The sequence below is a fragment of the Novosphingobium sp. UBA6272 genome (assembly GCF_002440635.1).
Taxonomy (GTDB): domain Bacteria; phylum Pseudomonadota; class Alphaproteobacteria; order Sphingomonadales; family Sphingomonadaceae; genus Novosphingobium.
In genome coordinates this window covers 56,500-114,135 of the sequence record NZ_DJUW01000003.1, presented here as the reverse complement: position 1 = coordinate 114,135, position 57,636 = coordinate 56,500, and the positions used below count along the sequence as shown (strand labels likewise).

General features: G+C 63.3%; 48 protein-coding genes and 1 pseudogene (1 of these 49 only partly in view). 14 read left to right on the top strand and 35 right to left on the bottom strand.

From position 1 onward, the window contains the following. Nucleotides 1-52: 52 nt before the first annotated feature. The 6 genes and pseudogenes from B2V17_RS02905 to B2V17_RS02880 all read right to left on the bottom strand — a co-directional run bounded on the left by B2V17_RS02905 (nt 53) and on the right by B2V17_RS02880 (nt 6,295). The gene (locus tag B2V17_RS02905; protein ID WP_292995018.1) at nt 53-1,420 is read right to left on the bottom strand and encodes a cryptochrome/photolyase family protein; all 1,368 of its coding nucleotides are present in this window, start codon (nt 1,418-1,420) and stop codon (nt 53-55) included. Continuing rightward, complete coding sequence (locus B2V17_RS02900; RefSeq protein ID WP_292995016.1) at nt 1,420-2,343, bottom strand: metal-dependent hydrolase; 924 nt, start codon at nt 2,341-2,343, stop codon at nt 1,420-1,422. The genes B2V17_RS02905 and B2V17_RS02900 overlap by 1 nt, the downstream gene beginning before the upstream one ends. 81 nt (nt 2,344-2,424) lie before the next feature. Then, a pseudogene (locus tag B2V17_RS02895) lies at nt 2,425-2,739 on the bottom strand (GxxExxY protein). A 106-nt stretch (nt 2,740-2,845) separates the two neighbouring features. Further along, nucleotides 2,846-3,883: a 2-oxoacid:ferredoxin oxidoreductase subunit beta gene (locus tag B2V17_RS02890; RefSeq protein WP_292995014.1), complete on the bottom strand. Its 1,038-nt coding sequence runs from the start codon at nt 3,881-3,883 to the stop codon at nt 2,846-2,848. Next, on the bottom strand, nt 3,880-4,296 hold the full coding sequence (locus B2V17_RS02885; protein ID WP_292995012.1) for a hypothetical protein: 417 nt from the start codon (nt 4,294-4,296) through the stop codon (nt 3,880-3,882). The genes B2V17_RS02890 and B2V17_RS02885 overlap by 4 nt, the downstream gene beginning before the upstream one ends. Before the next feature lie 127 nt (nt 4,297-4,423). Then, nucleotides 4,424-6,295, bottom strand: a complete 1,872-nt coding sequence (locus B2V17_RS02880) for a 2-oxoacid:acceptor oxidoreductase subunit alpha (RefSeq protein WP_292995010.1) — start codon at nt 6,293-6,295, stop codon at nt 4,424-4,426. A gap of 185 nt (nt 6,296-6,480) precedes the next feature. Here B2V17_RS02880 and B2V17_RS02875 point away from each other — a divergent pair, with 185 nt between their 5' ends. Together B2V17_RS02875 and B2V17_RS02870 are read left to right on the top strand one after the other, a co-directional pair. Then, nucleotides 6,481-7,419: an alpha/beta hydrolase gene (locus tag B2V17_RS02875; RefSeq protein WP_292995008.1), complete on the top strand. Its 939-nt coding sequence runs from the start codon at nt 6,481-6,483 to the stop codon at nt 7,417-7,419. Nucleotides 7,420-7,697: 278 nt separating this feature from the next. After that, the gene (locus tag B2V17_RS02870) at nt 7,698-8,198 is read left to right on the top strand and encodes an RNA pyrophosphohydrolase (protein WP_292995006.1); all 501 of its coding nucleotides are present in this window, start codon (nt 7,698-7,700) and stop codon (nt 8,196-8,198) included. Between the two features lie 27 nt (nt 8,199-8,225). On the opposite strand, the gene B2V17_RS02865 is transcribed toward B2V17_RS02870, so the two are convergent. From B2V17_RS02865 to B2V17_RS02845, 5 genes are all read right to left on the bottom strand, one after another. Further along, the gene (locus B2V17_RS02865) at nt 8,226-8,735 is read right to left on the bottom strand and encodes a tetratricopeptide repeat protein (protein WP_292995004.1); all 510 of its coding nucleotides are present in this window, start codon (nt 8,733-8,735) and stop codon (nt 8,226-8,228) included. Nucleotides 8,736-8,773: 38 nt separating this feature from the next. Beyond that, on the bottom strand, nt 8,774-9,952 hold the full coding sequence (locus B2V17_RS02860) for an RsmB/NOP family class I SAM-dependent RNA methyltransferase (protein WP_292995002.1): 1,179 nt from the start codon (nt 9,950-9,952) through the stop codon (nt 8,774-8,776). Next, nucleotides 9,949-11,403, bottom strand: coding sequence for an IMP dehydrogenase (gene guaB, locus B2V17_RS02855; protein WP_292995000.1), 1,455 nt, complete (start codon nt 11,401-11,403; stop codon nt 9,949-9,951). The genes B2V17_RS02860 and guaB overlap by 4 nt, the downstream gene beginning before the upstream one ends. A gap of 87 nt (nt 11,404-11,490) precedes the next feature. Further along, entirely contained in the window at nt 11,491-12,984 is a 1,494-nt protein-coding gene (locus B2V17_RS02850; protein WP_292994998.1) for a M28 family metallopeptidase, read from the bottom strand. Between the two features lie 98 nt (nt 12,985-13,082). Beyond that, entirely contained in the window at nt 13,083-13,838 is a 756-nt protein-coding gene (locus tag B2V17_RS02845; protein WP_292994996.1) for a 3-hydroxybutyrate dehydrogenase, read from the bottom strand. A 90-nt stretch (nt 13,839-13,928) separates the two neighbouring features. Between B2V17_RS02845 and ypfJ the strand changes: the two genes are divergently transcribed. Further along, nucleotides 13,929-14,792 (top strand): KPN_02809 family neutral zinc metallopeptidase, encoded by an 864-nt coding sequence (gene ypfJ, locus B2V17_RS02840; protein ID WP_292994995.1) that lies wholly within the window; start codon nt 13,929-13,931, stop codon nt 14,790-14,792. Beyond that, nucleotides 14,792-15,940 (top strand): alpha-hydroxy acid oxidase, encoded by a 1,149-nt coding sequence (locus tag B2V17_RS02835; RefSeq protein ID WP_292994958.1) that lies wholly within the window; start codon nt 14,792-14,794, stop codon nt 15,938-15,940. The genes ypfJ and B2V17_RS02835 overlap by 1 nt, the downstream gene beginning before the upstream one ends. Before the next feature lie 4 nt (nt 15,941-15,944). Here the strand turns inward: B2V17_RS02835 and B2V17_RS02830 are convergent, their stop codons facing one another. The 7 genes from B2V17_RS02830 to B2V17_RS02800 form a co-directional block, all read right to left on the bottom strand. Continuing rightward, nucleotides 15,945-17,243: a serine hydrolase domain-containing protein gene (locus tag B2V17_RS02830; protein WP_292994956.1), complete on the bottom strand. Its 1,299-nt coding sequence runs from the start codon at nt 17,241-17,243 to the stop codon at nt 15,945-15,947. A gap of 197 nt (nt 17,244-17,440) precedes the next feature. After that, a complete protein-coding gene (locus B2V17_RS02825) occupies nt 17,441-19,030 on the bottom strand; it encodes a M56 family metallopeptidase (RefSeq protein ID WP_292994954.1) in 1,590 nt (529 codons plus the stop codon). After that, entirely contained in the window at nt 19,027-19,413 is a 387-nt protein-coding gene (locus B2V17_RS02820; RefSeq protein WP_292994952.1) for a BlaI/MecI/CopY family transcriptional regulator, read from the bottom strand. The genes B2V17_RS02825 and B2V17_RS02820 overlap by 4 nt, the downstream gene beginning before the upstream one ends. 66 nt (nt 19,414-19,479) lie before the next feature. Continuing rightward, a complete protein-coding gene (locus B2V17_RS02815) occupies nt 19,480-24,762 on the bottom strand; it encodes a Calx-beta domain-containing protein (protein ID WP_292994950.1) in 5,283 nt (1,760 codons plus the stop codon). A 334-nt stretch (nt 24,763-25,096) separates the two neighbouring features. Further along, nucleotides 25,097-25,549, bottom strand: a complete 453-nt coding sequence (locus B2V17_RS02810) for a thiol-disulfide oxidoreductase DCC family protein (protein WP_292994948.1) — start codon at nt 25,547-25,549, stop codon at nt 25,097-25,099. Continuing rightward, nucleotides 25,546-26,649, bottom strand: coding sequence for a saccharopine dehydrogenase NADP-binding domain-containing protein (locus B2V17_RS02805; protein ID WP_292994946.1), 1,104 nt, complete (start codon nt 26,647-26,649; stop codon nt 25,546-25,548). The genes B2V17_RS02810 and B2V17_RS02805 overlap by 4 nt, the downstream gene beginning before the upstream one ends. Beyond that, entirely contained in the window at nt 26,646-27,113 is a 468-nt protein-coding gene (locus tag B2V17_RS02800) for a DUF2269 family protein (RefSeq protein WP_292994944.1), read from the bottom strand. The genes B2V17_RS02805 and B2V17_RS02800 overlap by 4 nt, the downstream gene beginning before the upstream one ends. Before the next feature lie 110 nt (nt 27,114-27,223). Here B2V17_RS02800 and B2V17_RS02795 point away from each other — a divergent pair, with 110 nt between their 5' ends. Together B2V17_RS02795 and B2V17_RS02790 are read left to right on the top strand one after the other, a co-directional pair. Then, the gene (locus B2V17_RS02795) at nt 27,224-28,837 is read left to right on the top strand and encodes a GMC family oxidoreductase (protein ID WP_292994942.1); all 1,614 of its coding nucleotides are present in this window, start codon (nt 27,224-27,226) and stop codon (nt 28,835-28,837) included. Nucleotides 28,838-29,011: 174 nt separating this feature from the next. Beyond that, nucleotides 29,012-29,851, top strand: a complete 840-nt coding sequence (locus tag B2V17_RS02790; RefSeq protein WP_292994940.1) for a hypothetical protein — start codon at nt 29,012-29,014, stop codon at nt 29,849-29,851. Between the two features lie 46 nt (nt 29,852-29,897). Here the strand turns inward: B2V17_RS02790 and B2V17_RS02785 are convergent, their stop codons facing one another. From B2V17_RS02785 to sdhC, 5 genes are all read right to left on the bottom strand, one after another. After that, nucleotides 29,898-30,071, bottom strand: a complete 174-nt coding sequence (locus B2V17_RS02785) for a hypothetical protein (protein ID WP_292994938.1) — start codon at nt 30,069-30,071, stop codon at nt 29,898-29,900. Nucleotides 30,072-30,274: 203 nt separating this feature from the next. Then, complete coding sequence (locus B2V17_RS02780) at nt 30,275-31,003, bottom strand: hypothetical protein (RefSeq protein ID WP_292994936.1); 729 nt, start codon at nt 31,001-31,003, stop codon at nt 30,275-30,277. After that, nucleotides 31,004-32,824 (bottom strand): succinate dehydrogenase flavoprotein subunit, encoded by a 1,821-nt coding sequence (gene sdhA, locus B2V17_RS02775; protein ID WP_292994934.1) that lies wholly within the window; start codon nt 32,822-32,824, stop codon nt 31,004-31,006. It abuts the gene before it with no gap. A 1-nt stretch (nt 32,825) separates the two neighbouring features. Further along, nucleotides 32,826-33,266 (bottom strand): succinate dehydrogenase, hydrophobic membrane anchor protein, encoded by a 441-nt coding sequence (gene sdhD / locus B2V17_RS02770; protein ID WP_292994932.1) that lies wholly within the window; start codon nt 33,264-33,266, stop codon nt 32,826-32,828. A gap of 11 nt (nt 33,267-33,277) precedes the next feature. Beyond that, nucleotides 33,278-33,667, bottom strand: a complete 390-nt coding sequence (sdhC, locus tag B2V17_RS02765; protein WP_292994930.1) for a succinate dehydrogenase, cytochrome b556 subunit — start codon at nt 33,665-33,667, stop codon at nt 33,278-33,280. Between the two features lie 153 nt (nt 33,668-33,820). Between sdhC and B2V17_RS02760 the strand changes: the two genes are divergently transcribed. The 6 genes from B2V17_RS02760 to B2V17_RS02735 all read left to right on the top strand — a co-directional run bounded on the left by B2V17_RS02760 (nt 33,821) and on the right by B2V17_RS02735 (nt 42,305). Then, complete coding sequence (locus B2V17_RS02760) at nt 33,821-34,537, top strand: SDR family NAD(P)-dependent oxidoreductase (protein WP_292994928.1); 717 nt, start codon at nt 33,821-33,823, stop codon at nt 34,535-34,537. Next, on the top strand, nt 34,527-35,417 hold the full coding sequence (gene bla / locus B2V17_RS02755) for a subclass B3 metallo-beta-lactamase (RefSeq protein WP_292994926.1): 891 nt from the start codon (nt 34,527-34,529) through the stop codon (nt 35,415-35,417). The genes B2V17_RS02760 and bla overlap by 11 nt, the downstream gene beginning before the upstream one ends. Beyond that, nucleotides 35,414-36,328, top strand: a complete 915-nt coding sequence (locus B2V17_RS02750; RefSeq protein ID WP_292994924.1) for a 50S ribosomal protein L11 methyltransferase — start codon at nt 35,414-35,416, stop codon at nt 36,326-36,328. Before bla ends, B2V17_RS02750 begins: the two co-directional genes overlap by 4 nt. A 160-nt stretch (nt 36,329-36,488) precedes the next feature. Beyond that, nucleotides 36,489-38,546, top strand: a complete 2,058-nt coding sequence (locus B2V17_RS02745) for a beta strand repeat-containing protein (protein ID WP_292994922.1) — start codon at nt 36,489-36,491, stop codon at nt 38,544-38,546. A 255-nt stretch (nt 38,547-38,801) separates the two neighbouring features. After that, nucleotides 38,802-41,312 (top strand): beta strand repeat-containing protein, encoded by a 2,511-nt coding sequence (locus tag B2V17_RS02740; protein ID WP_292994920.1) that lies wholly within the window; start codon nt 38,802-38,804, stop codon nt 41,310-41,312. Nucleotides 41,313-41,423: 111 nt separating this feature from the next. Beyond that, nucleotides 41,424-42,305 (top strand): DMT family transporter, encoded by an 882-nt coding sequence (locus B2V17_RS02735; RefSeq protein ID WP_292994918.1) that lies wholly within the window; start codon nt 41,424-41,426, stop codon nt 42,303-42,305. An 11-nt stretch (nt 42,306-42,316) separates the two neighbouring features. Here the strand turns inward: B2V17_RS02735 and B2V17_RS02730 are convergent, their stop codons facing one another. Next, nucleotides 42,317-42,490 carry a Flp family type IVb pilin gene (locus B2V17_RS02730; RefSeq protein ID WP_292994916.1) on the bottom strand — a complete coding sequence of 58 codons (174 nt, stop codon included), beginning with the start codon at nt 42,488-42,490 and terminating at the stop codon, nt 42,317-42,319. A gap of 207 nt (nt 42,491-42,697) precedes the next feature. On the opposite strand from B2V17_RS02730, the gene B2V17_RS02725 reads away from it, so the two are divergent. After that, the gene (locus tag B2V17_RS02725) at nt 42,698-43,126 is read left to right on the top strand and encodes a hypothetical protein (RefSeq protein WP_292994914.1); all 429 of its coding nucleotides are present in this window, start codon (nt 42,698-42,700) and stop codon (nt 43,124-43,126) included. 3 nt (nt 43,127-43,129) lie between these two features. Here B2V17_RS02725 and ligA read toward each other — a convergent pair whose 3' ends face one another. The 10 genes from ligA to B2V17_RS02675 form a co-directional block, all read right to left on the bottom strand. Beyond that, on the bottom strand, nt 43,130-45,253 hold the full coding sequence (ligA, locus tag B2V17_RS02720) for an NAD-dependent DNA ligase LigA (RefSeq protein WP_292994912.1): 2,124 nt from the start codon (nt 45,251-45,253) through the stop codon (nt 43,130-43,132). Between the two features lie 9 nt (nt 45,254-45,262). Next, the gene (locus tag B2V17_RS02715) at nt 45,263-45,955 is read right to left on the bottom strand and encodes a GNAT family N-acetyltransferase (RefSeq protein WP_292994910.1); all 693 of its coding nucleotides are present in this window, start codon (nt 45,953-45,955) and stop codon (nt 45,263-45,265) included. After that, a complete protein-coding gene (locus B2V17_RS02710) occupies nt 45,948-46,517 on the bottom strand; it encodes a hypothetical protein (RefSeq protein ID WP_292994908.1) in 570 nt (189 codons plus the stop codon). Before B2V17_RS02710 ends, B2V17_RS02715 begins: the two co-directional genes overlap by 8 nt. Beyond that, on the bottom strand, nt 46,517-47,164 hold the full coding sequence (locus B2V17_RS02705) for a hypothetical protein (RefSeq protein ID WP_292994906.1): 648 nt from the start codon (nt 47,162-47,164) through the stop codon (nt 46,517-46,519). Before B2V17_RS02705 ends, B2V17_RS02710 begins: the two co-directional genes overlap by 1 nt. Nucleotides 47,165-47,232: 68 nt before the next feature. Then, nucleotides 47,233-48,897, bottom strand: a complete 1,665-nt coding sequence (gene recN / locus B2V17_RS02700; protein ID WP_292994904.1) for a DNA repair protein RecN — start codon at nt 48,895-48,897, stop codon at nt 47,233-47,235. 36 nt (nt 48,898-48,933) lie between these two features. Continuing rightward, nucleotides 48,934-49,377: an RrF2 family transcriptional regulator gene (locus B2V17_RS02695; RefSeq protein ID WP_292994902.1), complete on the bottom strand. Its 444-nt coding sequence runs from the start codon at nt 49,375-49,377 to the stop codon at nt 48,934-48,936. A gap of 57 nt (nt 49,378-49,434) precedes the next feature. Next, entirely contained in the window at nt 49,435-49,941 is a 507-nt protein-coding gene (locus tag B2V17_RS02690) for a type II CAAX prenyl endopeptidase Rce1 family protein (RefSeq protein WP_292994900.1), read from the bottom strand. A 19-nt stretch (nt 49,942-49,960) separates the two neighbouring features. Further along, nucleotides 49,961-50,758: an outer membrane protein assembly factor BamD gene (locus tag B2V17_RS02685; RefSeq protein WP_292994898.1), complete on the bottom strand. Its 798-nt coding sequence runs from the start codon at nt 50,756-50,758 to the stop codon at nt 49,961-49,963. Between the two features lie 464 nt (nt 50,759-51,222). Then, nucleotides 51,223-55,545, bottom strand: a complete 4,323-nt coding sequence (locus tag B2V17_RS02680; protein ID WP_292994896.1) for an RHS repeat domain-containing protein — start codon at nt 55,543-55,545, stop codon at nt 51,223-51,225. A 54-nt stretch (nt 55,546-55,599) separates the two neighbouring features. Further along, nucleotides 55,600-55,785, bottom strand: coding sequence for a hypothetical protein (locus tag B2V17_RS02675; protein WP_292994894.1), 186 nt, complete (start codon nt 55,783-55,785; stop codon nt 55,600-55,602). Between the two features lie 504 nt (nt 55,786-56,289). On the opposite strand from B2V17_RS02675, the gene B2V17_RS02670 reads away from it, so the two are divergent. Further along, nucleotides 56,290-57,003, top strand: a complete 714-nt coding sequence (locus tag B2V17_RS02670; RefSeq protein WP_292994892.1) for a hypothetical protein — start codon at nt 56,290-56,292, stop codon at nt 57,001-57,003. Between the two features lie 75 nt (nt 57,004-57,078). Here the strand turns inward: B2V17_RS02670 and B2V17_RS02665 are convergent, their stop codons facing one another. After that, nucleotides 57,079-57,636 carry the 3' portion of a lipoxygenase family protein gene (locus tag B2V17_RS02665; protein ID WP_292994890.1) on the bottom strand. Its footprint extends 1,389 nt past the window's final position, so only the last 558 of its 1,947 coding nucleotides appear in the window; its start codon lies beyond the right edge, outside the window — the gene reads right to left on this strand; it ends in the stop codon at nt 57,079-57,081.

Sequence of the window (57,636 nt, the reverse complement as noted above, 5' to 3'; positions counted from 1 at the left end):
AATCCGCGTGTCGGTGGTTCGAATCCGCCTCCGGGCACCACGCCCCTCCCCTTCAGCCTTTGAGTGCCTGCCAGGCCGCCAGCGCGCGCGCGCGGCCCTCGGCATGCTCGATCAGCTTGCGCGGATAGCCCCGCACCGGCAGCGGCGGATCGTGGATCGCGGCCTCGGGCAGGTGCGCCAGTTCGGGCACCCAGCGGCGGATATATTCGGCCGCATCGAACTTGTCTGATTGGCCAAGCGGCGCCATGATCCGGACGAACATGTTGGCGTCCACCCCGGTCCCCGCACTCCACTGCCAGTTGACCGCGTTCTGGCCGTAGTCGGCATCCAGCAGCGTATCCCAGAACCATTGCTCGCCGCGCCGCCAGTCGATCAGCAGGTGCTTGATCAGAAAGCTCGCGGCGATCATCCGGACCCGGTTGTGCATCCAGCCGCTGTGCCACAGCTGGCGCATTCCGGCATCGACGATCGGATAGCCGGTGCGGCCCTGCTGCCAAGCGGCAAGGTCGGCCTCAGCCTCTGGCCCTTCGCGCCAGGCCAGCTGGTCAAATTCTGCCTTGGCGTTGCGGGCGCCATAGTCCGGCAATTGCAGGATCACGTTCTGGGCATAATCACGCCAGCCAAGTTCGCCGAGAAAGGTGCCGGTCGATCCGCCCAGCGCGGCGGTCCGGTGCCAAGTCGTCGCGGGCGAGATCTCTCCGAAAGCTAGATGAGGCGACAGCCGCGAAGTGCCCTCGACCGCCGGGAAATTGCGCCGCGCCTGATATTTGGGCGCGCAGGCCAGAAACGTGTCCAGCCGTTCGAATGCGCCCTCCTCACCCGGGGCCCATTCCTCACGAAATCCCCCGGCCCAGTCGGGGCTGGTGGGGAGCAGGTTCCAGCTATCGAGGCTGTCGCTGTCCGGCCAGGTCGCCGGAGCCGGAATTCGCGCGGGTGCCGGCAGTGGCTGCGGCGGCGGCAGGCGTTCCTGCAGCGCGCGCCAGAACGGCGTGTAGATCTTGTAGGGCGTGCCTGCCCCGCTCAGCACCGTGCCCGGCGGCGCGAGGTAATTGCCGTGGTGCAGGTGCAGCGTCAGCCGCTTCGCCACCGCGCGCTCGGCGTTGCGCCACCATGGCTCGTAATGGTGCAGCGCATGGACTTCTCGCGCGCCACATTCCGCCGCCAGCGCGGCAAGCACTTCGTCGCTCTTGCCCCGGCGCAGGATCAGGCGCGAGCCCTTGGCCCGCAGCGCCGCGTCCAGTGCCGCAAGCGAATGATGCAGCCACCACCGGCTCGCCCCGCCCATCCGGCGGTGCGCGGCGGTATCGTCGTCGAGGACATAGACCGGCAGCACCGGCCCGGCGGCGCAGGCAGCCACCAGCGCGGCATGGTCGGCCAGCCACAGATCGCGGCGCAGCCAGACAATCGAGGTTTGGGCCATCAGCGCGGGTTCAAGAGATAGGTAAAATTGTCACGCGCCGGGCTATCGGCGAAGCGCTGGTCCTTCAACAAGATGCCCTTTGGTCCGGGTTGGGCCAGCGGCATACGGCTCCAGAACAGGAAGGCCTGCGCGGCCGGATCGTCCTTGGCCCAGGCCGCCACGCGCGGATCGGGCCAGTTGGTCTTGCGGATCACCCGGGGATAACGCAGGCACGCGTTGAGATTGCAGGAAATCGTGCCGTAAAAGCCATCGTCCGAGCGCCACAGCACGTCGCGGCGCCAGAAGGCGATCGGCACGGCATTGGCCACCACCATCTCGGCATCGGGCTCAAGCCGGCGCACCGTTTCCTCTGCCGTGCGGCTGATCACCATGTTGATCCCGACATAACTGGCCATCACCGCCAGTGCGATCTGCGCAGGCGCAGCCCAGTTGGTCTGCCCGGCCCGCTCACGCCGCAGCGAACGCCACAGGCCGATGCCCAGCGCGATCAGGATCCACAGGTCGATGATGAAAAGCGTATCGCCATAGAACCACTGGTGCGAAAACGGCTCGAGCAGGCGAATGCCGTAATTGTTGAACCAGTCGAACAGCGGATGGCTCAGCGTGCCGATGTAGCACAGTGCCAGCAGCCATTTGAAATCGACCGGCAGGCGCCCCTCCGGCCGCTTGCCGCGCCCGGCCTGCCAGTGATCGAACCACCACAGCACCCCCGCGAGCAGCAGAGGGAGCAGTACCAGCGCGATCGGCCCATGGGAAATCCCGCGCCGCATCGCCAGGCTCTCGATCCCGTAGACCACGCAGCCGGCGTCGATATCGGGCAGGTTTGCCGCAATGATGAGTGCCGGCATGGCCAGCCCGGTCTTACGCTTGAGCCCCGCCTGCCCAAGTGCGGCGCCAATCAGGGAATGGGTGAGGTTGTCCATGGTTCATACCGCTGGCAGTTGCGAAGGTCCGGCGCAAGTGACGGTTTCGCACGCCAAGACGCCAAGATGTTGCGCATTGGTTTATCGATCCTGAAAATCGTTGGCGATGCGTTGCACGCCAAGTTTATAGCTGGCCAGACCAAAGTTTATTAGCAAGCCAAGTGGCAACTTCATCAAACGCAAATAGGTCAAGACCTGCTTGGCATGGACCGGGGCAGGACGCTCAACGGATTTGAGCTCAATCAGCAGCTTGCGTTCGACGACCAGATCCGCTTGGAACGGAACCTCGATTCAGGCGCCTTTGAAAATCAATGGAACGGCAACTTGCCGTTCTACAAAACATCCAGCTTCGCGAAGACTGGCAAACATCATGGCTTCATAGGCAGACTCAAGCATGCCCGGCCCAAAATCCCGATGAATTTCAAAACCGCAATGCACCGCTATGCGGGCAAGGCGGTCAATTTCGTCATGGGCCAACATCTTGGCGTCTTGGCGTGCGAACCTACAACTCCGGCCCGCCTTCGCTGACTGTCCAGGTCTGGCCCTTGGCGAGCAGGCGGGCGAGGTCGGTGTTCTTGCCTTCGCGCATCTTGGCGTCCTGGCCCAGCACCGCGTCCTCGTAGGTCGGGCGGGGATCGTCGTAGATCACGCCCAGCGCCATCGGGAACGGCCCGAACGGCATTTCGACCAGCATGTGCGCGATTGAGCGGTTGGTGACGTCGTGGACGATCACCCCCGCCGCCTGCCAATCGCCATCGACCACATCGACCACCTTGAGCGTCAGCTTCTCGGCATCGAGCGCGATTCCTTGCGTTCCCTTCGCGAAGACCATCGGCTCGCCGTTCTGGAGCCAGAGCTGGCGATCCTCGGCGCCCTTGGGGGCGGCGAAGTCTTCGAACACGTCTTTGTTGTAGACGATGCAGTTCTGGAAGATCTCGACAAAGGCCGCGCCGCGGTGGGCGTGGGCAGCCTTGAGCACGTCGGTCAGGTTCTTCGAGACGTCGAACCCGCGGGCGATGAACCGCGCACCAGCGCCCAGCGCGAAGGCGCAGGGCAGCGCCGGCCGGTCGACCGAGCCCAGCGGCGTGGTCGGACTGGTGGTGCCCTGGCGGCTGGTCGGCGAGTACTGGCCCTTGGTCAGGCCGTAGATCTCGTTGTTGAACAGCAGCACCTGGCAATTGAGGTTGCGGCGCAGCAGGTGCATCGTGTGGTTGCCGCCGATGCTCATTCCGTCGCCGTCGCCGGTGACCAGCCAGATATCGAGCTGCGGATTGGCCAGCTTGATCCCCGTCGCCACCGCCGGCGCGCGGCCGTGGATGGTGTGGAAGCCATAGCTCTCGACGTAGTAGGGAAAGCGGCTGGAGCAGCCGATCCCGCTGACGAACACGGTGTTCGCGGGATCCGCGCCCAGCTCTGGCAAGGTGCGCTGCACCGCCTTGAGGATCGCATAGTCCCCGCAGCCCGGGCACCAGCGGACCTCCTGGTCCGATTCCCAGTCCTTGAGGGTGGTTTCGTGACGGATGGGGGTCATGTCGTTCATGTGTTTGACCTAGATTTGAGATAACCGCGTGATGATGCAAAACCCACACCACCCAATCCAGCTATGTAGCCCCAGAAAAAAGTTGTGGAGGTACTGATGCCATCGACAACTTGCTGATAGGAAACCCAAAGCATTCCAGCAATGAGCAAGGTGACCACAAGATACTGTGCGAAAAGACCGAATTTGCCATTTCGGCTGGATTCAAGTTCGTCGTCTATTCGCTCGTGGTTCCAAGCAATTATGAAAAGCGACAAGCCCATCACAAAACCACATAATCCGGCAAAAACCAATGAGTCTGTTCTGTTACCAAAATGTTGGGCCACTGCAGCAACGGCGCACCAAGCAACGACGCGAAAAAAGAACCACCACATCTCGGATGTTACAAATGGTTGTTCATCGAAACGCGCCATCATCCGCCCTCCCCGTCACCCTGAACTTGTTTCAGGGTCCATCGTGCCGCACAGACCGGAGGGCTGATCGGCCAAATGGGTCCTGAAACAAGTTCAGGATGACGGTTGAAAGGAAAGGCGGCGTGGAGATTCACCCCAACGCCCCCTCAATCGCTTCCTCAATTTCGGCAATCGTGAACGGCTGGCCGCTCACCTTGTTGAGCGGCCTCGCATCGACCAGATACTGATCGCGCAGCACGGTCTTGAACTGGCCGGTGTTCATTTCGGGAACGAGGATATTCTCGTAACCCTTTAGCAAATCGCCCAGATTTTCCGGAAGCGGCCAGATGTGGCGGACGTGGATGTGGCTGACGTCCACGCCCTTGGCCCGCGCCCGGCGGACCGCCTGATGGATCGGGCCGAAGGTGCTGCCCCAGCCGACCACGGCAAGCTTGCCGGAGGTGCTGCCCAGCGCCACGTCCTGCGCCGGGATGCTGTTTGCCACGCCATCGACCTTGGCCTTGCGCGCGTCGGTCATCGCCTGGTGCGCCGCCGGGCTGTAATCGAGGTTGCCGGTGCCGGGGTTTTTCTCGATCCCGCCGATCCGGTGGGTCAGGCCCGGGGTGCCGGGCTTGATCCACGGCCGCGCGCCCTTTTCGTCGCGGGCATAGGGCAGCAGGGTGCCGTCGGGGCCGTTGCGTTCCTGCAGAAAGGTGACCGGGAAATCGGCGTAGCTGGCCGGATCGGGCACCAGCCACGGCTCGGCCGCGTTGGCGATGTAGCCGTCGGTCAGCAGGATCACCGGGGTCATGTATTGAGTCGCGATCCGGCAGGCCTCGATCGCGCAATCGAACGCGTCGCTGGGCGAGCGCGCCGAGATCACCGGGATCGGGGTATCGCCGTTGCGGCCATAGACCGCCTGGTAGAGGTCGCTCTGCTCGGTCTTGGTCGGAAGGCCCGTCGAAGGCCCGCCGCGCTGCGAGTTGACGATCACCAAGGGCAACTCGGTCATCACGGCAAGACCCATTGCTTCGCCCTTGAGCGCGATGCCGGGGCCCGACGAGGAGGTGACGCCGAGATGCCCGGCGTAAGATGCGCCGATCGCGGCGGCGATCGCAGCGATCTCATCCTCGGCCTGGAAGGTGGTGACGCCGAATTCCTTGAGCCCGACCAGATAGTGCAGGATCGAACTGGCCGGGGTGATCGGATAGCCGCCGAAGAACATCGGCAAGTGGGCGAGTTGCGCCCCTGCGACGAGGCCCAACGCGACCGCCTCGGCCCCAGTGATCGTCCGGTACAGCCCGGGCGCACTCTCCACCGCATCGATGTGCTGCTTGTGCAGCTGCCCGCCGAGTTCGGCGGTTTCGCCATAGGCGTGGCCGGCGTTGAGCGCGGCCACGTTCGCCTCGGCGAGGGTCGGGTTCTTCTTGAACTTGTTGTTGAGCCACTCGATCAGCGGCGCCCGGTCACGGTCGAACATCCACAACGCCAGGCCCAGCGTCCACATGTTCTTGCAGCGCAGCGCATCCTTGTTGCCGAGCCCGAACGGCTTGACCGCCTCAACCGTCAGCGCCGAGATATCGAAGGCCAGCACCTGCCACTTGGCGAGGCTGCCATCCTCGATCGGGCTGACCTCGTACTTGGCCTTTTCGAGGTTGCGCTTGGTGAACTCGCCTGTATCGGCGATGATCAGACCGCCGGGCTTGAGCGCGCCGACATTGGTCTTCAGCGCCGCCGGGTTCATCGCCACCAGCACGTCCGGGGCATCGCCAGCGGTGTCGATCTCGGTCGAGCCGAAGTTGATCTGGAACGCCGAGACGCCGAACAGCGTGCCCTGCGGCGCGCGGATCTCGGCCGGGAAATCCGGGAACGTGGCAAAGTCGTTGCCCGCCAATGCGCTCGACAGGGTGAACTGGCCACCCGTCAGCTGCATGCCATCGCCCGAGTCCCCCGCAAAGCGGACGACTACGGCTTCGGGACTGTTCTTGACGAGATTTTCGGGTTCGGCGGTTTGCGTAGCCATCTGGTATCCTTGTCAGGCGGACCAAGCGCCCTCTTCACGGCGCGCCCTAGTCCCCTCCCCGCTTGCCGCGCAACCAAGAAAAACTGTGCTGCGGGCAATTGGAACAAGAGGCCTGCCAAGGCGGCTAGTCAAGTGGCATTCCGCAATTTAACCTCGCGATTAAACAGCCAAGAGAGGATTTCCCGATGAGCGATTCGCCGCCCCTGATCCGTGAAGACGTCCAGGGCTTCCTCGCCATGGTCAACAGCTTGCCCGCGCCCGAGCGGCTTGACCCGGCCGAACAGCGCGCCGGATACCTTGGGCTCAAGGCGATGACCGATGCCGACGCACGCGAAATGGCAGTGATCAAGGATCTGACCTGCCCCGGACCGGCGGGTGACATTCCAGTACGCTTTTACGACGTGCGGGATGAGCGGGACCCATCCCCTGTGGTGCTGTTCTTCCACGGCGGCGGCTTCGTGATCGGCGATCTCGATACCCACAATTCACTCTGCACCGAACTTTCAGCTGAGCTCGACCTGCCGGTGCTGGCGGTCGATTACCGGATGGCGCCCGAAGCCCCCTTCCCCGCCGCCCCGGACGATTGCGAAGCGGCGGCGCGCTGGCTCGCCGGGAGCCCGGCCGAGCTTGGCCGCAAGGTTACCGGGCTAGTCACCATCGGCGGCAGCGCCGGGGGCAATCTGGCCACGGTCACCGCCCGTGCGCTGATCGACAAGCCGGCCGGTGCCCCAATGCTACTGCAAGTAATGCTCTATCCGGCCACGGACGAATCACAGGACGGATCGATGGAACGTTTCGCCGAAGGGCACTTGCTGACCAAGGTGGCGATGGACTGGTTCTATTCGCTCTACCTCCCGAAAAGCGGCGATCCGCGCGCGTTTCCGCTGCATGCCGAGGCCAAGGGCATGTGCCCCTCGATCGTAGCAACGGCGGGGCTTGATCCGCTGCAGGATCAGGGCCGCCGGATCGCGGCCAAGCTGGTCGATGCCGGGGTCGATACGACCTACCTCCACATCGCCGGGATGACTCACGACTTTTCCACCACTCGCAAGGCGCTGCCCAGCGCGGCGGCGGCCACCGCCAAGGTGATTGCGGCGATGAAGTTGATGTTGATGAAGGTTTGAGGCTTACAGGCTGAAGAAAGAAGGGGTTCACGCAGAGACGCAGAGAAGAAAAGTGAGGCGCAGAGATGTTGTTCTGAGCCGAAGGCTCATTCTGCAAATTCCTGCAGTGCGTTTGCCGCTGGCAAGGAACGAGAGACGGCTGCGCCGGTAGCGCTCGCCCTCTGCGCCTCCACTTCATTCTCTGCGCCTCTGCGTGAACCCCCTTTTCTTCGCAAATCTCCGGACCCCACAAACGTTTGGGTTTCACAGACAGACCAATCCGCTCTAGAGGCAGCCCGATGAGCGATCCCTTTGCCAACCTTCCCTATCGTCCCTGCGTCGGCATCATGCTGGTCAATGCGGCTGGTGAGGCCTTTGTCGGCCGCCGGATCGACACGCGCGGCCAGCCGGCAGAAGGCGGCGATTTCTGGCAGATGCCGCAAGGCGGGATCGATGAAGGCGAAGACCTGCGCGATGCCGCCCTGCGCGAGCTGTGGGAGGAAACCGGCGTGGTGGAACGCCACGTCACCCTGCTCGCCCAGACTCGCGAGGAAGTACTTTACGACCTGCCCGATGACCTGATCGGCAAGCTGTGGAAGGGCCAGTATCGCGGCCAGCGCCAGCACTGGTTTCTCGCCCGCTTTTCCGGCGAGGACACCGACATCCACCTGGAGCGCCACGATCCGCCCGAGTTCGAAGAATGGAAATGGGTCGATCCGCTGCTGCTGCCAGAGCTGATAGTTCCGTTCAAGAAGCGCGTCTATCGCACTGTTCTGGAAGAGTTCAGGGATCTGATCTGAGCCTCCCCATTAGGGGGAGTTTGGTTGTCAATTCGCGCTAACCTCTGGCTTCGCCTCAACCTGCTCCGCCGTTACCACCTGCGGCGCCGGGCCGCGGCTGATGGCGGCGGCGAGCTGTTTGGCCGGGGCGCAGGTGGCATTGCCGCAGATCTGCTCAAGCCGGACCAGGTTGCGGCGGGCCTTTTCGACCGCGCCCTTTTCGACCAGCGCCTCGCCTTCGCCAGCGATCGCGTACTGGTTGTTGGGATCGAGCTTCAGTGCTTCGCGGTAATAGTGCAGCGCCTTGCCGTGCAGGCCCTGCTTGCGGGTCGCCTCGCCGAGGTTGAGGTAGATCGCGACGTGGCCCGGCTGGATTGCCAGCGCGCTTTCGAAGGCATCGACCGCTTCATCGGTGCGGCCTTCACCCAGCGCCTTGCGCCCTTCGGATACCAGCGCGGCGGCACGCGGATCGAGCGGTGCCGGCGGCGCGCTGTGCCCGGTGCTGGCGGTAACCGCAACCAGCAGCGCAAGCGCGAGGGCGGCGGGGGAATAACGCATGATCTGCTCCTTGAGCCTAGCCATTTGCCCCGGCTCTATCATGGCGAAACAAAACAGGCGATGAAAAAGCCGTCGGTCTGATCTGCCCTTGGGGACAGGCGCCAGCCCTGCCCGCGCGCAGTTCCGGCGGGCAAGTGCGGCAGTTCGGCGCGCCATCCGGGATGGCTGGTCAGGAAGTTCTCGGCCTGATCCGCCCCTTCGGCATCGAGCAGCGAACAGGTGACAAAGGTCACCCGCCCGCCCGGCCGGACCAGTGTCGCGGCCAGATCGAGTAGCCGCGCCTGGATCGCGGCATAGCGCACGATCTCCTGGGGCGAGAGCCGCCAGCGTGCTTCGGGATTGCGCCGCCAGGTGCCGGTCCCCGAACAGGGCGCATCGACCAGCACCGCGTCGACCCGGCCCGCCAGATCATCCAGCGCGGCAGCCTCCTGGCCCGGATTGAGCAACCGGACCCCGATCAGTCTGGCTCCGGCGCGCTCGGCCCGGGGTGCGAGGCGCGAAAGGCGGTTCCGGTCGGTATCGCAGGCGATCAGGCGGCCACGGTTTTCCATCGCCGCCGCGAGCGCGAGCGTTTTGCCCCCGGCCCCCGCGCAGAGATCGATCACGGTCTCACCCGGCTGCGCGGCGACGGCCAGACAGGCGATTTGCGAACCGCCATCCTGCACTTCGATCAGGCCGTTCTGATAGGCGTGCCACTGCTCGACCGCCGAACCGGACGGAAGCCGCAAGGCTTGCGGCGCGGCCAGCGGCTCGCCCCGCTCGGGCAGCTCGATCGAACCGCGATCGGCCTTGAGCGTGTTGACCCGGATATCGAGCGGCGCCCGGCCCAGCAGCGCATTGGCTTCATCCCCCGCGATCCCGCTGGCGGCGAGTTCGGCTTCCAGCCAGGCCGGAGCAATGCCGGCGGCCGCGACAGGCTCATCGGGCAGGACCGGCGCGGGGCCGTGGCCTTGCCCGTCGAAAAGCACATGGATCGCAACTTCCGTCTCGGCCAGCCGCAGTATCGCCGCGCGGCCGCTGACGGGGACATCGCCGCAAGCGCGGATCGCGCCATAGACCAGCTCGCGCACCGCGCGGCGATCCTTGCTGCCGGCAAAGCGGCGGGTCTTGAACCAGTCCGCCACGATCCGGTCCGCACTGGCCCCGCCGCCCTTGGCGGCAGCTATGACCAGATCGAGGATCTCGATTCCGGCCTGGACGCGGGCCTGCGGCGTCACAGCTTGTAGTTCGGCGCTTCCCGCGTGATCGTCACATCGTGGACGTGGCTCTCTTTCAGGCCCGCGCCGGTGATCCGCACGAACTGCGCATTGGTCCGCAGGTCATCGATCGTGGCGCTGCCGGTATAGCCCATCGCCGCCTTGATCCCGCCGACCAGCTGGTGGACCACGTCCTTGGCCGGACCCTTGTAGGGCACCTGGCCTTCGATCCCCTCGGGCACCAACTTCATCTGGTCCTTGATGTCCTGCTGGAAATAGCGATCGGCCGAGCCGCGCGCCATCGCCCCGACCGAGCCCATTCCGCGGTAGCTCTTGTAGGCCCGGCCCTGGAACAGGAAGGTCTCGCCCGGTGCTTCCTCGGTCCCGGCCAGCATCGAGCCAACCATGATCGTCGAGGCCCCGCCGGCCAGCGCCTTGGCGGCATCGCCGCTGGTCCGCAGCCCGCCATCGGCGATGATCGGCACGCCGCTGTCAGCGGCAGCGCGTGCGGCCTCCATGATCGCGGTAAGCTGCGGCACGCCGACCCCGGCGACCACGCGGGTGGTGCAGATCGAGCCCGGCCCGATCCCGACCTTGACCCCGTCGGCCCCGGCATCGATCAGCGCGCGGGTCGCTTCATAGGTCGCGACATTGCCGGCGATCACCTGGGCCGAATTGGAGATCTTCTTCACCCGTTCGACCGCGCGGGCGACGTCCTTGTTGTGGCCGTGGGCGGTATCGATGATCACCACGTCGCATTCGGCGGCAAGCAGAGCCTCGGTCCGTTCAAACCCCTTGTCACCCACCGTGGTCGCAGCGGCGACGCGCAGGCGCCCGGTCGCGTCCTTGGTCGCGTCGGGATAGGTGATTGCCTTTTCCATGTCCTTGACCGTGATCAGGCCGGTGCAGTGAAAGTTTCCATCGACCACCAGCAGCTTTTCGATCCGGCGGGCGTGGAGTAGGCGGCGAGCGTCTTCCTGAGTCACCCCGGAACCCACCGTGGCGAGATTCTCATGCGTCATCAGCTCGCGCACCGGCTGGAGTGGATTGTCGGCAAAGCGGACGTCGCGATTGGTCAGGATGCCGACCAGTTTGCCGCCCGATTCCACCACCGGAATGCCCGAGATGCGGTGCGTCTCCATCAGCGCGCGCGCTTCACCCAGGGTCGCGTCGGGGCCGATCGTGATCGGGTTGACCACCATGCCGCTTTCATAGCGCTTGACCGCGCGGACCGCGGCGACCTGTTCCTCGACGGTCAGATTGCGATGCAGCACCCCGATCCCGCCGAGCTGGGCCATGACGATCGCCATGTCGGCCTCGGTCACGGTGTCCATCGCCGAGGAGATAACCGGGATGTTGAGCCCGATCTCGCGGGTCAGCTGGGTGCGGGTATCGGCCATGGAGGGGAGAATGTCGGACTCGGCCGGCCGCAGCAGAACGTCGTCGTAAGTCAGGCCGAGAGGGATATCCATGGTGCCACATGCCTTGTCTGGGCGCCGGGGGCGCTGGTCGATTCGTGGCGGCCCATGTAACCGCAGGCCCCCGGATAAGCTAGTGGCCTAGTTGCGCGCGAAGGGGACCTTTTTCGGATCTCCGAACCAGCGCGCCAGCGCGATCAGGAATTCGACATCGTCAGCCGCCCCGCCCAGCTCGATCCCGCGGCTGACCTGGTCGCCCGGGCGGTGGTAATCGCTGTCCATGAACTTCTCCACCACCGCGATATCGGACCACGAGCTGGAGACCATCACCGCAGGGACATCGTGCTGCATCAGCGCCCAGCCATCCTGGCGGCGGACATAGGCATTGGCGGCATCGCCTTCGGCCAGCTTGCGCTTGTTGGCCTTGGCGACGGAGGCGATGTGCGGATCGAGCGGAGTCATCCCCTTGCCGACGATCGCGAAGGGACTTCCGGCCGGCGCCAAGGCAACGGTATCGATGTTGAAGGCGGCAACGATATTGCCCAGCGGCAGCGGCGGATTGTCGGCAAAGGCTTCAACCCCCAGAAAGCCGATCTCCTCGCCGGTGGTTGCCAGGAAATAGACGTCGCGATCAAGTTGCGGACCCTTGGCCAGCCGCCGCGCCACTTCGGTCAGGACGGCTACGCCGCTGGCATTGTCGACCGCGCCGTTGCAGATCAGGTCTTCGGCGGGAGTCTCCGCGCAGGTCCCGAAGTGGTCCCAGTGCGCCAGCAGCAGCACCGCGCCTAGTTCGGGGCGTTTGCCGGGCAGCTTGCCGATGATGTTGTGAGTCTTGATCCGGGTTTCGCGGGTGGTCGCTTCAAGCGAAACCGCGAGATCGAGCGGGCGTGGCGCAAAACCGGATGAAGCAGCCTCGGCTTGCAGCTTGGTCAGGTCGAGCCCTGCTCCGGCCATTACACCGTTCAAGGCTTCGGGGGTGATGAAGGCCTCCAGATCGCCGCCCAGCTTGTCGGTTGCGAGGGCATAGCCGGTGCGCATCCGCCGCGCGGTGACATTCTCCAGCGAGCGCTCGCCATCAAGCACCGTGATCACGCCCGAAGCGCCCTGCTTGATCAGCGCGTTCTGGCGATCGGAATTGTCCTTTCCGCCATCGAGCAACAGCGCCACCCGGCCGGCCAGTTCGGTCCGCGCCGGGACAACCTCGCCCTTGCCCACGAACAGCACCGGGGCATTTTCGACCAGCCCGCGCTTGCCTGAGGTGAGGACCAGTATCATTCCGGCGGGAAGGTAGAGCCGTTTGCCCTTGCGGGTGAAATAGGCCCGGCTGGCATCGGGATCACGGGCGATCAGGTTGACCGGGGCGAACCAGGGATGCGCCGGATCGTTGGTGCCCGATTGCAGGCCGATATCGAACCACTGCTTGCCGATATAGCGCAGAGTCTTCGCCTCGCCCTCGGTGCCGGGTTCCCGGCCTTCATAGGCATCGCTGGCCAGCTCGGTCACATGGGCGCGCAGCTGCGCCTCAAGCTCGGCCCGGACCTTGTTGGGTTTGGCGGCGGCGAGCGGCTGAATCGCCATGGTCGCCGCCAGCAGCAGCGCAATGGCTCGGTTCGTCGCTTGCCAAAAACGCTTCATCGCCGCACTATCACCCTTCCGGCAAGGTCCGGCAAGCCATCGCGCATCATAACGCGCGATTGTGTCAACTGGTTGCAGGAATGTAACAGTGCCGATGACTATTCAGCGGTCCAGCCCCCATCCATCGAGATGTTGGTTCCGGTGATGTTGGCGGCAGCGTCCCTGCACAGGAATACAGCCATCTCGCCGATGTCCGAAGGCTGAACGAACTTGCGGGTCGGCTGGCGGACCAGCATCACATCGTTGATCACCTGTTCGCGGGTCATGTTCCGCGCCGCCATGGTATCGGGGATCTGGTTCTCGACCAGCGGGGTCCAGACATAGCCCGGACAAATGCAATTGGCCGTGATGTTGTGAGTCGCCAGTTCCAGAGCCAGCGTCTTGGTCAGGCCCGAAAGCCCGTGTTTGGCCGCGACATAGGCCGATTTGTAGGGCGAGGCGGTAAGCGCGTGGGCGCTAGCGGTGTTGATGATCCGCCCCCACCCGGCCGCTTTCATGTGCGGGATCGCCAGCCGACTGGCGTCGAAGGCCGCGGTCAGGTTGAGCGCTATGATCATGTCCCACTTGTCGACCGGGAACTCCTCGACCGGGGCAACGTGCTGCATGCCGGCGTTGTTGACCAGGATATCGATCGGCCCGGCCCCGGCCATCAGGGCCTCGACCCCGGCGCGGTTCGACAAGTCGGCCGCGACGTGGCTGGCGTTCAGTTCCTCGCAAAGCGCGGCGATTGCCGCCGCTTCGCCAAAGCCCGACAGCACCACCTCGGCCCCTTCGGCCACCAGCGAGCGGGCCACGGCGAGACCGATCCCCGAAGTTGAACCCGTGACCAGCGCGCGCTTTCCGGAAAGGAACATTTCTCGACTCCAAACACTTGAGACATGGGGTATAGCGGAGGCCATCGCGGCTGGACTGTGCTTTGTCCAGCCTGCTTGGAGGGTCCGCCAATGCGTCTCGATGAATTCGATCCCAATGCCATCAATGTCGAAGACCAACGCGGCGGACGGCGCGGCTTGCCCGGTGGGCGCGGCGGGCAGGTCGGCTGCGGTACGCTGGTGATCGCGCTGATCGCTGCCCTGGTTTTCGGTGTCGATCCCGCGCAGATGATCGGCGGGCTGGAGCAGGCCCAGGGCCCGGCGGAGCAGTTGCCCGCTCCCGGCGGCGAAGGCGTGGGTGAGACCTGTCGGACCGATGCCAACAGCCTGCAGATGTGCAACGCGCTGTCTTCGCTCAACAAGACCTGGGCGCCGGTCTTCGCCGCCGCGCGGGTGCCGTTCGAAGCGCCCAAGCTGGTGTTCTATTCGCAGATGGGCCGCTCGGGCTGCGGCGCGGCGCAAAGCGCGATGGGTCCGTTCTACTGCCCGGCCGACCAGGGGATCTACCTCGACACCGATTTCTTCGCGCAGATGGACCAGGAAATGGGCGCGCGCGGCAAGTTTGCCCGCGACTATGTGATCGCGCACGAATATGGCCACCACATCCAGAAGCTGACCGGCGTTTCCGACCAGATCCGCAGCTTGCAATCGCAGAACCCGCAGCGGGCGAATGCACTCTCGGTGCGGCTGGAGCTGCAGGCCGATTGCTATGCCGGGGTCTGGGCCGCCAAGAACCGCGATCGGTTGGAACCGGGCGACATGGAAAGCGGGCTCAACGCCGCCAATGCGATCGGTGACGATACCCTGATGCGCAACGCCGGGCGCCGCGCCAGTCCCGAGCAGTTCACTCATGGGACCAGTGCCCAGCGGATGGAATGGCTGCGCAAAGGTATGCAGAGCGCCGACGATGCCGTGTGCGACGCGCTGATGCGGTGATGCGCTTAAACGATTGCCACAATATCGAAGATTTCCGGCTGCTCGCCAAGCAGCGGCTGCCTTGGCCTGTGTTCGACTATATCGACGGCGCCGCCGATGACGAGCTGACCAAGGCCCGCAATACCGCGGCCTATGCCGGTTGCGATCTGGTTCCCGACGTGCTGGCCGGGGTCGAGCAGATTGATACCAGTTGCACGATAATGGGCCGCAAATCTGCGCTGCCGCTAATCCTTTCCCCCACCGCGCTGCAACGCGTGTTCCACTGGCAAGGCGAACGCGCCGTGGCCCGCGCGGCGGAGAAGTTTGGTCTGTGGTGCGGCATCTCCAGCCTGGCGACTGTCAGCATCGAAGAGATCGGGGCGCTGATTTCGACCCCGAAGATGTTCCAGCTCTACATCCACAAGGACAAGGGCCTCAACGCCAGCATGATCGAACGCTGCAAGGCGGCGAAATTCGATGCCATTGCCCTGACGGTCGATACGATAGTGGGCGGCAAGCGCGAACGGTGCATGCGTTCGGGCTTCTCATCGCCGCCCAAGTTTACCGCCAGCTCGTTGTTGTCCTACGCGGTCAAGCCGCGCTGGGCGCTGGATTACTTGCTGCGTGAGAAGTTCGCCTTGCCCAATCTGGATACCCATGTCCGCGAAGGAACGGCTGAGTCTGTTTCCATTCAGAAGTACTTCTCCGAAATGCTTGACCAGTCGATGGACTGGAAAATGGTCGAGCAGATCCGGGCCGATTGGGGCGGCACCTTTTGCCTCAAGGGCGTGATGAGTGCAGCCGACGCACGGCGCGCAGCCGACATGGGGATCGATGCGATCATGATTTCCAACCACGGCGGCCGCCAGCTTGACGGCAGCCGCGCGCCATTTGATCAGCTACCTGAGATTGTCGACGCGGTCGGCGGGCGGATCGAAATCATCTGCGACGGCGGTGTGCGGCGCGGCACCCATGCGCTGAAGGCCGTATGCGCCGGAGCAACTGCGGCATCGGGCGGGCGGCTCTACCTTTATGCCCTGGCTGCAGCCGGCCAGGCCGGGGTCGAGCGCGCGGTTGGCATCCTCAAGGACGAGATCGAACGCGGGATGAAGCTGATGGGGGTGAAGTCGGTCGCCGAACTCACCCCCGATCGCCTGCGCTGGCGCTGACCGCCTAGGGCAGCACTTCCTTCACGGCTGCGGCGACGTCGTTTGAATACGAGCCGTTGTAGCGGGAATTGATCACAAGGCCGATCGAAACGCCCTTGTTGAAAGAGAATGACCAGGTGTTGATCTCACCCTGGTTCCAACCCGCCGGATGCCAGCCGTTGTGGCCATAGCCATCAAGTCCGCCACCAAAATCGCTATAGAACAGGCCCAGACTGTTATCGCGCATGGTGTTGACGCTGGCCTGCGGCAGGATCCGGTCGGTGAATGCCAGGGCATGGGCAAATTTGGCGAGATCGTCCGAAGACAGATTCCACCCCTGCGAACCGCAAATGGTCGACATGTCGCCCCAATCGATCCCCGGTTTGACCGAGGTCCAGTCAAAATTGACCGCCGCCGCGTTCTGCGGTGCGCCGTCCTGGCCATTGTCGGTGGTCGATTCATAGCTCATCGAGACATTGCCAGCCCCGGCCTTGCAGGTGGCATAGGGAATACCGGCTGAATTCATCACCATCCGGTTGACGATCACCTCGTAGTCCTTGGCATAGTCGGCTTCGCTGACCGGTGCATTGCCGTAAACCCGGGGCAGCAGGATCCGCAGCATCGCTGCATTCTCATTCTGATAGAAGTAGGTCTTGTTGGCAATCACGACACCTTTGGCGGTACAACCCTTCAATCCATCATTCGAGATGTTGCAGGTTCCGTCTCCCCTGATGCCGGAGGTGTGGTTCATCAGCTGGGCAAAGGTAATATCTTTGAAATTCGCTCCCGCCGTCCAGCTTGCTGGAAGGTAGGGTCCGATCTTTGCATTGATCCCCACCCCTTTGCTGGCCATGACCCGCATCATTGCGGCAGCGCTGAAGCTCTTGCTGACGCTGGCGACGGTGATCCGGTCACTCGCGTTCCAGCCGCGCTGGCCGCCATCCGGCGCACTGCGGGCAAGTCCTCCGACTGCCGTCCCCTTGCCTCCGGACTGCGTCATGACAGTTACGGCGAAGCCAATCGACTTTCCGTTGAGCTTCTTCTTGATCGCATTGGCCAGCAACTGAGCGGTCAGATTGGCCTGGGTTGCATCGGCGACCTTCGGGTCGATCTTGGCCCAGGTTGCCGCTCCGACTGCTCGTTTCTGAGGCGCCTTTGCGCCCGGCATCAGGACCGACGGGAAGCGTCGCACGTCAAGCCGCTCTGCCGAGATCGCGCCAACGTTGATGGGTTTCTGGGTTATCCGGCCCGTCTGGGCGGCCACCGGAGGAATGACGAATATCGAAGTCAGAATGGCGAGTTTCGCCGTCTTGCCGAATTTCATGGGCGCTCTCCCTCAAAATGGAACAGTCAGAGCGACCCACTTTGCCAAGTTATCCTGACTTTGCGGGCAAGTAGCCATCCAAACGGGAGCGAACGGAATTGAACAATTGCGCCATTCTGGGGTCTGGCTGCAGACCAAAAAGCCAGGGGCGCAGTCCACTCCGGACTTCGCCCCTGGCCTTATCAATCAAGCATTTGCTATCCGTCTTTCGACATGCGCTCGATCTGTGCATCGAGCTTGCTCAGCACATCCTTCTTGAGATCTTCACCCAGGTTGGGATCGCTGGCGACTTTGTCGCGTGCCTTGCGCATCGCAGCAAGACGTGCGGTTTTGTCACCGGCCGGACTGCAGATCATGACGTGGGCCTTGCGCTGCTTCCCATCCGCATTGTTTTCAGCATCCGCGCGCTTGGCCTCGCCGCCACTGCAGCTGACCTCACCCTGCGTGCCATGGCTGGTCGCGCCCGCACCGCCGCTGGTGAACGTGAAGGTATGGACCTCGCGGTTCTGGCTTTTGCCGCCGTTGCCACCTTCCTTCGCGGACCACTCCCCGCCCTTTCCGTCACCCTTGCGGATCACCACCACATTGCGGGTGACGTGAGCGCCCTCGGGACCGTGCATCACGAAGGCATCGGCCTCCATCGTTCCGGCCTCGGCCTTAGCGATCCGCTCTTCAGCTTCCTTGTCGCTGAGCGGCTCCTTGGTCTTGAGCACGATGGTCTTGCCATTGCGTTCAATCACGCGGGTGTGAAGCTTCGAGTCTTCAAGGGTGCTGCCGCCGGGATTGTCGATGATCACGATCTTGTGAACCTTCTGCTTGTCGGGCGCGGCCGGCGGTGCAGGCGGCGCCGGCGGTTCCGAAGCCTCAGGCGCCTGCGGAGCGTCCTCTTCGTTCGCGGCGTAAGTTATGGTCGCGGTCAGCGGCAGCGCCAGCACGGCGGCGCCGATCAGCAGGCGCCCGGCCAGGCGGCGGGTCTTGGTGGGTTCGGTCATGGTCAGGCTCCTCAGACGATGGACTATGCTTTTCTCATGCAGGATCGGGCAGGCCAGCGGGCTCGCCAGCGCCGGAGACGGATTGCAGGCGAAGGCGGCGATCAGCCGGCCATAGACCGCGCGGGTATCCGCCTCGCGCCCGGCCAGCACGCGGGCGTCGCAGGCCGCTTCCTGATCGCGGCGCAGGGCGCGCCAACCGGCCCAGGCCAGCGGATTGAACCAGTGCAGCGCCAGCAGCGGCTGCATCGCGATGTTCACGGCGAGATCGCGGCCGCGATGGTGTTCCAGCTCGTGCGCAATGGCCAGATCGCGTTCGCGCCGCGGCGTTTGCGCCATGAAGCCCGGCGGCAGCGCGATAACCCGGTCTTGGATCCCGAAGGCCACCGGCGAACGCACCTCGGGAGCTTCGATCAGCCGCACGCCTTCCGCATCACCGACGCCGATCGCGCCGGCCAGGAAGGTTCGGCGCATTGCGCGGTACTGCCAGACACGCCAGCCGAGATAGGCAAGCGCGCCCGCCAGCCACACCGCCTGGAACAAAGGGGCAAATGTCCAGGCGGGGGCCGGCGCGGCGCTGACCGGGACTGGATCGGCCAGCACCGTCACGAAAACCGGCGCCGCCTCGGCCGGGGCGGAGGGCAGCGTGATTGGGGGGATGATCAGCCGCAGCAAGGGCAGCGCCCACAGGGCATAGGCCATCGCCGGGCCGAAGGCGCGGGCGACCGGACGGCGCAGCACTAGTACCAACGCGATCAGTCCGCCGGTGACCAGCAGGGTATCAACCAGCCAGCTCACTTGCGCAGCTCCCGCAGCAGGGTCTCGATCTCGGAAAGGTCGGCCTCGCTGAGCGCTTCGGCTTCGGCCAGATGCGCAAACAGGCCGGCGGCAGAGCCACCGAACAGACGATCGACCAGACGGCGCGATTCGCCGGCGGCGTAGTCCGTCCGGGCCACCCGTGGGGAATAGAGAAAGCGCTTGCCGTCGGGCCGGGTCTCGACCGCCTGCTTGGCAACCAGCCGCGACAGCAGGGTCTTGACCGTTGCCAGAGTCCAGCCACGATCGGCGGCGACTTCGTCGGCCACTTCCCCAGCCGTCAGCGGTGCGCGGCGCCAAAGCGCCTCCATCACCGCCTGTTCGGCTTCGGTAATCCGCTCTCCGCTATCGGGGGTCTCGGCCACGGCCACGCCTCATCGTTTACGTCTGTAAACGACTACAGCTGTAAACGTGAACGCTGGGTGAATGCCTCAGAACAGGAAGTCGGTGCCCGTCAGCATCTGGCTTCCCGCCCCCTGCAGCAACATTTCCATGTCGGTGGTGCCGTTGCCGTCGAGGTCGATCTGGACCAGCAAGTCCGCTCCCGAAACCGCATAGCGCGCTTCGCCCGATCCGCCGGCAGTAAAGGCCCCGGTGCCGATGAAGCTGAGCGTCTGCCGTCCGGCCAGATTCGGATCGGCATCGAGGATCCGGAAATCGAGCTTGTCCTCACCCGCGTTGAAATCGAGGATCACATCGCGGTTGCCCGCTCCAACTCCGCTATCGGCTGCGAAGAAATAGCGGAACTGATCTGCCCCCGCTCCCCCGGTCAGCTGGTCGGCCCCGCTAAGTCCGATGATCTTGTCATCCCCAATCCCGCCGTCGATCGTGTCGGCCAGATTGCCGCCGCGAATTTGGTCTGCGCCGTCGCCGCCAAAGATCGTGTTGGTCGCATCGAGTGCCGCTTTGACCACATCGGTCGCGCTGCTGCCGTTGATGGTGAAAGCAACACTCGCCCCGCTCTCAACAATCATCGGCGTCGCAAGGAAATTGGTCCCCGCCGTCATGTTGACGATGATCGTGCCGCTGCCGCCCAGCAAGCTGGTAGGAGCCAAACCGGTGGCAAACTGGTCTCCGGCCAGCGTCAATGAGGCGCCGCCATTCAACAAGACCCGTTCGAATCCAGTCAAACCGGCGAGGCTTCCGACCGTACCGCTGACCGACAGGGTATCGGTTCCGCCTTCACCGTTCAGCGTCGAGCCGTTGTTTCCGGTACCGATCATGACAAAATCGACCCCGTCACCGGCATTGACCGTGTCCGCCCCGCCTTGCGTCACATTGATCGTATCGTTGAGCGCGGTAGCGGTGATGACGTTGACCTGGCTGTTGCCCAGGAAAGTATCGCCGCCCTGGGTCACTCCGTTGATCGTCACGGTGACAGTCGCCGTATCACCGCCATTGACGCGGTAGGTGAAGCTGTCGGTCGCCTGGGTATTGGCCGCGCCCGAGGCCGCGCCGACCAGCATGAACGCGCCGTTAGGATCATAGGCAAAGGTCCCGTTGGCGTTCAGCGTCAGCAGTGCCCCCGAAGCGAGCGTGATCTGCTGCCCGACGCTGATCGCCTGGCCGTTGACCGCAGTCACGGCGTTCGCGCCGTTGAGGTCGTTGGTCAGCACGTTGCCGTTGAAGGTCTGGGTTTCGAGACCCGAGGTACCGTCGTTGATCGCATCGGGCAGTGCCGGCAGGTACAGCCGCGCGACGTGCGGATCGTGGTCACTCGCTCCGGTCGCGAATTGGGCGTTGATATGGACCAGATCGTACTGCGCCCCCGTCAGCAGCCCCGGCGAGGTCAGCAGGTGATCGAGCTGCTGGAGATTGCCGAGGAACTGGTAGGTGTAACGCTCGCTGGGGTCGAGCAGTTCGACCGAGAGGTTGACCAGCCCGCCGGTGACGTTGTTGGTCAGGTGGGTCAGCCCGTTTTCCCAGTAGAACCCGTTGAAATCGCCCATCACGGCATAACGGCCGAGCGGATCGGTCGCGAGGTTGTTGTTGATGTAGTTCACCACTGCGTCTGCCTGTGCGATGCGGCGATCATCGCCCGCGATCGCCGGAGGCTGGTTGGCCCCGAAATCGGGATCGCTGCCCCCGCGCGAAGTCTGGTGGACGTTGATCAAGGTCAGCTCGTTGCCGTTGAACACGAAAGTCCCGACCAGCGGGCTTCGGCTGTTAGCAAAGGCCGGATCGCTGATTAGCGCAAGGCTGCCGGAAAGCAGCGAGACCCGGTTGGCATCATAGACGAAGGCGTTGCGGATGTTGCCGTTGGGCTCTCCCCCGGTGGTGTTTTCGCCCGAAGGATCGATCTGCGCGAAGACATAGTTAGCGGTGGAATCGAGTGCATTGAGCGCATTGACCAGGTTGGTCAGGTTCTGGATCGCGGAAACCGTGCCGGTACCCGTGCCGTTGTCGTCCTGGATTTCCTGCAGTGCCAGAATGTCAGGCGCGCCAAGGTTGAAGATGATGTCATTGGCGAGGATCGTGTAGCGGTTGTCCGACGGATCGAGGTTTTCGACGTTGTAAATCGCGATCGTCAGATGATCAGCATTGCCGACCAACGTCGTCGTTTCGCGCGCCAGCGTGCCCGGAGCGGTCACGGCCGCGTCGCTGCTGGTCAGCAGTTCATACTCGTTGAAGCTGTAGCCCAGCACCCCGGTTACGCTGGCGAGCCGGTCACCCGAACCATAGCTGGTGGTCACCGCGTTGATCGAATCGATCTGGATCCGTTCAGGGTTGGCATCCCCGCTCGAGATCGTGATCCCGGTGCCATTGAGCGCCATGCCCGTGGCCCCCGCCCCACCCGACGCGACGACATAGGTTTCACCGAACGAATTGGTCGAGGCGACCACCGTCGGAGTGTCGATCGTCACCCGCATGCCTTCGAGCGCTTCGTAGAAGTCGATCCCGTCCGTGCTGGGATCGAAGCTGGTCAGCCCGTCGTTGTCGATCACGCCGGTCGGCGGCAGCAGGCCGCCGGTGCCGATCAGAACTGCGGTCGGCAGGGCATTCCCGCTGCTGAGCACGGAGATAACCGGCGTAATCAATTGGGTGATGCCGAGCGAAGTTGCGCTGGCCACGAATTCGCTGACCACGCCCGCAACGCTGATCGCATCGCCGATCGCCACGGTCGGCGCAGTGCTGGTGAAGACGAAAATCGCCTCGGATGTCGCGGCATTGGCATCAGCATCGGCATCGGCTGCCTGAAGGTAGAACCCGTTGGCAGCGAGGAAAGTGACGATGCCCGTGGTGGTGACGTTCTGGCCGACGTAGCTGGAAGTATGCCCCGCGCCCTGGATGTCATGGATTGCCAGGGTGATCGGATCGTCGTTGTTGATCGTACCGACGCCCGTGGCATCGCTAAGCGCCGCGTTGCCGGTGACATTGGACAGGACAACCTGCAGCGTCTCGTTGAATTCCGGCGCGACATCGCCGTTGACGACGATCGTCACGGTCTGGCTGAACTGCCCGGCAGCAAAGGTCAGCGTGCCGCCCTGAGTGCCGCCACCGGCAAGGTCAGCGGCATTGGCGAAAGTCGTGCCCGCGCCCAGCAGGTTGAGGTTCCAGTCAACCGTCGCGGTGCTGTTGAAACCACCCGCGCGGGATACGGTGAAGGTCAGCAGCGAAGTGCCGCTGTTGCCTTCGGTGACCACGGCATCGCTGATCCGGAACTGCCCCTGGGCATTGCCGCCCAGGAAATCCTGATCGGTGTTGACCAGGCCGAAGTTGTCGGTCCGCGCCCCGGTCCAGGTGAAATCGCCCGTGCCCGAACCGGTCCCGATCAGCTGGAGCGAAAACCCCGCCCCCGGAGCCGGTTCCTCCGCCACGCCGACATCGGTGCTGGTCAGGCCGTTGGCCGGACCGTTGGTGGCGGTCATCGTTCCTTCGTAGCTGAGGAACTGGATCACCCGGCCGAAGTTGTCGACCAGCGCAAATCCGTCCGGCGCGCCGTTCTGCATGCCCACGGCATTGAACGAAAGCGTGCCGAAGCCGTCATCCTGGTCGGAAATCGTGCCCGACAGGTTGATCGTGGCATAGGACTGCCCATTACCGCCATTATAGAGCACGATCGTCCAGCCGGTGAGGTCGGTGCCGGCCAGACCCGCGACTTCGATCCGCTCGCCCACGTCGGTGCTGCTGTTGTCATAGTGGAATTCGTTGAAGAACACGTTGGCTTGTGGGGGAACGTCGTCGTTGGTGATCGACCCTGCGCCGGTATTGTCGGTGATCGTGGTGTTGGCGCCAGGATTGCTGAGCACCACGCTGAAGGTCTCGTTGGGTTCAACCGTGGTATCACCGGTCACCTGGACAGTGATGGTCTGGGTCAATTCACCAGCGGCGAAGTTGACCGTGCCGGTGAGCAGGCCGGTAAAGTCCGCTGCGTCGGTCGTGCCGTTGACGACGGTCCAGGTGGCGCTGGCCGCGCCGCTGGTGTCACCACCACGGGTCACGGTGAAGACCAGACTGGTGGTGCCGCTGTTGCCCTCGGTCTGGGTCACATCGTTGATGCTCAGCTGCGCGACTGGCGCGGCATCGTCGTTGGTGATCGTGCCCTGGCCCTGGCCATCGGACAAGGTCGCCCCGCCGGTCAAGTTGGTCAGATTGACAAAGAAGGCCTCGTTCGGCTCGAACGTGCTGTCGCCAGCCACCGTGATAGTGATCGTGGCGGTGGTCTGGCCGTCCGCAAAGTTGATTGTCCCGCTCTGCGGGAAGGTGCCAAAATCGGCGGAATTGGTGGTGCCGTTAGCCAGCGACCAGTCGGCACTGATAGCGCCTGCGCTTCCTCCGCTGCGCGTCACAGTAAAGACATAGTTGATCGTGCCCGAATTGCCTTCGGTCTGGGTCACATCATTGATCGAGAGGGTGCCTGCCGAAGGTGCGGCCGCGTGCGGGGTGATCGAGAAGTCATCGATGGCCAGTCCGTCGTCCGAACCGGAGGCATCGGTATCAACCCAGCGTATCCAGAACGTCTGTCCGCTGGCGATCGCCTGGGCCAAGGTCACGGTGGAAGAAAGCGCTGACCGGTTGGCAGTGGCGTTGCCATCAAGCGCACCGACGGTTCCCGCCGTCGTCGGCGCAGTGAAGGTTAGCTGTGAAACGTTCGTCCAGGTCCCGGTGGTCAGGCTGGTCGCATCGAAGCTGATCTGAAAGGTCATGGTGTCGGCGCGGCCAAGCGCGCCAAGTCGCCACTGTTCACCCGTATAGGCAATATCGAACGAGCCGATCGAGGAACCGGTGTTGTTGGTAAACTGTGCCCCCAAAGTCACCACGTTCGAACCGCTGCGCAATTGGCCAAAGGCCCGATCGGCGCTGCCAGCCGCGCCAAAGCTGTAGGTATCACCCGAGGTGCTGCCGCCGGTCCCCCCAGTATAGAGCGTATTCCCGGGCGAAGAGGTGGATGTCTCATCGAAGTACCAGCCGCTTGGCAAAGCCGAACTGGTTCCGATCTGCGCCAGGGTGTCGAAATTCTGAGTCGATGCAACGTCCAGCGCGGTCAGCGCAATTGCGCCACCGCCGGTTTGGATCGCATCAGGGATCGGCGCGCCATCGCCCACCACCGGTGCGAATGCAGTGTCGGTATCGACAGAGCCTCGATCAGCCGCGTCAAAACCAGTTCCCGCAGAGGAGGCGCCGCCCAAGGCAAGCCTGCCCAATGGTGAGAACGAGAAGGCATCAAGTCCTTCGTCAAGACCAAGGTTGAACGACTTTGCAAAGCCGCGCATCGGGCTCACTTCGAAGGGGGCGCCAGCGCCAACAAACGGATCCGCGAACAGATTTTGCTTCCAGGCGCCAGCACCGCTGCGCAATCCGTTGATCAAAAATTTGGCCATCGATTTATTCCCCAACTTGCAAGCGGCATTCCGGTCAGAACTGCTTTCAGCCAGCACCTCGCCCAATGATGAGACAAAGCCAGAGGTTCAGACGAAAGCCAAGGTAAAGAAAATGCTACTCGTGCAGAATCCGCAGATTTTGATGTGCTAAGTCTGGCTTGTGACGATTTGAAGTCCTGATTGGCACTGGCTGTGGGTAAATCTACGGATAACAAAACAAATCGGCTCAAATCAGCCGCTCACGCTGCTCCGGGGTGAGCAGTTCGCAGTGCTCATAGCGGCCGAACCAGCGCAGACGGTTGCGGGCGATCACGCCATAGACCGCGTCCATCAGGCTTTCCGGCAGGATCCGGAAGACCCGCAGCAGGTGCCAGGGCCCGCCGATTACCGGCAGCAAGCGCAGATAGCCGCCGCTCTTGCCCCAGCACTCGCCATTCTGGATCAACAGGTAGGTGGTATCAATCTCCACCCCATAGTGCCGGTACAGCGCTGCGCCGAGCGGACCCTGGGCCGAGGTGAATGCGACCTTGCCGGCCTTGTCCCCCGCCATCAGCCAGCGCACCCCGCCGGTGCACAGCCCGCAATGCCCGTCGAACACGAACAACGGCCGGCCATCGTCGAACGGCGGTACCTGCGGATCGTCGCGGTAGCTGTAGGGGCGCTGCGAGTGCTTGGTCATTGCCGGATCACCGTGATGTCGAGCCCTTCCAGCGCCGCAAGGTATTCGTCCAGGGCGATGATGTCGAGGCACGGGCGCGCACCCGGCTCCGGCACCACGCCGCGCGCGATCCGGCGGGCGATCAGGATCACCGGCATGCACGGGATGTTGGGGCCATGACCCGAGCGTGCGATCATCCACTCGCGCCGCTCCAGCGGCTTGCCATCCCGCCCCTGCCCCGTGATCCGCATGTGGAACCCGCTGCGGCCGCTGCCAAGCGGATCGAACCAGAACGAGGCCTTCAGCAAGGCCGCCCCCCAGCGATCGAGCCGGGGCAGCAGGTGTAGCCGCACGCCCCAGCCGAGCAGCCAGGTGCCGAAGTGGAGCAGCGCAATCTCGTGCCCCGCGCAGAACCGCATTCGCCGCAGCCCCGGATAGCGCTGTGGAAACAGGTCGAGATCGGGGATATCGCAATAGCCGAACCAGCGCCGGCCAAGCACGGGATAGACCTCGCTGTGCAGCCCCTGCCAGCCGAACACCCGCCGCATCGCCCCACCCCGCAGCATGGTGAAGGGCCGGCCGATGTAAGACAGGATCGCGCTCGCCGTGCCGAGCCCGCGGTTGGTCTGCTGGGCCGCGCTGATCCCGTAATCGACCTCCTCGATCACCGCGAAGCTGCTCAGCGCATCGTCGAGATAGGCGGCGGTCAGGCAAGGGACCGAACTGGCTCCGGCGATCACCGCCACTCCGGCCGCCTTTGCCGCCGCATCCAGCCGCCCGACATCGCGGACGAAGTGGCGTGCATCGGCCAGGTCGCAGTAATGCGCCCCCGCCCCGATCGCCGCCTCCGCCACCCGGTAATCCTGCCGCTGGAACGGCCCGACGGTGTGGATCACCAGATCAGCCTTGAGCGGCGCCAGCGTGGCGGCGCTTATCACATCGATGTCGAGCGCCGTGGCCTCAGCCGGATTGGCCGCCGCAAGCGTCGCGGCAAAGGCCTGCGCCTTGGCCAGGCTGCGCCCGGCGATGATCAGCGTGATCGCGGGATCGCTCGCCAGTGCCCGCGCGACATAGCCGCCGAAGTTGCCGTAGCCGCCGAGGATCAGTATCCGCGCGGTCATGCCGGCTTGGCCACCATCAGCCAGAACACCGCGACCAGCCCGGCGAAGGCCGGCCAGCCGAGCGCAAACCAGGTCCGGAAATAGCGCTCGAACCGCGCCGCAGGGAACGCCCCGCCCGCCAGCTTGCTGGCCAGCATGTCGCGCATCCGCAGTTGCAGCCAGACCACCGGCAGCCAGCAGGCCAATGCGAGCAGGTAGAGCCCGTAAGTCAAGACCAGCCAAGAAGCCAAAGGGTCGTACCCCGCCAGCCAGATTAGCGCGAAGCCGCTCAGCGGCTGAACTATGCCAGCGGTCAGGGTGAACACCATATCCGCAGCGCAAGTGGTCCGCGCCGCAAACAGCGCCATCCGGTCATCCCCGCTGCGCAGCCCGGCCAGGAAGAAGAAGGCAATCCCCAGCCCCGTGCCGAACAGAACCGTGGCAGAGACCACGTGGATCGTTTTGACGAGGCTGTAGGCGTCCATCGCCATGGCCCTAGCGAGTTTCAACCCGAATTGGCAGTGTAATTGCGGTTGAAAGCGCCTGCACAGTGGCTAACACTCGGGTCCAAATGGACAGGGACGGGATGAGGACCATGGAGCAAGCGCAATTCGACTACATAATCGTCGGCGGCGGATCGGCCGGCTGTGTTCTCGCCGGACGCCTGACCGAGGATCCCAACGTCACGGTCTGCCTGCTTGAAGCGGGCGGATCGGATCAGAGCGCGATTGTCCAGGCCCCGGTCGGTGCCGTGGCGATGATGCCGACCAAGCTCAACAATTACGCTTACGAGACTGTCCCGCAGCCCGGCCTGAATGGCCGCAAGGGTTATCAACCACGCGGGCGTGTGCTGGGCGGATCGAGCTCGATCAACGCGATGCTTTATGTTCGCGGCAACCGCTGGGACTATGACGAGTGGGAACGGCTCGGCAATTCGGGTTGGGGTTTTGACGAGTGCCTGCCCTATTTCAAGAAGGCCGAGCACAACGAGCAGTTCGACAACGACTGGCACGGCCAGGGCGGCCCGCTTAACGTTACTTACCCCAACCACCAGAGCCCGCTGGCCGAGCTGTTCATCGAAGCGGCCGAGCTGCGCCAGATCCGCCGCAATCCCGATTACAACGGCGGCGAACAGGAAGGCACTTTCCATTATCAGGCAACCCAGAAGAACGGCGAACGCTGCAGCGCAGCCAAGGGTTACCTCACGCCCAATCTGGGCAGGCCCAACCTAAAGGTCGTTACCGGCGCGCTATCCAGCAGGATCGTGGTTGAGAGCGGCGCGGCCAGCGGGGTCGAATACATCGTCGGCGGAGCAACCCGCCTGGCCACAGCCCGGCGCGAAGTGCTGATCTGCGGCGGGGCCTTCGGATCGCCCCAGCTACTCCAATTGTCCGGGATCGGCGACGCGGCGCAATTGCAGGCGCTGGGGATCGAAAGCACCTGTCACCTGCCCGGCGTCGGCCAGAACCTGCAGGATCACATCGACTATGTGCAGAGCTGGCGGATCAAGGACCGCAGCGACGTTTTCGGGCTCTCGCTGAAAGCTGGCACGGCCTTCCTCAAAGGCATTTTCGAATGGCGCGGCAAGCGCACCGGGCTGCTGACCAGTCCGTTCGTCTGTTCGGGCGCGTTCGTGAAGAGTTCGCCCGACGTCCCCGCGCCCGATCTGCAGCTGCTGATGGTGCTGGCGATTGTCGATGACCATGCCCGCAAGATGCACCTTGGCACCGGCCTGTCGTGCCATGTTGACCTGCTGCGCCCGCACAGTCGCGGCACGGTCGCCTTGAACAGCCGCGATCCGCGCGACGCGCCCCGGATCGATCCCCGCTTCCTCTCGGACGAGCGCGACATGGCCGTGCTGCTCAAGGGCGGGCAGCTCCAGCAATCGTTGATGGAAAGCGCACCGTTCGATCCCGTGCGCGGCAAGATGTTCTACCCGGTCGACGTGAATGACGCGGCCGCGATGGAAGCTGATATCCGCAATCGCGCCGATACCCAGTATCACCCGGTCGGTACCTGCAAGATGGGCCCCGACAGCGACCCGCTCGCGGTGGTTGACGCGCGGCTGAAGGTGCGCGGGCTGGAACGGCTGCGGGTGGTCGATGCCTCGATCATGCCCAACGTGGTCAGCGGCAATACCAATGCCCCGACGATCATGATCGCGGAAAAGGCGGCGGATATGATCAAGGCGGATGCAATGGCCAGGTGACCTGATCGAACAATGGGAATGGTCAATCCGGCCGTTCTGGCAGACGACTTTCCCGAGTGAGGGCGAATCTCGCCGCAAACGCCAATGTGGCAACTGGCTCTTACCATCAGCCCGGTTGCGATTGAGGCAATCGCCACATAGATTTGGCCAAAGCAGCGCCCTATGGAGTAGAAGATGCGCCTGACCATAACTGCACCGCTCGCCATTTGCCTGGCGCTGCCGACACTGGCCCTGGCACAAAGCGGCAAATCCCCAGCCAGCGGCGAAGTGTTGGCTACCGAATTTGCCGTGCCGGTTGAAGTTTTGCCGTTGGCCAAGGGCAAAGGCGGACTGGGAGATATTTCGTTTTCCACCGGTGGCTACAACTTCTCCGCTTCGACCGAGGTAAGAGATGTCACCGGCATGTTTTCGGTCACGATCCTCGGCTCGGACCGGATCAAGAAGCGCGTTCTGGTGAAGTACAAGTTCAGCAAGGACGGCGCGCCGTTTGACAAGGGCGCCTGCACAGTCACCTCCCGGTTCATGTCGGGCCTGTTCGAATCTGCGCGCAACAGTCTCTACACCTGCCAAAGCGGCGGTGGCGGCGCAGCACCGGCCGATTTTGCTCTGGATGCCGTGATCCCCGGCTTTATCGCCGAAAGCGGGGCCGGCCTTTCGATCAGCCGCGACGATCCGGCCGAGTATGAAAAGCTCAAGGCACGCATGCGCTATGAAGGCGTGGTCTATGAAGCGGTGCCGACCGGGATCGAGCCCAAGCACATCCCCCACAATTATCGCGCCGCCAAAGGCTGGGTGATCATGCGCGACGGCAAACCGATCGCGCGGATCGACTTTCCCTCGCGCACCGGCAGGTTCAGCGACATGATGGGCAGCTATGACCGCAAGTCGGTCCTGACTGTCCCGGTCAATGCCGCCGATGGGCGCGAAGCCGCGATCCTGTTTGCCGCGCACCTGTACTATCTGCCCGAAGCGAACTCACCCGCGCTAAAAGAGGGCAGCGGGAGGATGAACTAACGCTAGCGCGCGGCCACCCTTCAAAAAGGGTCAGCGTCTCTGCGCGCTACCCGGCCAGGATCGTCGCGGCCACCTCGTGAATGCTGCCCTGAACCAGCAAGGCCGTGCTTCCGACAATACCAACCTTGGTCTGGCCATTCTCGTCGGCCCTCAGCCAGGCGACATTTTCGGTCACGACCAGGTAATTCCCGCCGCGCGAGGTGAGTTCGACGAATTTCATGAATGTGTCTCCTGACCCGGCCGGGTTAGGGGCGGAACCTCTCGATCAGATTAACGTGGGGGCGAAAGCTTTGATTGTGCGCGGTGGTTTGGCGCCACGATTTGAACCGCCATTGGGTGCATGGAGCCTTGGCGAAATGCACCGGTTTGGAGCGCGCACGGTGGCGGTTAAGGCGGTGCATTTCGGCAGAGCCTCAATGCATTCTACTTGCTCAACAATGCAGCGCGCGTTGCTGCGATGAGATAGAGCGCGACGACACCCGCCGGCATAAGAATCAAACTGGAACTGGCAAAGCTCAAAGCCATAACGGCAAGCACAGTAATCGCCGGCACCCCTGCAATCGAGGTTATGATCCAAGATTGGGCGGGATGATCCGAATCCCATTGCGCCAATGAGACAGGCAGTTTGCCAAATTTGCGCGTCATCAATCCGCCGAGCACAAAGAACAGAAAAGGTATCAGAAAAAACAGAACGAGTAATCCCATCATCCAGATTGGTGTTTCGTAATCGCACGGGCGAAAATCACCGCGGTGTTGATCGACGGTCAAGCTTACGATTTCAGAGAGCCAGCTCGCTGCCAAAACACCAAAACTGAGCGCAAAGAACGATGCTCTGCTGTTTGGCGAACTCGGCAACCACGATCCATTCCCGGGGAAAGTTCGACGAAGCAACCAAGCGATAATTGCCGAAAGAACCACGCTCAATCCGGCTTGCATGAGCGGATATCGGTTGGTCTGGAGGGCTTCCATTCGTTCATACCAACCCACGCCTACTGTATTCTGGTCGCACGCGGCGAGCTTAAGCTGCCGCGCGCTTTCCAAATCTGAATAGATCGGAATGGTCGTGCCGTAGAGAACCAAACAGATCCCGAACAGGCCAATGGCCACCAGCGTGAGGTTTGCCCGATTGATCAAGTTGCCCGCATAGCCCAATCAATAAACCCGCTTCTTCGGCTTGATGTACTCCACATCATCCGTGAGCGTGTACTCATGCACCGGGCGGTAATCGATCTTGACCGTGCCGCCCTTGCCGCCCCAGCCTTCGAACCAGGCGGCGGTGTGCTTCATCCAGTTCTTGTCGTCGCGCTCGGGGAAGTCTTCGTGGGCGTGGGCGCCGCGCGATTCCTTGCGGTTGTGGGCGCCGTGGAGGGTGACGCTGGCCTGGCTGATCAGGTTGTCGAGCTCCATCGTCTCGATCAGGTCCGAATTCCAGATCAGCGAGCGGTCCGACACGTGGATGTCCTGCATCCGCGCATAGGTATCGGCCAGCTTGACCTTGCCTTCGGCCATCAGTTCATCGGTGCGGAACACCGCAGCGTGAGTCGACATGGTGCGCTGCATGTCGGTGCGCACCTCGGCGGTGGGTGAGCCGCCATTGGCGTGGCGGAAGTGGTCGAGCCGGGTCAGCGCGAGGTCGGCGCTGTCCTTGGGCAGTTCGGCATGGGCCGACTGCGGCTTGATCAGTTCCTTCAGGCGGTGGCCGGCCGCGCGGCCGAATACCACCAGATCGATCAGCGAGTTCGAGCCGAGCCGGTTGGCGCCGTGGACCGAAACGCAGGCCGCCTCGCCCACCGCGAACAGGCCGGGGACCACAGTTTCCGGGTTGCCGTCGGCCCCGATGGTCACGACTTCGCCGTGGTAGTTGGTCGGAATGCCGCCCATATTGTAGTGCACGGTCGGCACCACCGGGAGCGGCTGGCGGGTCAGGTCGACGCCGGCAAAGATCTTGCCGCTTTCGGTGATCCCGGGCAGGCGCTGGGCCAGCACTTCGGGGGCGATGTGATCAAGGTGCAGGTAGATGTGGTCCTTGTTCGGACCCACGCCGCGCCCTTCGCGGATTTCCAACGCCATCGAGCGTGAAACCACGTCACGCGATGCCAGGTCCTTGGCGCTTGGCGCATAGCGTTCCATGAACCGCTCGCCTTCGGAGTTGGTCAGGTAGCCGCCCTCACCCCGCGCGCCTTCGGTGATCAGCACGCCCGCGCCGTAGATCCCGGTCGGGTGAAACTGGACGAATTCCATATCCTGCAGCGGCAGGCCCGCGCGCAGCACCATCCCGCCACCGTCGCCGGTGCAGGAGTGAGCGCTGGTGGCAGTGAAATAGGATCGGCCGTAGCCGCCTGTCGCCAGCACCACTGCATGGCTGCGGAAGCGGTGGATCGTGCCGTCATCCATGCACATCGCGATCACGCCGCGGCACTGGCCGTTCTCCATGATCAGGTCGATCGCGAAGTATTCGATGAAGAAATCAGCGTCGTACTTCAGGCTCTGCTGGTAGAGCGCGTGGAGCATGGCGTGGCCAGTGCGGTCGGCCGCAGCGCATGTCCGCTGGACCGGGGGCCCTTCGCCCATGTTCTGCATGTGCCCGCCGAACGGGCGCTGGTAGATCGTCCCGTCCTCGTTACGGCTGAACGGCACGCCGGCGTGCTCCAGCTCGTAAACCGCCTGCGGGGCTTCGCGGACCATATATTCGATCGCGTCCTGGTCACCCAGCCAGTCCGATCCCTTGACGGTATCGAACATGTGCCAGGTCCAGTGGTCCGGGCTGTTGTTCTTGAGGCTGGCGGCGATCCCGCCCTGCGCAGCGACGGTGTGGCTGCGGGTCGGGAAGACCTTGGTGATGCAAGCGGTGCGCAGGCCGGCTTCGGCGCTGCCCATCGTGGCGCGCAAGCCCGAGCCCCCGGCCCCGACGACCACCGTGTCGTAGGTGTGGTCGATGATCTTGTAGGCTGGCGTGGTGGCGGCTTCGGCCATGTCAGCGGCCTCCCATCGATTGCTGGAGTTGCTGCATGATTCCGGCTGCGGTTTCCTGGCCGGACGCCAGCATGGCCATCCGGGCGATGTAGAACAGGCAGGCCGCGGCCCCGCCGAATGCGGCGAAGTTGAGCGCGGCGACGGCGGCGAACTTGTTGGCGGGCTCGTGAACATAGTCCTCAACCACCACCTGCAGGCCCAGCCGGGCGTGCCAGAAGGTCGAGATTACGAACAGCGCGAGGAAAGTGAGCGAAAGCGGCGCGGTGGCCCACTTCATTACGGTCGGATAGGTATAGTCCGGCAGGGTCACCAGGCTGAACACCAGCCACAGCCCCAAGAACAGGTTGCCGATCGCCGTATAGCGCTGAAGCAGCCAGTGGTGTGAGCCCGAATGCGCCGAGCCGTGCCCGCGGACGCGGCCGATCGAGGTTCCGTTACCCATCGTCGAATTCCTTACTTCAGCAGGATCACGGCCCATGTCAGGACCGTGGCAGCCAGCGCGGCGAGCGGCGTGAAGACCGACCAGGCAGCGTTGCTCTTGAGTTCGTAACCGGCCCCGATATCGAGCACGAAGTGGCGAATGCCCGAGGCCATGTGGTTGAAGAAGGCCCAGGTCAGCCCGACCAGCACGACCTTGCCGTACCAGGCCCCGGAATGAGCACTGAACGCCTCATAGGCCTGCGGCCCGCCAGCCAGCGAGGCCAGCCAGTAGATCAGCACGCCAAGGCCGACGAAAGCCATGCCATCGCCGGTCACGCGGTGGAGGATCGAGACCAGCATTGCCGGTCCCCAGCGCCAGACCTGCAGGTGCGGTGAAAGCGGTCGGTTCTTGGTGGCAGCCATCTGCGCCGTTCCCTCTGGTAGGTTGCGGAGGCGCGAGGCGCCCCCTTCGCGACAATCCCCATAGTCAAAACGAAAGGCGGTGCAAGCGCACTGAAGGTCGTATTTTGGCTGACGGGATTTGAATTGGATGGAAACCGCCCTAGAGGATCGCGCATGACCCAGACAACTGCCCTCATCACCGGATCCTCGCGCGGGATCGGCGCGGCGATCGCACGGTCGCTGCGCGCGCGCGGCGTCATGGTGATCGGCCACGCGACCCGCGCCGTCGATGCCGATACGATTCCCGCCGACCTGGTCGATCCGACCGCCCCCTCTGCGCTGTGGGATCAGGCACTGGAACGCACCGGCGGCAGAATCGACATTCTGGTCAACAATGCCGGGGTGTTCCAGGCCAACCCGATTTCGCTGAGCGACATCGAATGGCTCGACAACTGGGAAGACAGTCTGCGGATCAACCTGACCGCTGCCGCCGAGCTTTCGCGTTTGGCAGTCAAGCACTGGCTGGCTGACAAGCGCGCCGGACGGATCGTCCACGTCGCCAGCCGGGCGGCCTATCGCGGGGATTCGCCCGATCACTGGCACTATGCCGCCGCAAAAGGGGGCATGATTGCAATGCATAAGACGATCGCCCGGCAATATGCCAACCAGGGCGTGATGAGCTATGCGATCTGTCCCGGCTTTACCGATACCGCGATGGCGGGAGACTATCTCGCCAGTCGCGGCGGACCGGGGCTGCTGGCCGATATTCCGCTGGGCCGGGTCGCGACACCGGAAGAAATCGCTGCTATTGCTACCTTTTGTGCGCTTGATGCCCCGGATAGCATGACGGGCGCGGTGCTTGATGCCAATGGAGCCTCCTTTGTTCGTTAGGATCGCGCTTTCCGCCCTCGCCCTGCTCTCGCTTGGCGCTACCAAACCCGAGCCGCGCGCGGCGGCCAGCAAGGATATCGCCGCCGCTTGCGGAACGCGCGATGGTTGGTCCGAACCTGCCCCGCCTGCGCATATCCATGGCAAGAGCTGGTACGTCGGGACTTGCGGGATCACGGTGGTGCTGGTTGAAACCCGTGCCGGACTGGTGCTGATCGATACCGGCCCCAAAGACGCCGCGCCGCACGTGCTGAAAAACATTCGCGCGCTCGGCTTCGATCCCAGGCGGATCAAATGGCTGCTGATGACTCACGAGCATTTCGACCATGTCGGCGGCATGGCGGCGATCCAGCGGGCTACCGGCGCGAAACTGGTGGTCAGTCCCGGAGCCGAGGTGGCGATGCGCAGCGGCAAGGCCGTTCCCGAAGACCCGCAGGCTGCGCTGTTGGCAAAATACCCGATGCCCCCGGCGCGAGTCGACCGCGTCCTGCGCGGCGGCGGATCGCTGACAGTCGGGGAGACCCGGTTCACCATGCACGCCAACCCGACCCACTCCCCCGGTTCGGCCAGCTGGACCTGGCAGAGCTGCGACGCGGGGAAATGCCTGACCATCGCCTATGCCGACAGCGTCAACACGATCTCCTCCGATGACTACCGCTTCACCGCGCACCCAGAGCGGATCGACGCGGCGCGGGCCGGACTACGGACGATCGAGGCACTGCCTTGCGACCTGTTGCTGACCCCGCACCCGGGCGGCAGCGACTTGCTCGAACGGCTGTCGGGCAATGCGCCATTGACCTACCAGCGTGCTTGCGTGGCCTATGCCGCGGGCGGCAGTGATCGGCTGGCAAAGCGACTGGATCGGGAGGCGCAGGGCCAATGAGCGAGGCCTGGAAACTAACCGCCCTCGCCCCGCGCGGGCTGATCGAAGCCGCACTGCTGGCGCACGAGGATGCGCATGACTGGGACCCGGAAATTGTCCTGTCAGGCAGCGAAGTGGCAGAGGACAAGCCCGAGCAATGGCAGCTTGAAGCCTGGCTTCCGCGCAAGCCGACTAGGGCCGATGCTGCCGCAATCAGGAGGTTGTTCGACGGCGCCTCGCCGTTGCTGTTTCACGAGCAACTGCCCGATATCGACTGGTTGACGCACAGCCAGCAGGGTCTTGAACCGATCCGCGCCGGACGTTTCCATGTCCACACGCCGGAACATACGCCGCTGGCCGAACTGGGCGTGCGCGATTTCGAGATTCCTGCCAGCCAGGCCTTCGGCACCGGCCAGCATGCCACCACTGCCGGATGCCTCGAGATGCTGGGCGAGATGAAGCGCCGCGGCCTGGTGGTGCGCAACTGCGCCGATATCGGTACCGGCACCGGCCTGCTCGCCTTTGCCGCCCTGCACCTCTGGCCGCGCGCGCTGGCCACGGCGAGCGATATCGACGATGTCTGCATCAATGTTGTGCAGGACAATGCCCGCGCCAACGGTATCCGGCTCGGCGCTAAGCCGGGCGAGCTGACCATGATGGTCGCTGACGGGATGGACCATCCGCTGCTGGAAGCGCGCGGACCCTATGACCTGATCCTGGCCAATATTCTGGCCGGTCCGCTGATCGATCTGGCCCCGCACTTCGCCAAGGCGCTGGTTCCAGGTGGAAACCTGCTGCTAGCTGGGCTGCTCGAATCCCAGGAAGCCCAGGTGCGCCGCGCCGCCTTCGCCGCCGGGCTGCGGATCGCCGCGCGCCTGGTCATGGGCGACTGGTCGATCCTGTGGCTGCGCAAGCGGACCAGCTACGCGTAGCGCTAGGCAAAGTAACTGAATACGTGGTCCCGCATCGGGGCCGTCCGGCTGCGAGGCTGGACTCTGTGGCTGTGTTACGGCAGAAACCTCCTCCTAACGGCAAGGCAAAAGTCTGTCCGGGTTCGCGCCATATCAACCCCGCTTCGATGGGAGAATGCGCATGCCTACCTGGATAGCATCCGGCAACGGAACCTGGACCGATCCCGCCAACTGGACTGGCGGCGTGCCCTCTGCACCCAGTTCGACCGCAACGTTTTCATTCGCGACCAATGTCGGCGGCACAATCATCGTCGGCATTCCCGAATTCGCCGACATTTCGGTCGGGGTCATGAACATCACCATGACCGGGACCACCGGGATCACCATCCGCGGCTCTCTCACCGATTCGGGCACGGACATCGGTGACCTGATCTTTGACAATGGCGCATCGAACGCCCAGCTGAACATCAATACGCTGGCCACCACCAGCCCGACCACCTTCAGCAGTTCCGCCGGTTTGCGGTTGACGCTGGCGTCCGACTTGCTGGTCAATGTGGTGACCGCTGGATCGATTGCCCGGTTCGATTTGCCAGTCCTGGGCGCGGGCACGCTGATCATGTCCGGTGCCGGGACGCTGGAGCTGAACGCTACCAACTCCTTTACCGGCGGAATCGACATTATCAGTGGTATACTGGATGCCTTGAACGATGCGGCGCTGGGCTCGGGCACGGTCACCATTTCGAACAACGCCACTTTCCGTTCGTCGGGATCGACAAATCAGGTCTTTGCCACCAACCTCAACGTCACTGGCAATGCCGGTTCAGCCACAATCGCTGCCAAAGCAGCCACCACCCTGACGTTGACCGGAACCCTTTCGCACCTCTCGCAAGGGACCATGAATTTCGGCAGCCTAACCGATACCGGGACGGTGGTCGCCAGCTTTGGCTCGATTGGGGAGAATGTGACCAATTCGTCGTTCCGGATCAACGGCGGCACGCTCTTGATCGGCAATGCCTTTAACGCGGCGAACCTGTTGAGCCATCCCGGCCAGGGCCTGACCGAGATAAACAATAACGGGATCCTCGATACCGCCGGATTTGCGACCACGATCAGCAACCTCGACTTCGACGCCGGTACGCTCCGCAGCTCGGTCGGCGCGCTGAATGTCACCGTCAATGACATCTTTGTCGCGAACAATGCCCAGAATGGCACGATCGAAGGCACCGCCGGGGTCGATCAGTTCACTGTCAATGCCGAATTTGGCTTCAACCTGTCCGGCGTAACCCTGTCGAACTGGACCGCCGGGACCGATCTGATCACGATCAACGGCAGCGCAGGCATCAACAGCCTGACCGGAACCACCGGGCGCGACACGATCAACGGGTTCGACGGTGCCGACACCTTAGGCGGCGGCGGGGGAATCGATACAATCAACGGCGGTAACGGCAACGACACAATTATACTCAACGCCAGTGGTTCGTTCATCGATGGCGGTGCCGACACCGATACCCTTCAAGTCAATTCCGCTTCGATCACTTTGGGCTCGGTCACCGGCTTTGAGGCGATTACTCTCAGCAGTGCGACGCTGAACCTGACCAGCGCGCAGTTCACCAACGGGTTTTCAACCAGTTCGACCCTTTCCGGAACCGGCACCATCACAATAACGATGTCGCCCGGCGATGTATTCTTCGCGACCGGCATGACCGCATCGCCCGGCTCGGCGATCAACTTCATCATCACCGGCAGCACCGGGATCGATGTGATCAAGGCCAATCTCAACGTCACCAACACGATCAACAGCGGCGATGATGTCGACCAGATCCGCGGCGGAAGCCAGGTTGACACGATCAACGGCGGCAATGGCAACGACAAGATCATGGGCCTGGGCGGTGCGGATGTGTTGACCGGCGGCGCAGGAGCGGACCAGTTCCGTTACCTGTTCACCACCGATTCCGGGACCGGAGCAAACGCCGATGCGATCCTCGATTTCGTCTCTGGCAGCGACAAGCTCGATTTCCGGACTTTGGATGCCGATCCGTTCACGGCTGGGCGTCAGGCTCTGACCTTCATCGGCACGCTGGCCTTCGTCAACAACGGCATCCCGCAGGTCCGGTTTGCTGATCTTGGCGCGGACCTTGGAGTGTTCGTTGACCTTGACGGCAATGGCACAGCCGACATGGCAATGCTGCTGGTCGGCGCCGGGGCGCAGGTGCTGTCGGCAAGCGACTTCCTGCTCTGATTCCAGACGTGTCCGAAACGTTCAACTTTGTCGGAAATGTCCAGTTTCCCGGCGAAGATTGACGGATTCCTACAACTTTTCTGTCGAATTTCGCCAAGTTTCATCTGCAACCACCCCCTAGTTCACAGCCCAGCAGCTGGTGGCCTTTCGCCTTTGGTCTCCAGCATACCTTTAGCGATGCACCGCGGCGGCGGCACAGGCTCGGTTTCGGGCCCGGGAAGCTGCGCCTTGCGGAACGGAACGGGAGAATGTGACATGCCACTTTGGAACAATACCAACAGCGGACTGTGGACCGATAGCGCCAACTGGAGCGGCGGCGTGCCGAACGGGTCCGGCGCAATTGCCGATATCGTGGTGGTCGGCGGAAGCGGCGCGACGATCGCGACCTTCACCGAAAACACCACTGTGACGCTTGGCACGCTCAACGTCACCAGCACCGGCGCGCGCGATGTGCTGTTCCAGGGCTCGCTGGCCGATAGCGGCAGCGGCGTTGCCACGCTCTCCTTCGACGCAGGTGCCATCGGAACTGGCGTTGCCCGGGTCAATGTGACCACTGCGGTTGGCGGCGGAGAGTTTGAGATCAGCTCGTTTGGCGGTCTCCGGGTGTCGATCGGTAACGAAACCGAGTTCAACGTAGCCACCGCCGGCACCACGGCGCGGATCAATGCGCCGATAATCGGGAATGGCAGTATCACCAAGCTTGGCGCGGGAACGCTGCAGCTTGGCAGCTCGAATACAACCTTTGGCGGCATCATCAGCGTCGAAGGCGGCACGCTCTCCGGTCTGAATGGCGGCGTGTTCGGCACTGCCAGCATTACGCTGCACAACAATGCAATCCTTCGCACCAGCGGAACCCTGACCAATAACACAGGCACCACCCTTGGTGAAACCGGGACCACCGGCAGTGGCCAAATCATGGCTCCCACCGGTACCACCCTGACGATGACCGGAAACTTCGGCCATCGATCGAGCGGTGTGCTGACTCTCGGCAACATTGTCGACAACGGCACAATCGCCATTGCCTCCTCTGCCGCAGCATGGGGCGACGGCAGCTATCGCCTCGCCGGCGGGACGATCCGGTTCGACAACGCCTTTTCCGCTGCGAGCGCGTTCTTCGGTGCCAACACCGCGTTGACTGAACTGGTCAACGGCGTGATCCTCGACGGGCACGGGTTCCAGATGAAGATCACCAACCTCGATCTGGACAACGGCACGATCCGCTCCTCGACAGGCTCCCTGCTGCTTCTGGTCAGCGACACGACAATTAGCGCAAACGCCCAGACCGGGACGATCGAGGGTACCGCAAATGCCGACAAGGTTGAAATCGACGTCACCAACAACTTCACCTTTGCCAGCACCACCTTCACCAACTGGTCGGCCAACGACGTGATCCAACTCGATGGCGGCGCCAACGACAACAGCCTGACCGGCACGCAGTTCAAGGACCTCATTTCCGGCTTCGGCGGCAATGACACCCTGATCGGGGGCGGCGGCGCAGACGTGCTCAATGGCGGCGACGGTGACGACCTGATCATCATCAATGCCAACAACGGCAATTCGCAGATCCTTGGCGGCATCGGAACGGATACGCTGCGCCTCACCGGTGGAACGGTGACACCGTTCACGATGAGCGGAATCGAAGCAATCGAACTGCAGAACGCCGCCACGCTCGCGCTCAGCAACGGCCAGTTCTTCAGCCTGCCCAGCAACGCCGCGATCAGCGGCACCGGCACGATCTCGGTCAGCCTGTTCGCTGGGCAGAGCGCGCTGACCAACAATTTCGCGGTGGCGGCTGGATCGAACATCACCTTCAACATCCAGGGTGCCGGCGGCAATGAGACGATCACCGTCCACCCCGATGCCATCGGCATCATCAGCGATGGCGGCGGCAATGACCTGATCACCGGCGGCAACCGTGGCGATACCATCACGATCGCGGGCGGGGTCGACACGGTCAATGCAGGGGCCGGGAATGACCTGGTGGCCGTCTGGGCGCAGTCCAACGGATCGCACGTCAACGGCGGCACCGATACCGACACGCTGCGTATCGTCAATGGTTCGGTCTCGCTTGGCACGATCACCGGGTTCGAGGGGATCGACATGACCGCCGGCACCACCCTCAACCTGACCAATGCCCAGTTCACCAGCGGCTTTGCCAGCAATTCGGCGCTGTCCGGAACGGGGACCATCGCGGTCTCCATGGTGCCCGGCGATGTGTTCTTTGCCACCGGCATGACCGGCGGCGCGAACGTCACCTTCAACATCACCGGCAGCACCGGCGTCGACGTCATCAAATCCGCCCTGGGCGCGATCAACGTCATCAACGGTGGCGACGGGATCGACCAGATTCGCGGCGGATTCCTGGGCGACACGATCGACGGCGGGATCGGCAACGACAAGATCATGGGCCTGGCCGGATCCGACATCCTGACCGGCGGCGACGGCGCGGACCAGTTCCGCTACCTGTTCACCAACGACAGCCTGACCGGTAGCGGCGCGGACCAGATCATGGACTTCCAGGCCGGCACCGACACGCTCGATTTCCGGGCTCTGGATGCCAATCCGAACATCGCCGGTCGCCAGACGCTGACCTTCATCGATGGCCAGGCCTTCCACGCCAACGGCACCGCCGAGGTGCGCTGGGCCGATCTGGGCGCAGACCTGCGGGTCTATGTCGATCTTGACGGCAATGGCACTTCGGACATGGAAATGCTGCTGGTCGGCGCGGGCACCCAGACCCTCACCGCCACCGACTTCGTGTTCTGAGTTCCCGAATGCAAGAGTAAAGGCGACCTCATCCTTGCATTCGCACCCATGGGGCAGCATGGGGGAAGGCGCGGCTTCGGCTGCGCCTTCTGTGCTTTGGGGCGGTGCAATTTGAACCTTCGCGATTTCCTGCTGCTGGTCGCGATCTGCCTGGTCTGGGCAGTCAACAATGTGGTCAGCAAGATCGTGGTGACCGATTGGCACGTTCCGCCGCTGTTCTATGCCGGGCTGCGCTTTGCGATCGTGCTCTTCGCCACCCTGCCCTGGCTGCGACCGATGCCGCGTCCGGCCTGGCGAATTCTGGTGGTTGGCCTGCTGATGGGCGGCGGATCCTTTGCCCTGCTGTTCGTTGGCCTGCAAACCGTTACACCTTCCGAAGCCGCAATTGTTAGTCAGGCCGGGGTGCCGATCACCACGCTGCTGTCGATCCTGATGCTGGGCGAACGGATCCGCTGGCGCCGCGCGCTGGGAATCACCCTGACCCTGATCGGGGTGCTTCTGGTGGTGTGGCAGCCTGGCTTTGCGATTTCGGCCGGCATGCTGCTGATACTGGCGGCTGCCTTTTCCGGCAGTCTTGGCGCGGTTTTGATGAAGCAGATGGAGGCGATCGACCCGTTGCGCTTTCAGGCTTGGGTCGGGCTGACCGGCATGGTCCTGCTGATGCCGCTCAGTATCGCGAGCGAACTGCCGCAATGGAGCCACGCCGCGGCGGCGGGCTGGTCCTTCGTGATTGCCTTGCTGTTTTCGGCGCTGGTGGTTTCGGTGTTGGCCCACACTGCTTATTTCGTGCTGATCCAGCGCTACGAGGCAAACCTGCTCGCCCCGCTAACCCTGATCACTCCACTGGCCACGATTGGCCTGGGGGTGGCAATTACCGGAGACCAGCTCGACACGCAAATGATCGCCGGATCTGCAATTGCGTTGCTGGGGGTGCTGATTGTCGCGGTCCGCCGCACCCGCGCCCCGATTCCAGAAGCGCAGGAGCACAGCTGATCTGGCCCGCCCTACGGGGTGGCGTCGGCCACCTTTTGCGCGGTATCCTGATAGCTTGACTGGACGCCTGTACCCAGCCCGATGACCGTACCAAGAACAGCTATCGTTACCAGGCCAAGAACCAAACCAAGTTCAACCGCAGCGGCACCTCGGTTGTCGGTTAGAAAATGTTTCCGGAATTTCATGGTCCTCAACCTTCGTCAAATGCATGGATCGAACCTGGGCATAGCTGAGATTGGTAAATTCCTGCTTTCGGCGCATGGTAAACGAAGTCTTGCGGCAGGCAGACTCCGTCCCCGACAGCTTGCCTTGCCAGAGTGTTGCAGGCCCGTCAGAGCGCGTTAGGCCGCTCAAACAATTGCCAGCGGCGCGGCATGCGCTAAACCCAAGGCATGAAGTCTCTTCGCCTTTCCGCATTTGCGATCGCCGCCATTGCTTCGGTTGCCCAAGCCAAACCCGCCGGGGAAGAACGCTGGCGCGCCGCCTCGACCACGGCGATCTCAATCACCGGTGATATCCGGCTTTCCCCCTCGCGGCTGATCGCAGCCGGGCAAACCATTGCGGTAACCGTCGCGGCAGACCTTCCCGCCTATCAAAGCATCACCGGGGTGTTCCCGGCCCGGGTTCTCAAGGTGACGAGCCCGCGCCGCGTCAAGATGCTGCGCGGCAACGAATTCGGCTGCAATGCCCCGGTCCGCTGGATCGTGGTCTATCGCCAGGGAGCCCGCAACAGTCTGGGCATGGAAGTATTCGAAGGCCCGGCCATGCCGCGCTCCAGCGATGATCAAGGCTTTTGCGGGAGCTACAGCTACTATCGCTGAGCCCTAGCCCGCTGCCTTGACGATGGCGGCCCAGGCGGCCTCGTCAATCACTTCGATCCCCAGTTCCGCGGCTTTCTTGAGCTTTGACCCCGCCCCCGGCCCGGCCACGACCAGATCGGTCTTGGCGCTGACCGATCCCGCCGCACGCGCGCCCAGTCGCTCGGCCTGGGCCTTGGCCTCGTCGCGGCTCATCGTCTCGAGCGCGCCGGTGAAGACCACGGTCTTACCCGCCATCGCGCTGTCCTTGGTTTCGACCACATAGGGCGGCGGGGTCACTTCGGAGAGCAGGTCTTCCCAGACAGCAATGTTGTGCGGTTCGTGGAAGAAATCGCCCAGCGCCTCGACCACGGCAGGACCGACGCCATCGATGCTGGTCAAGGCTTCGGCCTCTCCGCTGGTCGATGCATGGCGCAATTCTTCCAGCGTCACAAACCGCTTGAGCAGATCGCGCGCCGTCACCGCGCCGACATGGCGAATCCCCAGCCCGAACAGCAACCGCGCGGCATCGGGCGCGCGCTTGGCCTCGATCGCGGCGAGGAGATTGTCGACCGACTTTTCCTTCCACCCCTCGCGCCCCAGGATTTCGCTGCGCCGCTTGCGCAGGCGGAAGATGTCCGCCGGACTTTCCAGCCAGCCCAATGCAAAAAACTCGTCGATGGTCTTCTCACCCAGCCCCTCGATATCAAGGGCGGCGCGGCTGACGAAGTGCTTGAGCCGCTCGGTCCGCTGCGCCGGGCAGATCAGCCCGCCGGTGCAGCGAACATCGACCTCGCCTTCCTCGGCGACGGCCTCGCTCTGGCACTCAGGGCAATGGTCGGGGAAGTGATAGGGATCGCGCGGGCTTTCGCGGGTCAGGTTCTCGACCACTTGCGGGATCACGTCGCCGGCGCGCTGGATCACCACCCGGTCGCCGGGGCGCACACCGAGCCGGGCGATCTCGTCGCGATTGTGCAGCGTGACGTTGGAGACCACCACTCCGCCCACCGTAACCGGGGTCAGCCGGCCCACCGGTGTCAGCTTGCCGGTGCGGCCAACCTGGATGTCGATCGCCTCCAGCGTGGTCTCGGCGCGCTCAGCCGGGAACTTGTGCGCGATCGCCCAGCGCGGGGCCTTGGCGACGAAGCCCAGCCGCTCCTGCCAGTCGAGCCGGTCGACCTTGTAGACCACTCCGTCGATATCGAACGGCAGCTCGGCGCGGGCGTGCTCGATGCTGCGGTAATGCTGCAGCAATTGTGCAGCATCGCTGCAGCGCGCCAGCAGTGGCGAGACCGGGATTCCCCAGGCTGCGATCCGCTGCATCATCGCGAACTGGGTCGCTTCGGGCACCGCCGATGCTGCACCCCAGCCATGGGCTAGGAAACGCAGCGGACGGCTGGCGGTAACGCCCGGATCCTTCTGTCGCAGCGAGCCCGCCGCAGCATTGCGCGGGTTGGCGAAGATCTTGCCACCGGCGGCCTCCTGCCGGGCGTTGAGCTCGGCGAAGTCCTGCTTCGACATGTAAACTTCACCGCGCACTTCGAACACGTCGGGAATCCCCCCCTCCCCTTGAGGGGAGGGGGTCGGGGGGTGGGGACAGTCGGCCAGATGCCCCATCCCAACCCCTCCCCTGAAGGGGAGGGGCTTAAGAACTTGCGGAATATCGGCGATGGTTGCGACATTTGCCGTCACATCCTCGCCCACCTGTCCGTCACCGCGGGTCGCCGCGCGGACCAGCTGGCCATGTTCATAGCGCAGCGAGCACGACAGCCCGTCGATCTTGTCCTCGGCAGTCATCGCCACTTCGGCGTCCTCAGGCAGGTTGAGATAGCGCCGCACCCGTGCGACAAAATCCTCGACGTCGGCATCCGAAAACGCGTTGTCGAGGCTCATCATCCGAACCTCGTGCGTCACCTTCGACAAAGGCGATGCCGCCACCTCATGCCCGACCAGCCGGCTTGGGCTATCATCCCGCACCAGATGCGGAAACGCCGCCTCGATCGCCGCATTGCGGCGGACCAGGGCGTCGTAGTCGGCGTCGGATATCTCCGGCGCGTCCTCGGCATGGTACAGCCGGTTGTGATGCGCGATCTGACGCGCCAGCCGCATCAGCTCGTTGGCGGCTTCGGCTTCTGAAAGGTCGATTCCCATGATGCTGTCTTAGCCGCGCTCCAGAACCGTCACCACCATGTTCCGCCGTGCCACAAAACCAAGCGATTCATAAAGCCCGATCGCCTTGGTATTGCCGGCATACGAGTGGAGAAACGGCGTCCGTCCGACGGCGACGATATCGGCCATGACCCGGCGGATCAGCACACCGGCCAGCCCTTGCCCGCGATACTCGGGCCAGGTGCAAACCCCGGAGACTTCCTGCAAGCCCTCCGCCGGACGCATCCGCGGGCCGGCCATCGCGGCCAAGCGCTCATCCCTCCGGATGCCGTAGAACTGCCCGTATAGCCGGGTGCGCTCGCTCCACGGGCCCGGCTCTGTCGCGAGCGCCAGCTCGGTCATCGCGGCCGCGTCATCGCTGCCCAGCGGCTCGGACGGCGCATCGTCGAGCTGAATTGGCACAGGGTTTTGCGCCACCATCTGCAACAGCGGCGCGGTCCGGACATGGCGCATGCCGGGCGGCGCGGACCATTCCTCCGGCTCGACCAGCCAGACCTGCTCCCCCGGCTGGACCAGCGCAGCCAGCGCGGCTTGTGCCGCATCGGATCTATCACGCGCTGCGGCGAAGGGGCCATAGCCCGGATCGATCCGGACCGCCCCACCCCCGTCCCGCGCCAACGCAGCGCCGGGGCCGGTCAACCAGTGCCAGACCGGGCGATCGAGCAGGTCATACCGATCAGCCACCCTTCATCGCCGCGATCATTTCGGGATCGGTCAGTGCCTTGCGCACCAGCAGTGCATAAAGCCCGTTGTAGTTGCGGAACGCATCGGGGATGGCCAGCGCGCCGATGAAGTCGGACTTCCAGCTGGTCTCGACCCGGTAGGGCTTGGAGAACACTGCCTTGCCGCCGCGCGAGAGGGTCAGTGTCGCGCCCAGCGCGGCGGTTCCTCTGGCCATGTTCTCCTTTGCCTGGCTCTCGGTCAGTTCGCCCGAGAGGGCCAGCGGCGCTGAAGGATCAAGCTTGCCTGCAGCGCGTAGTTCGGTGGCAAAGGTCTCACCCAGGAAGGCGGCAAAGCTGCTGCCTTTGGCCGGGTGCAGGGTCGATCCGCGAATGTTGATACTGCGCGGATCGAGGCCTTTCGCGGTGGTGAAGGAACCAAGTCCCAGTGCCGGAATCTGAGCCTGACGCAACGCCTGCAGCGTCTCGAGCGAAGCCGGAACCTCGTCGATCGGCATGCTGACGCAGCCGGCCAGCGCCAGCGCGGAACCCAGCACTAGCGCCCAGCCCTTCGCGGCTGTGCCCATCAGCGCGGGAAGGCCGGATCGGCGAACAGGTTGTTGAGCCCGCGCGCCATCACCTGGCGCACCAGTTCGCGCACCGCGAGGTCTGCCTTCTTGTACTGCACGCCCGGGATCGTGGTCTGGTCGACCTTGCCGATCGAGGTGGTGAGCTTGTGGTGGACCACCGTCTTGATCGGGGTGGCGCCCGGTGCGGGGACATATTCGAAGGTCACCACATAGAGGTCCTCGACCACGGTGCCGCCAAACAGGCCAAAGCTGAGCCCGGTCTTGAACCCGTCGGCCTTGGCCTTCTTCAGCGCCTCGGGATCGACTACGTTGTTGAACTTGATGCTCAGCACCGCGCCACCCTCAACCGGGGTTTCGGCGACCGAGGAAAAGCCGCCGCTGGCCTTCAGATCTTCCAGGATGAACGGCTTGGTGAACTTGGTCGCCTTGGGATTGGGGCCGCCATCACGCTGGAATTCATAGAGGATCTGCAGCGGCTTGGGCGCGGCCGGAACAACCTTTTCCTCAGGCTTCACCGCCAGCGCCGTGCCATCGACATAGAACTTGGCCGCCTTGACCGCCTGCGGCGCGGCCAGCAACACAGCGGCGCAAAGCGCCATGGCCCAGGTCCAGGCCGATGCGGAAAACCTGCGATTCAGAAACATGGTGCGACGCCCCCATTGGAAAACACAATGGCATTGGCTAACCGGATATTGCAAGGCCTTCAAGGCCTTCAGACCCCCTCCAGCAACCGGTCCGCCTGGGCCCGCGCCTCGGGGGTCACTTCAGCGCCGCTGAGCATCCTGGCGATTTCCTCCTGCCGTCCGGCGGCATCGAGCAGGTGAACCGAGGTGCGGGTGACGGTGCCCTCGCTGGTCTTGGCGATCACGTAGTGCTGCCCGCCGCGCGCGGCGACCTGGGGGCTGTGGGTGACGGCGAGCAATTGCCCGCCATCAGCCAGCCGGGCCAGCCGTTCGCCGATGGCCGAAGCCACCGCGCCGCCGACCCCGCGATCGATCTCGTCGAAGATCACCGTCGCCGCCCCGCCCTCTTCGGCCAGCGCGACCTTGAGCGCGAGGATGAAGCGCGACAGTTCGCCGCCGCTGGCGATCTTGTTGAGCGGCCCGAACGGCGCGCCGGGGTTGGTACTGATCTGGAATTCGACCGCGTCGATCCCCGACGGGCCCCAGCGCTCCTCGCCCTGCGGCTCGACCGAAGTGCGGAACCGCGCGGCATCGAGTTTGAGCGGTGCAAGCTCTGCCGCCACTGCCGTATCGAGCCGCAATGCGGCTTCCTGGCGCAGCGCGGACAATGCCTCGGCCCGTGCACGGTAGTCGGCCGCCGCCGCCAAGGCCGCCGCTTCCAGCGCGGCCAGTTCCGCCTCGCCGCCCTCGATCCCGTCGAGCGCGGCGCGCATCTCGCGCATCTTGTGCGGCAGATCGTCGACCTGGCAGTGGTGCTTGCGCGCGGCGGCGCGCAGTTCGAACAGCCGGGTCTCGATCCGGTCGAGCGCGGCGGGGTCGTGGGCCAGCGCCTCGGCCGCGCGCTCCAGCTTCTCTTCGGCCTCGCTCGCCTCGATCACCGCGCGGTCAAGCGCGCCGAGCGCTTCGGCCAGCAACGGGTGTTCCTCGGCGATCCGGTCCAGCCGTCGGGCCGCGCTGCGCAGGCTTGCCAGCGCCGAATCCGATCCGGCCCACAGCTTGCGCAGCGCCTCCAGATCGTCGGTCAGCTTTTCGCCTTTCTGCATTGTGCTGCGGGCCTGGGCGAGCTGCTCCTCCTCCCCCACTTCGGGTTCGAGCGTGGTCAGTTCGGCCAGATGGGCGAGCAGCAGGTCGCGGTCTTCGGCCGCTTGCACGATCCCGGCCCGCGCCGCGTCAAGCGCGTCCTGCGCCGCGCGCCAGGCCTGCCAGGCCGCTTCCACCCCGGCCACATCGGCGCGCGCGAACCGGTCCAGCAGCAGGCGGTGCCCGCGCGGATTGACCAGGCCGCGATCGTCATGCTGGCCGTGCAGCTCGACCAGATGGCCGGAAAGTTCGCGCAGCAAGGCCGCGCCGACCGGCTGGTCATTGATGAAAGCCTTCGATCCGCCATCGGCCTTGACCCGGCGCTTGATCAGCAACGGCTCGCCCGGTTCCACATCCAGCTCGGCCTCGGTCAGGATCGACCGGATCGACATCGGTAGCTTGTCGAATTCGAAGCTGGCGGTGACGCTGGCCTGATCCTCGCCGGCCCGGACCAGCCCGCTATCGGCGCGCGCGCCCAGCGCCAGCCCCAGGGCATCGAGCAGGATCGACTTGCCTGCCCCGGTCTCGCCGGTCAGCACACCAAGACCCCCGGCGAAATCGAGGTCGAGCGCTTCGATCAGAACGATATTGCGGATGGCGAGGCGGGTCAGCATGTTCGCGACTCGTTCTAGACAAGCCGCACGGCTTCGTCACCCCTCACCGTCACCGGCAAAGCTGGGTTCTAGCTTGATCGGATCGGCCAGCGTGACCTGATCGAGCATCGCCGCCATCTCATCCCGCAAGGTCAGCATCAGCCCGCGCAGCCGGCACTCCGCCTCGGGCAGGCAATTGTTGCAATGTTCGTGCGCATTGCGGCTGGCGCAAGGGACCAGTGCCAGGCTGCCGCGGGTCAGCCGGATGATGTCGCCATATCGGATATCAACCGGGGCCAGTGCCAGTTCATATCCGCCCTCGCGCCCGCGGTGCGATACCACCAGCCCGGCGCGGACCATTTCCGAAAGGATCACGGTAAGGAATTTGCGCGGAATGTTCTGCGCCTCGGCAACCGCGTCCAGCCGGACCGGCCCTTGCCCGACCTTGTCGGCCAGGTGCTGAAGCGCGCGGATCGTATAGCGGGTTTTCTGCGAGAGCATGGGTGCCAGCTATAGAGCACGCCGCTGAACGAAATGTCAACTTGGGGAGTAGAAAGGCTAGAGCAGGCGCAGAAGCAGCGGATCGAGCAGCAAGTGTACGGCCCCATGCCCCAGCATCGCGCTGGCCAGTCCGTGCCGCCAGTAAAGCCAACCCCAGATGCAGCCGACCAGCCAGAACCGCAGCGCCCCCCACGGCGGCAGTTCCAGCACCAGCGCGTGGACATTGGCGAATTGCGCCAGCACGATCGCGGCGATCATCCACTTCGGACCGGCGCTTTTGCCCCACAGCGTGGGCAGCGCGGCCAGTGCGGTGGTCAGCAGCAGGCGGTAGAGCAGCTCCTCCTTCAGCGCGCCGAGGCACGAGGAGAGCATGCGCGGATAGAGCGGCGCGGTGTAGAACTGGCGGTAGCCCTCGGGCAGCGCGGCGGCGAATGCCAGATCAAGCGCGGCGACGAACAGGCTGACGCCGATAACCGCGCCCAACGCGGCGCGCAGCGCGGCGTTCAGGTCATCGGGAAACAGCCGCAGCCCGGCGGGCAGGCTCAGCCGGCTTGCCCGTGCCACGACCCCTGCCCCGGCCGGCCTACTTGGAGGCAACCCCGGGGGCATGCTTGCCCATCAGCTTGTAGGCCTTGTCGTACCACTCGCTGCCCGGATAGTTCGCGCCCAGCACCGCGGCATATTTCAGCGCTTCTTCGGGCATGCCCAGCTGCAGGCTGGTTTCGACCAGACGGAACAGCGCCTCGGGCGCGTGGCTGGTGGTCTCGTACTTGTCGATCACGTTGCGGAAGCGATAGGACGCGGCGAGCCAGCGGCCCGATCGCTCATAGAACCGGCCGATCTGCATTTCCTTGCCGGCCAGATGATCGTTCACCAGGTCGATCTTGATCTTGGCATCGGCGGCATAGCGGGTGTTGGGATAGCGGCGGATCACCTCGTTCAGCGCGGTCAGCGCCTGCTGGGTGATCTTCTGGTCGCGGTCCACATCGCTGATCTGCTCGTAATAGCACAGCGCGATCAGGTAATAGGCATAGGGTGCGTCGCGGTTGCCCGGATGGATCGAGAGGAACCGCTGGGCCGACTGGATCGACTTGGTGTAATCCTTGGCGACGTAATAGCTGAACGAGCTCATCAGCTGGGCGCGGCGGGCCCACGGCGAATAAGGATGCTGGCGCTCAACCTCGTCAAACAGCGCGGCGGCGATCAGGGTATTGCCGCCATCCAGCTTGTCCTTGGCCGCGCCGTAGAGCGTCTCCACATCGCGCGCGACAAAGGCCGTATCGCGCGGCTTCCCCCCACGCCCGCCGCACCCGGCAGTGAACAGCATGGCCGTGGAAGCGACGGCAAGAAGGGCGAGCTTGGCAGGGGAGCGGGCTAACATGGTGCAGGCCTATAACCAGTGCCAAGCTGAACGCCAAGTGAAAGGGGACGGGGTGTGCACAACGGGGTTTGGGTGTGGGGGGGCCGTCCCCGCGCTGGGTGACATGATGCGCCACGCCGGGAAGCGCAGTCCGGGCTGGCCTTGCCATCGGAGTTTGGTGCTATGGTGGCGGCGGTGCGTCAATTTAGTATACTGTGCCAGGAATTCCTGTCACTTCAGCCCCGCATTGCTGGTTTTCTTATTTATAAATGGGAACGCAAACAAAATAACGCACATAAACATCAACACCAAGCAAATAATTCTAGTAGACATATCCTTATGCTTAAATAAGCATAGTACAAATACCGGAAAGCTAACACACATAATTAACCAATAATTTAAATATATTTCGTAATCAAGCATGACTCCTATTATATAGACCGTCATCAGGGCTGCAATCCAAAATGAATAGATTTCATCAAATTTCATTTTTTATTACCACAAATGCCAGAATTTGTTAGGGTTACGTTTATTGGGTCAAATGAAACACCGCCCAAGGCTAAGGGATTTAGCCGCCAAGATTTCAGACCACGTAGTGGTCCGCCAGAAGCACCTGGTGAGAGCTCGCCACTACCTAACGATCGACCTCGGTTGCTGGTTATTGAAGTCCTCCCCCAACTCCTTCCAAATGCGCCAACTGAAGCGACAGAAATATCCAAACCACCCTGCAAAGCGTTGGGCCCTCCGCTTATCGTGCCATTGAGCTGATAGTTTCCAGTAAATGTTCCAATGGTATAGCCATTTCTCGAAGAGAAACTCCATTGCTGTCCAGTCGCAGGGTTTGTCAAGGTGCCGCTTATTTGCCCAAATGGGGATGCGGGTATAAGAAATAGCTCGGCATCGATCTTCAGGTTCGGCGCACTATCAGAGCAAGGATCGCTAGTTGAATTGGTTGTTCGACTACGGCCTCCACTTCCTCCCGCACCTCCCCGCGATTCTGCCCAAGCCATCCGCCTCATTTCAGCTGCATTTGAACCTCCGCCTGAACTTGAGCATTCAATCGACGAGTTCAATATGTGGATTTGCCCAGGAACCACAGTGCCGTTTGAAAGCCACATATGCTGATGATATGTGATCGTCTGTGAGCAAGTGGTCATCCCGCTCGGATCGGTCGCATTAACCGGATCCGACCCAACGTAGTTATACAGGTTCATCCCATCCCCATACCCGATCGGGTCGGTCTGCATGAACCGGCCGAGGGAGGGGGAGTACATCCGCGCCTTGTAGTAATACATGCCGAGTTCGGACAGCCAGGCCTGGCCGGTATAGCGGAACCGCCCTGCCCCGCCGCTTTGCGGGATGCCGTATTCGTCATAACGGTTGACGCTGAGCATCGCACCCGATCCGTCCGAGACGGCGATAACGCTACCACGTTCATCCGCGTGGAGCCAGCGGCGGTCGGCGGTGGTGGCGCTTTCGTACCACACCACCGGTTCGTCCGTGCCCGGCCCGGGGACATAGCGCCGCAGCACCGCGCCGCTTGGACCATCGGTTTCCTGGATCAGCGCCGAGCCTGCATAGGCAAAGCGCAAATTGCCGCCACTGGAATTGTACTTGCTCATCCTCCCCAGCTGATCATAGCCCATGGTGATGCCCGGCGCGGATATCATCCGGTTGAGTTTGTCATAGCCATAGGCACTGCTGCCCGAGGTGATCAGGTTACCGCGTCCGTCATAGCCGAGCCCGGTCGCCCCGGCCACGGTCATCTGGTTGAGCCCGTTGACCGTGTAATCGCGGTTGACGTTGTAATGCGCGCTCCAGGCATAGCTGTCATTGCTGCGCGTCTGCCCAGTGATCTGCCCGGTCGGGTTGTAGGTGATCGATCCGATCGTGTGGTCATCGGCCGTTCCGGCCAAATTCTGCTCGATCGAAGCCAGCCGCCTGGCCGGATCGAAAGTGTAATTGGTCACCGTGCCATTGCCGCGGGTGACCTTGGTGCGCTGGCCCAGATTGTCATACTCATAGCTGGCCAGCAGGCCCAGCCCCGACAGCGCTCCGTTTTCGCGGATCTGGGTGACGTTGCCGGCATTGTCATAGACATAGTCGACAAAGAACCCGTCAGCCCAGGTCAGCCGCGACATTCGCCCGCCGGCATCGTAGTTGTAGCTGGCCGAACCGAATGGCTGGCTCTCGCTCTTGAGCTGGCCCACCGCGTTGACGGTACGGCTTACCGAACCGGTGCCTCCGACAGTCTGTAACAAGGTCAGGTCGCCGACCAGGTTGTACTGCAGCGTCTGCTGCGCCTCGCCCGACGGGGTGTAGGCGGTCAGCCGGCCCAGGTTGTCATAGCTGTTGGCGATCGTGCTGCCATCGCGCAGCCGCTTCACGGTTACAGCGGAATTGGCGTTGTAGGTCAGTTCCTCATAGTCCGTGGTCGAACTGGCATTGGCTCCCTGCGCAACGACCGGGAAACGGGTCTTCTTCAACCGGTCATGCCCATCGTATTCATAGGTGGTCAGATTGCCCTCGCCGTCCTTGACGTTCTGGACCTGGCCATTGGCGGTATAGCTGGTCGTTTCGGTCGCCACAGCACTGGTCCCGAGCGCGGTGGTTACGCCCGTAACCTCATCGGCGGCGTTGTAGGCGGTCTTGCTGATCCGGTCCGGCCCATCCGGACCAGTGGTCTGCGGCAGGCAGGCATCGGTCTGGCTATTCCAGACCGCCGAATCCATCCGCACGGCCACGCAATCGGGACGGCCCTGGGCATCGTAATTCTGCTGAACCACGGCATAGGTGGTCCCGCCTACCTTGTTCTCGGCCCGGATTGGCCGGCCGTTTGCATCATAGGTGGTCACGGATTCCGCGATCGGGGTGAAGGCGGCAAAGGCCGCATCCGTTTGATCGGCGACGTTCCCGGTTTCAACCTTCGTCAACTGCCCGGCGGTGTTATAGGTGGTGCGCTGGGCAACCGGCGGCTGCCCCGCCCCGGCGACGCCATCGGGGTCGGGACCCACTTTGCCGACCTGACGGCCCAAGGCATCGTAATGCATCGTCACGCGGTCCTGCGTGCCAGGCAAGGGGCCGTCGATCGATTTGACATTGCCAAGGACATCGAAGGTCTGGCTGGTCGTCAGGCTGACCGAATTGTCGCCCGCCGCGACTGTCTGGCTGACCGGGAACAGGTTGTTCGCCGTTCCCGCAACCTGCGGCCCATAGTCAATCGTGGTCTTGCGCTCGTTCGCCGTCCCGGCGCAGCTGGCCCCGCTCAGACATTGTGAGATTGCAGTCGGCAAATAGGTGCTTTGACCGGATGCACCGATCGATCCGGCGGCGTTCTTGAAATAGGCCTGTCTGGTCGAATAGGTCACCCGGGTCTGCGGGCGGACACCGGCGCTGTCGGCCGGCGCGGTCACCGTCACCACTCCGCCGTGAACCGGGTCATAGACATAGTCAGTCTGGTTATTCAGCGCATCGCGGGTCCAGTTGGGCTTGTTGCACTTCACCGCCACCAGGCAGCTCGCGTCGTAGTTTGCGGTTACCGTGATGGCCGCCTCGCCCGTGCCCGGTTTGGGGTTCCAGGTCTGCTGGATCACGTTCCCGCGCGCATCGTAAGTCACAACCAGATTGTTGCCCTCGGGATAGGTGATCGAATTGATCCGGGCGGCGCTATCGGATCCGTAGAGCGTGGTCCGATTGAGTTCGTCCTTGACGCTTGTGACTCGCTGCTTGGTGGTATCCGTCACATAGACAACCTGTGCGCCGCCCGGCTTGGTGATCGTGGTCGTCATGTTCGGAGCCGCGTAGGACCAGGCATACTGCCAGGTCAGCCCATCGATCGTGACCCCCGAAACGCGGCCATCGGTGCCGTAGGTGACGATGTAGTTGTCGCTCGTTTGCCCCGGCAGACGGAGCGAGCCGAACTTGTTTGTTTTGGCTTGCGGATACTTGTATGTCGTAGTCCGGTTCATGTTGTCGGTTGCGGTCACCGCGTAGTCATAGCCGTTCCCCACCCAGACTCCTGCAGTGGCCAGAGTGACCTCGGGCCAGGCTTGGGTTAATCCTGTGCAGGTATCTTCTGCAGGATTGCAGTAATCGACGGCTGTATTGACCATCTGCAACCCGGTGATGTTGCGGAAACCAGCGCTGTTTGCAGCCTGGGTCTCGTACTTGAACTTGGCGACATAGCCATTTGACGATGAAAGGCCCTGCAGCCGGACAAAGCTGGTCCACCCCAGCATTGCATCTCCACTATAGTACTTGTATTTCAGAGAGATAATTTCACCATTTGCGTAGGTGATCGAATTCCCCAGGGCCAGATAGCCCTTGGTGCCATAGTTGATATCGTCAGCAATTGGATCTACTTGCGACCGGTCAAACTGAATGATCGATCCATCTCGATCGGTGAAGGTGTAGGTCGTTCCACTTCCCGACAGTGTTTCACCGGTCTGCTGGACGTTGGTGTAAGTCGATCCGCTGATGTTAAAGGCCAAGGATCGCTTGCCGACTATCACCAAGACCTGGCTGGCTCCATTCGACTTGATGGCAAGCTTCCAGGTGTGAACTTGGCTGTACGTACGGACATCTACGCCGGCCGACAGTGCAGAATTTCCGCTCCCGACCGTCAAGGTATGACGCGGCACCGTCACCGCCCCAGTCGCGAGGTTAACCCCCCGCTCATCGACAGCCTCGCGCACTGGCGGATCTGCGCTTTGAGCGAAAGCAGGCAAGGCTATCCCGGTCGCCAGCACGGTCGAAAGGCACAGCAGGGCACGGCGCACCGCGCGGGCGCGTGAAAGGGTTCCGGTCATTGTGGGGTCCGTTGATTAGAGCGGTAGTTTTGGCTGGCGAGCACTGCCGCCGGTTTACGGCGGCGGGCTGCTGTTCGGCGATCCGGTCGTCGTCGTGTTCTTGCGATTGTCCGCCTTGTCGTGCGTATAGGTTGTCTGCACGCCATTGTTGACGGTCCCCGACCGGACGACCTTTACCAGCCGCCCCTTGGCGTCATAGGTGTAGGTTACTGTCTCTGCAGCGTGCAATACTGCAGGCATCAGACAAGCGACGGCACCCGCCGCCAAAAGGGCTGACCTCAAGGCACGATACTCCCGAAGAGTTCAAATGTAATGCTTGCGACTCGGAAATGGTGAAGCAGCGGATGCCGCAAGTCAATACTCTGTTATTGTGGAATATTCTTTTTTCTGCAGTGACGGCGAGCCATCCGATGAAACAGGCGGAATTCAGCCATTTTGGATCAGTATCGATCCGTAGCTTCATAGTCCTGGACGGCAGGTCAGCCGCCCGTTTCGCAAATGCGACATTCGTTGACCTCCAAGCCAAGCCCGCTGGGATGATCCGGTCTCGCGGTTGGCAAACTGCAACAGCAATCCACGCGAACTGAACTTGGAATTTTGTGAAAATCAGCGCCTGCAGTTCGTTCCGCGCAGCAGACACAGATCCAGCCTTCACTCAAAAATCCCGCATATTGTGCAACTTGCGATCGTTCGATATGCAAAGCGCAGGCCAGCCTGCAGTTGGCCATTCCGAGAGGGGGTTTCATGAAGAAGTTTGCCTTGGGCGTGGCTGCGGTCGCGCTCGTATCTTCGTCCGTGTCCGCGCAGGATGCCGCCGCGCCTGCCGCCGCAACCCAGCCCGCCGTGGTTGAAGTGCCGGCCCCTGCCGCAGCACCGCAGAACCTCTCGCTGGCGGCCGGAACGCCGATTACTTTGGCCGTGGCCGAAGAAGTCAGCAGCAGCACTCACAGGGCCGGCAATACATTCAAGCTGACCGTGCTGAATGACGTTTCGGTCGGCTCGACCGTGGTGATCCCGCGCGGCACCCCGGCCAGTGCCGTGATTACCTGGCGCACCGGCAAGGGCGCATTCGGCAAGTCGGGCAAGCTGGAATTCGACCTGACGCATATCGACCTTGGCGGGCGCGCTGTCCCGGTCAAGGGCAGCTTCCGCCAGGAAGGCGAAGGCAACACGGTGGCGACCGGCGTTGGCGTGATCGCGATCGGGATCTTTGCCGGCTTCATCACCGGCAAGCGGGCACGCCTGCCGCAGGGCCGCGAACTGATGTCGCAGCTGGCTCAGGAAACCCCTTTCACCGCCGACGGCGAGCTCTTGGCCGAATTCGACGATAAGGCCGCGCTGGCCGCTGCCGAAGCCAAGACCCCCTATGGTCAGTGCAAGGCGACCGCCGGTGCCGAAAGCAATCCCAAGAAGCGCGAAAAGAGGCTGGAAGATTGCCAGAAGGAACGGATGGACTGATCGCCCCGCCCAAAGGTGTGACAAGGCCCCTGTCCGCCCGGTTAGCCGGTGGACGGGGGCCTTTTCGTTTCGGCTTCAGATGTTGATGCTGGTCGGGATCTGGCTTGGCAGCAGGTAGGGATAGCTCGCGCGGCGCGCTCCGTTGCGCGCCGCGATCCGCTGTTCGACCTTGAACAGCGCCTCCTGAAAGTGCGTCAGCGGACCTTCGCTGCCAGTCACCCGAGGATCGGTGAACCACGCCGGAAAGGGATAGTCGCGGCTGAGATAGGTGCCGAGCGGGCGATAATGGATCGATCCAAGCAGGTAGAGCACTTCAAGCTGTTTCAGCGCCAGATCGGTGGGCGGCATGTAGCTCAGCCATTCCTGCCGGTCGTGGCCATGGCGCTCCAGCGGCTCGGCCTGCCAGCCGGCCCCGGTCACCGCCGGGGCGAACTCCATGATCGTCGCCTGCGGAAAGTTGACTGCGGCGTGCTGGGCGCTGGCGGTGAACAGGATCATCGTGCAGCTGTCGATCAGCTGATGCACGGTCTCGATCGGGCCGAAGCCCTTGACCTGCCCTTCCCCGACAATCGTCGCGGCCCAGGCCTGCAGCTCGCTGTCGCCGGTCACCGCATTGTCGCCGGAATAGTACAG

Coding starts and splice junctions, on each gene's coding strand:
- B2V17_RS02845 (WP_292994996.1), bottom strand. CDS start 13,838: ATGTTCCTTTCCGGAAAGCGCGCGCTGGTCACGGGTTCAACTTCGGGG.
- B2V17_RS02675 (WP_292994894.1), bottom strand. CDS start 55,785: ATGCCTGCAGTATTGCACGCTGCAGAGACAGTAACCTACACCTATGAC.
- B2V17_RS02685 (WP_292994898.1), bottom strand. CDS start 50,758: ATGTTAGCCCGCTCCCCTGCCAAGCTCGCCCTTCTTGCCGTCGCTTCC.
- sdhC (WP_292994930.1), bottom strand. CDS start 33,667: ATGGCTGCCACCAAGAACCGACCGCTTTCACCGCACCTGCAGGTCTGG.
- B2V17_RS02785 (WP_292994938.1), bottom strand. CDS start 30,071: ATGAAATTCGTCGAACTCACCTCGCGCGGCGGGAATTACCTGGTCGTG.
- guaB (WP_292995000.1), bottom strand. CDS start 11,403: ATGGATATCCCTCTCGGCCTGACTTACGACGACGTTCTGCTGCGGCCG.
- B2V17_RS02815 (WP_292994950.1), bottom strand. CDS start 24,762: ATGCGCGGCTTTGCAAAGTCGTTCAACCTTGGTCTTGACGAAGGACTT.
- B2V17_RS02865 (WP_292995004.1), bottom strand. CDS start 8,735: ATGCGTTATTCCCCCGCCGCCCTCGCGCTTGCGCTGCTGGTTGCGGTT.
- B2V17_RS02885 (WP_292995012.1), bottom strand. CDS start 4,296: ATGATGGCGCGTTTCGATGAACAACCATTTGTAACATCCGAGATGTGG.
- ypfJ (WP_292994995.1), top strand. CDS start 13,929: ATGCGTCTCGATGAATTCGATCCCAATGCCATCAATGTCGAAGACCAA.
- B2V17_RS02760 (WP_292994928.1), top strand. CDS start 33,821: ATGACCCAGACAACTGCCCTCATCACCGGATCCTCGCGCGGGATCGGC.
- B2V17_RS02710 (WP_292994908.1), bottom strand. CDS start 46,517: ATGGGCACAGCCGCGAAGGGCTGGGCGCTAGTGCTGGGTTCCGCGCTG.
- B2V17_RS02905 (WP_292995018.1), bottom strand. CDS start 1,420: ATGGCCCAAACCTCGATTGTCTGGCTGCGCCGCGATCTGTGGCTGGCC.
- B2V17_RS02745 (WP_292994922.1), top strand. CDS start 36,489: ATGCCTACCTGGATAGCATCCGGCAACGGAACCTGGACCGATCCCGCC.
- B2V17_RS02750 (WP_292994924.1), top strand. CDS start 35,414: ATGAGCGAGGCCTGGAAACTAACCGCCCTCGCCCCGCGCGGGCTGATC.
- recN (WP_292994904.1), bottom strand. CDS start 48,897: ATGCTGACCCGCCTCGCCATCCGCAATATCGTTCTGATCGAAGCGCTC.
- B2V17_RS02680 (WP_292994896.1), bottom strand. CDS start 55,545: ATGACCGGAACCCTTTCACGCGCCCGCGCGGTGCGCCGTGCCCTGCTG.
- B2V17_RS02890 (WP_292995014.1), bottom strand. CDS start 3,883: ATGAACGACATGACCCCCATCCGTCACGAAACCACCCTCAAGGACTGG.
- sdhD (WP_292994932.1), bottom strand. CDS start 33,266: ATGGGTAACGGAACCTCGATCGGCCGCGTCCGCGGGCACGGCTCGGCG.
- B2V17_RS02830 (WP_292994956.1), bottom strand. CDS start 17,243: ATGAAATTCGGCAAGACGGCGAAACTCGCCATTCTGACTTCGATATTC.
- B2V17_RS02705 (WP_292994906.1), bottom strand. CDS start 47,164: ATGTTTCTGAATCGCAGGTTTTCCGCATCGGCCTGGACCTGGGCCATG.
- B2V17_RS02730 (WP_292994916.1), bottom strand. CDS start 42,490: ATGAAATTCCGGAAACATTTTCTAACCGACAACCGAGGTGCCGCTGCG.
- B2V17_RS02790 (WP_292994940.1), top strand. CDS start 29,012: ATGCGCCTGACCATAACTGCACCGCTCGCCATTTGCCTGGCGCTGCCG.
- B2V17_RS02810 (WP_292994948.1), bottom strand. CDS start 25,549: ATGACCAAGCACTCGCAGCGCCCCTACAGCTACCGCGACGATCCGCAG.
- B2V17_RS02880 (WP_292995010.1), bottom strand. CDS start 6,295: ATGGCTACGCAAACCGCCGAACCCGAAAATCTCGTCAAGAACAGTCCC.
- B2V17_RS02670 (WP_292994892.1), top strand. CDS start 56,290: ATGAAGAAGTTTGCCTTGGGCGTGGCTGCGGTCGCGCTCGTATCTTCG.
- B2V17_RS02725 (WP_292994914.1), top strand. CDS start 42,698: ATGAAGTCTCTTCGCCTTTCCGCATTTGCGATCGCCGCCATTGCTTCG.
- B2V17_RS02870 (WP_292995006.1), top strand. CDS start 7,698: ATGAGCGATCCCTTTGCCAACCTTCCCTATCGTCCCTGCGTCGGCATC.
- B2V17_RS02795 (WP_292994942.1), top strand. CDS start 27,224: ATGGAGCAAGCGCAATTCGACTACATAATCGTCGGCGGCGGATCGGCC.
- ligA (WP_292994912.1), bottom strand. CDS start 45,253: ATGGGAATCGACCTTTCAGAAGCCGAAGCCGCCAACGAGCTGATGCGG.
- B2V17_RS02835 (WP_292994958.1), top strand. CDS start 14,792: ATGCGCTTAAACGATTGCCACAATATCGAAGATTTCCGGCTGCTCGCC.
- sdhA (WP_292994934.1), bottom strand. CDS start 32,824: ATGGCCGAAGCCGCCACCACGCCAGCCTACAAGATCATCGACCACACC.
- B2V17_RS02875 (WP_292995008.1), top strand. CDS start 6,481: ATGAGCGATTCGCCGCCCCTGATCCGTGAAGACGTCCAGGGCTTCCTC.
- B2V17_RS02800 (WP_292994944.1), bottom strand. CDS start 27,113: ATGGACGCCTACAGCCTCGTCAAAACGATCCACGTGGTCTCTGCCACG.
- B2V17_RS02740 (WP_292994920.1), top strand. CDS start 38,802: ATGCCACTTTGGAACAATACCAACAGCGGACTGTGGACCGATAGCGCC.
- B2V17_RS02805 (WP_292994946.1), bottom strand. CDS start 26,649: ATGACCGCGCGGATACTGATCCTCGGCGGCTACGGCAACTTCGGCGGC.
- B2V17_RS02695 (WP_292994902.1), bottom strand. CDS start 49,377: ATGCTCTCGCAGAAAACCCGCTATACGATCCGCGCGCTTCAGCACCTG.
- B2V17_RS02850 (WP_292994998.1), bottom strand. CDS start 12,984: ATGAAGCGTTTTTGGCAAGCGACGAACCGAGCCATTGCGCTGCTGCTG.
- B2V17_RS02900 (WP_292995016.1), bottom strand. CDS start 2,343: ATGGACAACCTCACCCATTCCCTGATTGGCGCCGCACTTGGGCAGGCG.